Origin of the sequence: Cohnella mopanensis, from assembly GCF_022352055.1 — a bacterium.
Lineage (GTDB): Bacteria > Bacillota > Bacilli > Paenibacillales > Paenibacillaceae > Cohnella > Cohnella mopanensis.
The window spans coordinates 115344-173014 of the sequence record NZ_JAKRWM010000004.1 but is presented as its reverse complement, the minus strand read 5'-3'; the positions used below and the strand labels follow the sequence as shown (position 1 = coordinate 173014).

Here is a 57671-nt window from a genome sequence, read left to right as displayed (position 1 = left end):
GATAATATTAAGGTATAGATAAGATGCAATAACTCTGTTCAGATAATAAAAATTTCGACAGTGCCCTTATCATAACATAGCGCTTCTTTGCGTGCAATCTATTTATATCCGAGAACCCGGCAAGCTTACCGGGTTCTTTTTTTATTCCGCTTATCAGATCGAGAACCGCAAAAAGAGGTAAATCGCATCCGCGGATGACGATTTACCTCTTGTCTAACAAAACTCATTCAATATTTTCGAAATGAGATCGGCTGTTTCTCAAACCACTCCTCGCGAATCATCCGATGGCAGCTTTGGAATACGCTCTCGATCGCTTGCGTTGAGAACGCCAGTATTCTCAGGGTAAACCCCGGAATCATAAGCATGGATAACCCAAGTCTGACTTGGCTTTGTCCTACATCCAAGCTTTCATGCAGCTTATCGAGGAATTCCGGGGTCGCCTGCTGCCCAATGACAATCATCGAGCCATAATGAGTGTATCCCTCCAATAAACCGATCCCCTGTATATTCTGCGCTCCAGGGCAGAGACGAATATGATCGAATACGACGAGATGGTCGTCCAAGTAAATCTCGGTTCTGAGCTTGAGGGTGTCGTAACGGAAAACCGAACCGTCTGGAGCCCATCCCGGCGTTATCAAGTCCGTATAGATCAAGGTTGCTCCCGACTCCATACGGATGACTGTCGATTGTTCATAGTGAGCATCTTGATAGGCAATCGTATTATCGGGCAAATACTCCAGAACGCTTCCTCTTGCCAAGTAAATATCTATTTCTTGAATGACCGGCTTCCCTCGGGATCGGAATATCTTGTTGGAGGATAGGGTCGTAAGAAGAAGTTCCGCCTGTTCGGATAGACGGATTTCCGCTTTGTAACGATCGCCTCCCGCGTATCCTCCGCCAAGAGAAACCATATACAAACAAGGTTGTCCGCTACTATCGAGGTAAATAGGCGGATTCACTTTCCATGCCCCTTGCGAATAAATTTCCGACGCGATCGATTTCTCCCGATGCTTGCGGGCTTCAATCCGCAGAAAGCCTGTTAATTCCGCCACTAGTCTAACCCGCCCAGCAAGACGCTCTTATTGATCCACTCTATGACTTTCGGCAGTCCGACGTCTTCCTTTAAGTTGGTGAAAATATAAGGTTTGTTGCCGCGAAACGTTATCGTATCGGCCTCCATCACTTCTAAGCTGGCTCCGACATAAGGCGCCAAGTCGATCTTGTTGATGATGAACAGATCGGACTTAATCATGCCTTGACCGCCTTTGCGCGGAATCTTCTCCCCTTGGGCCACGTCAATGATATAGATGGAGAAGTCGACAAGCTCCGGGCTGAAGGTTGCCGCCAAATTATCGCCGCCGCTTTCCACGAATATTAATTGCACGTCCGGATGTCTTTGCTTTAGCTCTTCAATGGCCGCAAAATTCATCGATGCGTCTTCTCGGATCGCCGTATGAGGGCACCCGCCTGTTTCTACCCCGATGATTCGGTTCGTTGGCAGCACGCCATTCTTCATTAAGAACTGGGCATCTTCTTTGGTATAAATATCGTTCGTGATGACTGCCATGCTAATCTCATCGTGCAGCTTACGCGTGAGCTTTTCTACAAGCAACGTTTTGCCCGCGCCTACCGGGCCGCCTACCCCGATCCGAATCGGTTCCATGACACCCATGACAGTCTCCTCTCTTAATTACACTTAATTACCCGTTAGATTAGGACATAAAAAGACGGTAACCCAGCCTTTCATGTCTCATTTGAGAGAGTTCCAGCCCCGGTGACGTGATGCCTAAGTCTTCGGGGTCCAATCCATTGATCTGCTCGACGGCATGAATCAGAGGAGCCTGCAGCTCTTGAAAGAGCCGTTGGCCTTCCGTCTGGCCAAGAGGAATGGCCCGTACGCCGTTCTGAATCAAGCTCGCTACCGAAGCATATAAGTAAGAAATAATCGCTACCGATTTGGGAATCTTCAAATGATGGGTGATCCATGCAAATACGATCGACGAGTGCCCCCAGCATTCCTTATCTCGGATTCGTTCGCGATAGAGTGCGAGCGTCGGGGAAGAATACAGCTCGGTGCCCAGATAGAGCATTCTCTCCGCCATCCGCTTGTTCCCTTCCCGCGTCTCGGCGGCTTGATTCTGCACGCAGATCTTGCGATCCAGTGCCCATATCGTTTCCAGCTTTCCCTCTTCGAGAGCTTCATAGGTCAACCGACAGGCAAGTCCATCCGTATAAACGAGCTGTTCCTGCAAGTAAACCTGCAGCCATTCGCTAAACGTTTGCTTGCTCATCACTTTGTCGTCCTGGATGTACGTTTCGAGACCGAAGGAATGACTGAATGCACCGGTTGGGAAGTTAGAATCGCACAATTGCAGCAGGGACAGTAAAGAGAGGCTAGTGTCTGTGTTCAACATGACGAAAAGCTTTCTTTACGGCCATCTTCTCGCGGGAATACGGAATGCCCTCATTCTGCAACAGTTCTTCGACCAAATAGTCATACTGCAGAAGCATTTGATCCCTTTCGAATTGAGCCGGAAGATGCCGGTTTCCCAGCTTGTGGGCTATTTCTCCCATCTCCTGAATGGTGCGCGGATGAATGACAAGCAGCTCGTCCGGTATGACGTGGATCACAATCAACGAATGGTCATCCATATAGAGAACGTCCCCATGGACGAGCTCCTTCGACTGACCTAACGAAATGCCTAACTCATTGCCGTGATCCGTCACAACCCGTTGAATTCGTTTAACCAAATCATCGCTTTGCAGAAATACCCTTTCCATATGGCGTCTATTTCTTTCTTCCGCATTCAAACTCTCGATATGGGAGACCACTTGATTGATTATCACAAGGCTTCACCTCAAAATAGGAAATAGCGTTGGGCCATCGGTACGACATCGACAGGCTCGCTAGTGATTAATTGTCCATCTACCTTAACTTCAAACGTTTGCGGATCAACCTCGATCTTCGGTGTTTCTCCATTCAGCTTTAGATCCTTCTTGGTCAGGTTGCGAACTCCGTAGACCGGAAGCACCTGTTTCCGCAGCCCCAGCTTTTCCTTAATCCCTGCCTCATAGGCAGCCTTGGATACGAACGTGATCGAACTGCTCTGCAGCGCTTTGCCTAAAGCAGCGTACATCGGGCGGTATAAAATCGGCTGCGGGGTGGGGATTGCGGCATTGGCATCCCCCATCACGCTGTTAACGACAAAGCCGCTCTTCATGATCATTTCCGGTTTGACTCCAAAAAAAGCCGGATGCCACAAAACCAAATCGGCTACTTTCCCGACTTCAATGGAACCGACGTAAGAAGAAATGCCATGCGCAATCGCCGGGTTGATCGTATATTTGGCTACAAACCGTTTCACTCGGTTGTTATCGCCAACCCCTTCGTCCCCGGCCATTTTCCCTCTCTGCTTCTTCATGCTGTCCGCCGTTTGCCAAGTACGGCAAATGACTTCGCCAATGCGGCCCATAGCCTGGGAGTCGGAACTCATAATGCTTAGCACGCCTAAGTCTTGCAAGACATCTTCCGCCGCTATCGTTTCCTTCCGAATTCGCGAATCGGCGAATGCCACATCCTCCGGAACCTTCGGGCTAAGATGGTGGCAGACCATGAGCATATCCAAATGTTCCTCTACGGTATTAGCGGTGTAGGGCTTTGTCGGATTCGTAGACGCAGGGAGAATATTGGGCAAGGCTGCCATCGTGAGCATATCGGGCGCATGCCCCCCTCCTGCGCCTTCCGTATGAAACGTATGAATGACCCTGCCGGCAATCGCTTTTATCGTGTCTTCGACAAATCCGAACTCATTAAGCGAATCGGCATGGATGGCCACTTGAACATCATATTGGTCCGCAATGCGCAAGGAATGGTCGATGACGGAAGCCGTTGCTCCCCAATCTTCATGGATTTTGAATCCGACGGCACCGGCCAGAACCTGCTCGACCAACGCCTCTTCCGAGGAGGTGCTTCCTTTCCCGAGTAGACCGATATTCATCGGTATCCCCTCCATCGCCTCAAGCATGCGATGGATATTCCACTCTCCGGGAGTGCACGTCGTCGCTTTCGATCCCTCCGCAGGCCCGGTGCCTCCCCCTATCAGCGTAGTAACGCCCGAAGATAAGGCGGTTTCCGCCTGAAGAGGATTAATAAAGTGAACATGCGTATCTATGGCGCCGGCAGTCAGAATCAGTCCCTCGCCGGCAATCGCTTCCGTCGTCGCACCGATAATCATATCGACGCCATCCATGATGTACGGGTTCCCGCTCTTGCCGATACCCGCGATTTTACCGTCTCGGATTCCGATATCCGCTTTATATATACCGGTATAATCAAGAATAATGGCATTGGTTATGACAACATCCATCACTCCATCCGCACGCGTCGCGGACGGTTGCTGTCCCATTCCGTCACGGATCGATTTTCCGCCGCCGAATTTACATTCATCCCCGTACCGCGCGTAATCTTTTTCTATCTCTATGAATAGGTCTGTATCTGCTAATCGGATCGCATCTCCTGTAGTGGGTCCAAACAGATCTGCATATTCTTTTCTAGTTAATCGCAGACTCATGCGATACCTCCTAATGATCTAGATAGCCTTCTACTTTATTGTTTAGTCCATAAACGCGACGTTCCCCTGCCAATGCGACAAGATTTACTTTCTTGGCATCCCCCGGCTCGAAACGGACAGCCGAACCGGCCGGAATATCCAGACGCATGCCGTAAGCCTGATCCCGAATAAATTGCAAGGCGGCATTGACCTCATAGAAATGAAAATGGGAACCGACTTGAACGGGTCTGTCCCCTAGATTCACGACTTCTAATTCGTGCGTCTTTCTACCCTCGTTGCATAGGATGTCGCCCTCTCGCAATACGTACTCGCCTGGCAGCATAAGCAACATCCCTTTCATTTCGTGTTTGTGGTGTTATTTAATCGGAAAATGGACGGTAACTAGTTTCGTTCCATCCGGAAAAGTAGCTTCTACCTGTATATCGTGAATCATTTCCGGAACTCCATCCATCGTATCGGCCGCGGTTAAAATCTTTGTTCCGTCTCTCATTAATTGGGCGACGGTACTCCCCGCGCGCGCGCCTTCCATGATTTCATATGTAATCAACGCTACCGCTTCCGGATAGTTCAATTTCAGGCCTTTTTCCTTCCTCCGCCTAGCAACGTCAGCCGCGACGACGATCATCAGCTTTTCTTGTTCGCGCTGCGTGAGTTTCAACGGACTTCCCCTCCTTCAAACCGATCCTACCCCAATCGTCCCCATTAATTGGAAGTGTTATACGGCATTACCTCATTTCACTGTCTAATGGCGTATACTCTTCCATTAGGGTATGAACCCTTTGTTCCATCTGCTCGATATGATGGTCTTCCGGTTTCGGTTGGAACCAATGAATTTCTCCGCCATCGTAGTGACCGGTATAATCAATACCGTCCTTATGCGCCGTAAAATGCCAATGGCTGTTAACCGTTTCATCAAGCGAGGGTCTCACTTCAAATTTCTCGAACAAGGGAATCGCCTCCATTTACTTTCTAAAGCTTAGGCAATACTTTTCTCAAGCTGAGGAATAGCCAGGTTACAATAACAAACGGCATCGTAAGCGCCGGAAGTCCATAAGGGATCATTACATCCGTAATGCTTGCCATAAGGGGCACCGTTAGAATTGCGGCGACGATTCCTGCCGGAATGGAGTTGTGCCTCCGATCCTTAAAAACTACGGTTACGGCCATGATGGCGAGGACCGCATTGTATCCATACAACCCCGAGTTAAACGATGGAGATCCCGCCCCCAATCCATAAGCCGTTAAGCTAGATAGGACTGTCCCTACTACGGCATACAGTCCCATTCGCCAGCTCGCCCAAAAAATTCCGATCAAAATCAGAAAGGAGGAATAAATATTTTCCAAGAAATAGATTTGGCCGACTCCCTCAATCAATTCCGTCGCTTCGAAATGCCCCTCCGCTTGCAACTTCCAATGAGAAAGATCCTGGGGAACAAGATTTGGGCTTAATTGAATGGACGCCAATCCGAAAGAGGCAAGCAGAACCGACCAAGTCAGCAAAATATACGGAAACGTCAGAATCGGGACTTCCATAGCCTTCAGCAAATGCATCAATGCCGCCGTAAAGAGAACGGTAACGGCAGCTCCGGCTAGAGCGATCCCCCACCGCTTCTCACCGCTCAGAAACAAGGATAAAGCCAGACCCGTTAAAACCGAATTGTATCCGAATAAACCTTGATTGATAACCGCCTTCTCAGCCCCGCTAACGAGAGCGATCCCGGTTCCAATTCCAGATGAAGCCAATGCGACAAGCCCTAACGGGACGGATGCGATCATGATGGCGAAGAGAACGATCAGTCCCGTAACCGTATTCTCAATCAATAACACCTGTGAAATTCCTTTTAGAGATGCTGATATAAAAGCCGCCGAGGGGCTCTTTCTCCAAATCCGAAACGCGCTGTCTTGAATGAAGAACCCCTCCCTTACCGAGTTGTCGCGCCTTCCGGTTCCTTAGAACGTATTTTTTAACAACCCATACATTATTATTCAGACTGACTTGCTGGTTGGAGTCCCTGGCATGATAGGGAAGGCACATGGCCTCCGGTTCAACCAATTCGTAATACCGCACACGATTTTGATAGAATCACTCCTTCATTCGGAAGGCTTGCCTGCCTTATGATCAAAGTGCAACACCTTAAAATCGCTGAAAAAAAGGAGGAATGCCTTATTTAGTGCAATCGCTTACATTTGTATAAAAAACAGAAATACCCAGAAAGGGATGGATGAGAAACCGAAGCTAACCTGTATGCACTTAAGATGACTTTCATTTTGAGAGGAGAATGAAATTTATGAGAAGGCAAGGACGAATAGTAGCCTGGGTCTGTATCCTAACCCTTATGGTAGGAACATTCCTAACAACCGTTGCCGCGCCTAACCCTGTCCAAGCGGCCGGAGGTCCGAATCTAGCCGCGGGCAAATCCGTGACCGAGTCCGGACACGCCGACGTTTATGTCGCGTCCAACCTCACGGACGGCAATTCAGCCACGTATTGGGAGAGCACCAACAATGCCTTCCCGCAATGGGCCCAGGTCGACCTCGGCAGCGCGGCTACAATCGATCAAGTCGTACTGAAGCTGCCGTCAGGATGGGAGAGCCGGACGCAGACTCTGTCCATTCAAGGAAGCACGAACGGAACGAGCTTCTCAGATCTCAAAGCATCGGCTAGCTATACGTTTAATCCGAACGCCGCGAATACGGTGACGATCAACTTCGCCGCAACCAGCGCGCGCTACGTGCGGATCCTTGTCACTGCGAACACCGGCTGGCCGGCCGCGCAAATCTCCGAACTGGAGATCTACGGCACTTCCTCGGTTGGACCCTTGGCCATTCCGGGCAAAATCGAAGCGGAAAGCTACAGCGCGATGAACGGAATCCAAACCGAGACGACGTCGGATAGCGGCGGCGGGCTTAACGTGGGATGGATCCATGTCGGAGACTGGATGGATTACAATGTGAACGTACAGACCGCCGGCACGTACACCGTAGAATACCGGGTAGCCAGCAATGGCTCCACGGGCCAGCTCCAGCTTCAATCCGGCACCACGACGCTGGCCACCACGACGGTGCCCAACACCGGCGGCTGGCAAAATTGGCAAACCGTCACCGCGAGCGTAACGCTTGCCGCGGGACAACAGACGCTTCGAGTATTTGCCAGCGGATACGACTTCAATATCAACTGGATGAATTTCGTGCCGGGCAGCGCCCTAGACAACCAGCCTCCAACGGCCCCGGCCAATCTGGCTTTCACGCAGCCGACTTCGGGCACGATTAACCTGACTTGGAGCGCCTCGACGGATAACGTCGGCGTCACCGGGTATAGCGTTTACGCCAACAGCCAGCTTCGCGGCAGCGTGAACGGATCAACGCTCACTTATACGGATACTCAACCCGCGAGCGCAACGGTTACCTACTACGTCATCGCCAAGGACGCTGCCGGCAACTCATCTCCGCCGAGCAATTCAGTAACAAGGAACGGTTCGGGCGGCGGCAACGATACGAACTTGGCCATCGGCAAACCGATCACGGCATCTTCTTCCACCTTCACCTTCGTAGCGGCGAACGCCAACGATAACGATACGAACACCTATTGGGAAGGTAACGGCCATCCAAGCACGCTCACCGTAGATCTTGGAGCCAATGCCAACGTCACTTCGGTCGTGGTTAAGCTGAGCCCGTCCAGCGCATGGGCAACGCGTACGCAGACGATCCAAGTGCTTGGACACGACCAGAATTCCACCACCTTCGCGAACCTAGTCTCCGCAGCCTCGTATACGTTCAACCCGGCTTCGCAGAATACCGTGACAATTCCCATCGGAGCGACGGCGAGCAGCGTACAACTCCGGTTCACCGCCAACTCCGGAGCACCGGGCGGGCAAGTCGCGGAGTTCCAGATCTTCGGCACTCCGGCGCCTAATCCGGACTTAACGATCACCGGCCTAACCTGGTCGCCTACTTCTCCGGTGGAGACCAATGCCATTACGCTTAGCGCAACCGTGAAGAATGCCGGTTCGATCGCTTCTCCGGCTACGAGCGTGAATTTCTATCTCGGCAACGCTCTTGCCGGGACGGCTTCCGTCGGCGCTCTCGCAGCAGGTGCCTCGACGACCGTCTCCGCGAATGTCGGACCGAAGGATGCCGGCTCTTATACCGTCACCGGCAAGGTCGACGAGAGCAATACCGTCATCGAGACCGACAAATCGAACAACAACCTCACCTCGTCTTCGCCGCTTGTCGTCGGTCAAGTCCAAAGCTCCGACTTGATCGGAACCGTTTCATGGACGCCGGGCAATCCGAGCGCCGGCAATACCGTGACCTTCACCGCAAACCTCAAGAACCAAGGAAATATCGCTTCCGCTGGCGGTACCCACGCAATCACCGCAGTACTGAAGAACGCGGCGGGCGCCACCGTTCAAACCTTTAACGGGTCATACAACGGGACATTGGCTGCGGGGGCATCGGCCAATGTAACCTTAGGCACATGGACGGCGGTTAATGGCAGCTATACGGTAACGACAACGGTCGCGGTGGATGCGAACGAAGTCGCCATCAAACAAGCGAACAACATAAGCACGTCCAGCTTGTATTCCGGCCGCGGCGCCAACATGCCGTTTACGATCCTGGAAGCCGAGTCTTCCTCCAACAGCACCAACGGTACGAAGCTCGCTCCGAACTTTACGCCGGGCGACTTCGCGGGCGAAGCTTCAGGGCGTTCGGCCGTATATCTGGACGCGACCGGCAAATACGTGGAATTTACGCTGACCTCGCCGGCCAACGCTTTCGTTCTCCGCAATGCCGTTGCCGAGAACACCACCGGAACGATTAGCATTTACGCGGATGGCGTGGACAAAGGCAACTTTACCGTCACATCCAAGTTCTCATACGTCTATGCGACTCCGACCACTCTTGGACAGCTTGGCTATGATAACACCGGTTCCAAAGCTTATTGGCTCTACGAAGATTCGCAGCTCATGCTCGACCAGGTGTATCCGGCCGGAACCAAGATCAAGATTCAGAAAGACGCGGGAGACGTCCCTTGGATCTACGTGGATATGATCGAGACGGAGAATGTCGCTCCGCCCGCTTCGAATCCGGATCCGAGCAAATACATTCAAGTGTCGAGCACCAAGTCGATCGAGCAAGCGTTGACCGAATTCAGGCAAGACCCGTCCAAGAAGGGAATTTTCATTCCGGCTGGCGAATGGACCATTACGTCCAAAATCTTCTTGTACGGCCGGGCCACGGAGATCATCGGCGCAGGCCCATGGCATACCAAGCTGACGGCTCCGCAGAACCAAACGAATACCGATGTCGGATTTAATATCGGCTCCGCGGCTAACGGCTCGACCATCAAGAACTTGTCTGCGTGGGGCAACTATATTTACAGACAAGACGGTCCCGGCAAGTTCATCGACGGAAACGGCATGCAGAACGTCACCATCGAGAACATCTGGGCCGAGCACTTTATCTGCCTGTACTGGGGAGTGAACTCATCTTACAATACCTTTAAGAACAACCGGATCAAGAACTTATTCGCGGACGGCATCAACATGACCAATGGTTCGTCCTACAACATCATCGACAACAACTATGCCCGCGGAACCGGCGACGATTCATTCGCCTTGTTCAGCGCCATCGATGCCGGCGGCTCCTACAACGTGGGCAACAAGTACACCAACCTCACCGCCACCAACGTTAGACGCGCGGCCGCTTTCGCCGTCTATGGGGGCCAAGACAATCTGTTCCAAAACCTGTACGGCGCCGATACGTTGACTTACCCGGGCGTGACCGTCAGCAGTTTAAGCTTCGGGTACAACACGCTTGGATTCGGCACTCTGGATACCGTTATTGACGGAGTTACGCTGGACCGCACGGGCGGAGATTTCTGGACCAGCGTCGGAGCCGACGACAAGATCAACGGTTACCAGAACTTCGGGGCCATCTGGTTCTTCGGCGGCGACAGAAACTTCAAGAACATCCTGGTGAAGAATATCGATATCAATAACCCGGTCTATTTCGGATTGATGTTCCAGTCCAAATCCCCTGAGAACCTTCCGATGCAGAACGTTCGCTTGGAGAACATCACGATCAACAATCCGTCCCGCTATGGCATTAAACTTGTCGCCAAAGCGGAAGACGGGCAAGGACCGGTTATCGGCGCGGCGAGTTTCACCAATGTCAAAGTGAACAACCCCGGTGTCACAGCCATTTACGGCGAGAACAAATCCCCGAGCTTTAACGTCATCAGAGTGTCGGGCAACAACTGGTAAGCTGATTTAATTTAATCCGAAGCCCCTGCCACCGAACCGGTGGTAGGGGCTTTTGCATCCATTCTAAAATCTGTTTAACCATTCCATGATTGTATCTACTGATTCCTTATATCTCTGACCTACGAGCAAGCCTGTGTGTGTCATGTTCCATAGCTCTTTATATTCAGCACGGAGGTGCTCCGCTGTCACTTTACCCCGACGGTCGTCATCATCCGAGTTTACTGCTTTGATAACCAAACACGGGCAAGTAATCGAGCGGCTTTCTATGGATATCCCTTTTGCTTCGATCGAAAAAACAAATGCGCTAAATGCCTTCGATGACTCCATTGTCAAATACTTGACTTGAAATGCAATGTCATCTGCCGTTTCATCCAGGCTTGAAAGCTCTTCACGGACTGGGGCAGGCATGATGATACCAGGTGTCGTCTGGTCTAACTGTTCGTAGGGTACTTCTTCAAAAACTTCTCTGCTGATGACCGAATCGATCAGTACCAACCCGGCGATCTCGACGGTTTCAGCCAGCTTCTGGCTCAAGATCCCTCCCATGCTAAATCCGATAACAATGGGCTGAACGCCGCACTCGGCGATAACCTCTTCTATATCCTCCAAATAATCTTCGAAAGTGATCTTAGTCATATCCATGAGCCTACTTTTGTAATGGCTTCTCATGTTCATGACATAACATTTCCATCCTTCTCCGATAAAGTGTGGAATGTATTTGCTCCACATCCAACTTCCCGTGAAAGCTCCGTGTACAAAAAGCAAAGGAGGTCTATCGTTAGACCCTTTCGGTAGGTTCTCTCCTTCGAATATCTCTAGGAACAAATCGTTTTCCCCAATGTATTTCTCCGTATGATCGGGCAATTCTTTCGTAAAATCTCTCACGTTATCCTCTCCTTATCATATAGTTTGACATCAAACTATATAGCAAAAAAAATTAAAAGTTGCCATAAACCTTCTTTAAAATCTTAAGCAGCTCTGCTGTTTCTTTATCAGAGACGTTTAGGTAAAACGTGTCCAACATTTCTTTAGATATGGATTCAAAGATCGGTTCCAGTTCAGATCCCTTAGGGGTTAAGGCAACATAAACAACCCTCGTGTCCTCGCTGTCTCTTTCCTTAGTCACATATCCAAGCCGAACCAGCTTGTCGACAAGTGCCGTGACCGTAGATTTATCCTTATTAATCTTGTTAGAAATGTCCGCCATAGCGAGCTTGGGCTTCTTAAATAGCGCATAGATGATATCGCCGTGCGAAGTCCCGATACCGTCTATCCCCTGCTTCACCATCTCCGCAATGATGAACCTATTAACCTTTTCTCTGATTTTGGAGATTAATGAAATGATGTCTCTAGTTTCCATACCCATATTATGGTTTGACGTCAAACAAATGTCAAGCTGACTTAGGTGAGAGCTCTAGTCAGATCTATATCATTTCGTTCTCCCATATTGTTTGGCAAAAGAAATAATCCGTCGATATAATCCCTTATCCTTTAAGTGCTTCAGCGGATAAATTTGGGGCCTCGTGTTCACTTCCAGAATCCACGGCTTTCCTTCGGAGTCCAGCGCGATGTCCAAACCAAGTTCCCTGAATCCCTTCATATGTCGATCAAAGCAATGCCCCGCGGAGACGCCCATCCGCTTCAGCTTCGCTTCCATACGTTGAATGGAGGCTGCATGATATCCTGCAGCTGACAAGGTTGAACGAAAGAAGTCAATTTTCCCTCCTTGATTATAGTTCGTAGCGACTTTTCCCGGCCGCCCTATTTTCGTAAATACAGCCGTGCTTACCCAGTCGCCAGCATTCGTTTTTTGAACCATAACGCGAATATCGAAGGGACGCCCGCTTGTCTTGGCTAATGCGATTCCCTTCTGCAACAAGTACGGCCTACGAGCGGAATACCGCTTCAAACTATTGAACAATTCATCTTTCGTAGAGTATACGGCTTTGCTGGAATTGGATTGCGTTTGATACCCTCGTGCCCGTTTTTTTATCCGTATAATGTTGGCCCCGCCGGAACCGTTCGTAGGCTTAAAATAGACGACGGAATGCGAGGTTAACATCGTAGTTAAATTGTGTTTATTGAACATCATGGTTTGAGGGATATGTCTTTGAAAATCTTGCCGCTTTAACAACCATTTGGTTTTTGTCCATTTACTGCCGATTGTACTGCTTCTATATTTCGTCAAAGTCTTCACATCTCCCATCTTGGCTAAGAACCGACTTGAGTGGCTTAATATATATATTATGCAGCGACAAAAATCCGAAAGACGGCTCTCAACATAAATCAGCACCTGCTTATAAATCCCGCATTAAATAAGCCATCCTCTGTGGGATGGCCTTTAGTCGTAAACCAATTTAATATATGAGACTATTTCCTTCATCGAAGTCAAGCATGAGATTCATATTTTGTATAGCAGCGCCTGATGCCCCTTTACCTAAATTATCGTATCTTGAAATAATATTTATCTTGTCTTTTTGTCCAAAAACAAATATTTCTAGCCGGTTCGTATTGTTACACTCAGATATCATAAAGTGTCCTTCATCGAGGTAAGCTTCCGAATCATACGGCATCACATGCACGAATCGCTCCGTTTCAAAATACGCCGATAATGCTTCATGTACATCTTTGGCGGAAGAGTTTCTCGGCATAAGCCTACTCATTAAAGGAATCGACATGGCTATTCCTTGTGCGTAATTAGCTTTAATAGGCGTAAATAACGGCTCATATAAAAGCCCTGAATACAGCAGCATCTCCGGGATGTGCTTATGATTGAGTTGCAACGAATAATGTCTTGGAACATTGAGTTTTTTTGCGGCGCTTGCCGTTGGATTCTCATATTCCTCGATCCCGCTTCTTCCAGCTCCCGAATACCCTGTCACCGAATAACACGTAACGGGATAATCCGGTTGAAGAAGGCCGGCTTCAATCAACGGCCTAAGGGTAAGAATAAAACCGGTAGCATGACAGCCGGGAACGGAAACTCTTGAAGCGGTTCTTATTAAATCTCTTTGTTTTTTTATCTCGGGCAAACCGAAAACCCAACTTTTATCCGTTCTAAAGACTGTGCTTGTATTAATGATTTTGGTTGTTTCATTATTCACAAGCGCAATGGACTCTTGTGCAGCCGAATCGGGAAGACAAAGGAAAACGATATCTGCTCCGTTAAGGAATTTGCTTCGTTCTTTGGGATCTTTTCTTTTGTCGGTATCAATCCTGAGTACCTCTATGTCCGATAGCTTCGATAAATACTCAAAGATCTTCAAACCGGTCGTACCTTCTTGGCCGTCAACAAATACTTTATAGTGCATAATCATCCTCCTTAGCGAATAAATATTCCTTTTGGTGATTAATTATACATATTTTTCTCGATTTGACCATAGGAATAAAATATTCCTCATGTGGAAGCCTAAGGTTTGAATGACTTTGATAATATGGAGGGAGGTTCCCACATGGCCAACAATGATAATCAGCCAACAAAAGCGGAAGTGCAGACGACTCCTTTAAACAAATTGCCTATCCCAGGCGAGAACGACACGGAATTTTCCGCCGAGGAAGCGGCACAAGTATTTGAACAAAACCCATCCTCGAATCGCGCTTCTGAAAACCAGCAATAAGATTGGCATTCTATCGCAAATACCACTCCATCTATGGAGTGGTATTTGCGACGTTTAAAGTTTATTTTTGAGCATCAAGAATAAACATCGATGCATCTTGTCCCATGAATATTTTATTTCCAGTATAAAAGGTTTTGGATTGAATATTCCTGTACCCTATTTTAGTCATCATGTCGGTTAGCTCATCTCGATTAAATCCGTTATGAACGATATCCGAAACTACTTTTTCATTTTTATTAAAATCTACGATAAGCAAATGTCCTCCTTCATTGAGAACATCAAATAATCTGGATAAAACGAATTCAACATCAGGAATATGGAGGAGAACCTGAGCCATAAAAATATAGTCAGCATGTAAATCCGATAGACCTTCCTGTTCAAAATCAAAGCATAATGTATCTGCATTCTGAATATTAAAATCAGAAATTTTTTGCTTTATTTGATTAATCATGTTTTGGGAAGTATCCAGAAAAAGCATAGAATTAAAATCGTTTAACAAGTCCATTCCGACAAGACCCGTTCCACACCCAAAATCTATAGCATTCTTACTTTTAGCGTCAACCAAATATTCACGAATGGCATCTGATGATACCTTTGCAATTTGAATTCTCTCCGGAGTGTCATACCTATTAGCTATCATTTCAAACTTATCCGTATTTCCCATTATTATCTCTCCTTTCTGCCTTAAAATAATCCTGATTACTACAATATAGAATAATATTCTATCGAAGCGTTAGCATTAAGTCCAACGGCTCGGAGTCAGAGCGTTAGAATTCCTCGCATCTTTCCGTGCAAGTAAAAGGCCCTCCGGGTTCGGAAGGCCTCAACTTCAAGCTATTGCTTACTCACCGGTTCCCACTGGGCGCCGGTTATGGGTTCCTCGAACATTTGCCGTCCTTCGTAGACATATCCGCGAACATAAGATTGGTACTCCTCATTGTCGTCCGGAACGTCCGCGTTGAAGGAAAAGAAGGTTAAACCGCCCTCTTCCCAGCCATAGCGAAGTTGCAAAAACCGCCATTGAAATTGCGAGATGGCAAATCCATCGTCAAGTTGCTGGAAATTGCTTAAATTAATCCCTTCTGCGGTAGAGAAGGAGGAGGATGTGAATTCGATCTGCCTGACGACATTGTTGTCCAATTCCAACGTAATCGAGTTCTTCGCCGACTTGTACGTCATCTGACTCTCATCCGCTTCCGACGGCTTCCCTAGAAGCTTCGTCACTTCCTTCTTGGACATTCCAAGCGAGATTTTGCCTACCGAACGCCCCGGTACGATGAGATAATCGTTCGTTTTGCGGACATAGGAGCCATCCACGGTAACGAATGCGCCAAAATCGCCTTCGCCCTTGGTCGACACCTCAAGATGGCCATCGACGAGCGCCATTCGTAATTCGAAATGATTGTCATCGTCTCTAAATACGGCCTCATCACCGGATAAGAAGGCAATACCTTTATCAATCTCGCCATGATGGCCATCCATCGTCTTAGCGTTGGTCACGTGGAAGGCATTAAGCGAAAAGGTTAGTTGCTTGTCCTTCTGGCTATGAATCGTAATCGTTGAAACATCGTATTTGGTCGCTTGCTGCCATTTCCATTCCCCGACCCAAGCGGATTTATCGACCACCGGCTTATCCGCAGGAGCCGCTTTCGGCATTACGCTTTCCTCCGGGGCTTTCATCGGAGATGGGACATCCCGAGGTTCGTTAATCGGAGATGCCGTTGCCGGCGTCTCCGTCTGCATCGAAGGGGATTGAACCTGGGGTTGCGCATTCGTACAAGCCGTCATAACCGAGCACGAGAAGGCTAGCATAAGGATTTTCATTTTCCATTTCATATCATCAGCACCTGATCCTAATTAATAAACCTATAGTATCATAAGGCTGACAAAGTATTCCATGAATTTGTTTCCCGAGCCATAGTCCAGCAATATCTCGCTCGTTGTAAAATCTTATTTCTTAATCATATGGAAAACTTGCTCCACATCTTTGTCACCGCGGCCGGACAGATTGACGATGATGATCTGCTCTTTGCTCATCGTCGGAGCGAGCTTCTTCGCGTAAGCGACGGCGTGCGCGCTCTCCAGCGCGGGGATAATGCCTTCCGTCCGAGACAGCTCCTGAAAGGCTGCTAGTACTTCCTCATTGGAGATCGTCACGTATTCCGCCCGTCCGGTCGTTTTCAGGTTGCTGTGCTCCGGCCCGATGCCCGGGTAATCAAGACCCGCCGCGATTGAGTAGGTCTTCTGCGGATTGCCTTCTTCGTCCAGCAGCACCAAACACTTAAACCCGTGGATGATTCCCGGAACGCCTTGGGTCAATGTAGGCGCTTGGTCCGGCTCGACGCCGATTAGGCGGACCGATGGCTCGTCCAAATAATGAGCGAACGCGCCGATCGCATTGCTTCCCCCTCCGACGCAGGCGATGACAGCGTCCGGCAAGCGGCCTTCCTTCTCTAGAATTTGACGCTTCGATTCCTCGCTGACGATAGATTGAAAGTGTTTAACCATGGATGGAAACGGATGCGGACCGACTGCGGAACCGAGCAGGTAGAACGTGTTCTTATAATTCAGTACGAGATCGTTTAACGCTTCGTCCACGGCATCCTTCAGGCGGCCTTGCCCTTTATGAACCGGAACGACGGTCGCACCGAGCAGCTCCATCCGGAAAACATTCAGCGCTTGCCGGCGCGTATCTTCCTCCCCCATGTAGATGATGCATTCCATATCGAACATGGCGCAGGCTGTCGCCGTCGCGACGCCGTGCTGCCCGGCGCCCGTCTCGGCGATAATCCGCTTGGCGCCCATCCGCTTGGCCAGCAGAATCTGACCGATGACGTTGTTTATTTTGTGCGCGCCCGTGTGGTTGAGATCCTCGCGCTTCAGATAGATTTTCGCGCCTCCCCAAGATTCGGACAGCCGCTCCACGTAAGTCAGCGGATTCTCCCGCCCGACGTATTCCCGCAAATAATAACGGTATTCCTCGTTGAATTCCGGATCGTCTTTGTACATGTGGAATTGTTCGCTCAAGTAATCCAGCACTTCCTGTAATTCCGGCGGCACGAAGCTGCCTCCGAACTCCCCGAAATACCCTTCTTGCAAAAGTTCCCGACTCATCCTTCAACGACCTCCAATAGAAAATAGAAGTTTTATTCTGTTTCATCGTATCATAAATACTGGATTACTTTTATCAAAATGTTCTGACCCTATCGGCGAATATTTGACATCAAAATCGCAATAATATATCTTGGTTGTAGAGTATCTTGATCGCCAAGATTAAAAAAGTTAAAGGAGGACTATTGTTGTCAAGTAATCGACCAGAACAGCCTACGGAGCAGCAAGAAAACCTTACGATGAGTATGCGCGGATTGGGAACCAGAACGGTACTCTACCAGCAAAGTGTAGCTGCTTCCTTAGGGCTTTATAATAATGACTTTTTATCCGTCGACATCCTGCATGAAAAAGGTCCTGTCACCGCCGGCGAGTTGTCGAAACTAACCGGGCTTACGACGGGCAGCGTTACCGCGTTAATCGACCGACTAGAAAGAAACGGGTTTGTTCGCAGGCAACATGACCCCCTTGACCGTCGTAAAGTGATCATCGTCCCGCTTTACGAGAATAAGGAAGATGTCAGCAATACGTACCTTCTGCTTCACACGGCGATGGTCAAGCTGGCTTCATCCTATACGGATGAAGAACTAGAGCTTATTACAAACTTTTTAGGCAAAGCAAGCAGCGTTCTCGAGGAACAGATTCATCATCTTAATTCAAAATAACGCCAAATGATAAGGATGAGCCAAATGGCAGTACTAGTCATCTATGCAACGAAAACAGGAGCAACAGAGCAATGCATAAAAGTATTAGCGGAAGAGATTTCGAATTGTACGATCTGTAACATCCAAATGGAGAAGCCCTCTATCGAGGATTTTGATCGCATTATATTGGGTGCTGGAGTTCGAGACGGGAAAATTTACAAAACCATTCGCGACTTTATCAAAAAAAATCATAATGAATTACTGAAAAAAAGAATTGGGTACTTTATTTGCAATGAGAAGCCAAAGGAGACAGAAGAAATAATAGAACGGAATATTCCCGCCGATCTTAAAGAAGCTGCTATTTGCATTGATTCGTTTGGCGGTTATAAGGCTTATGCTGCACCGAAAGAAGGCTCCGATCAACTGAAAGGAATTTTCGTGGATAAAATAAAAGCTTTTTCCCAAAAATTTATGAGCTGATCTCATTTACTTCTATTGCCTTCTTACTAAACCGATACGCAACAGTAACATTTTCTATGATCTCAGTATTCTGGTAGGCAAGGGAACCCTCAAACTCTAAAGTATCATTGTCTTTCCACGCTATGTTATTGGCATAGCTGTAATTCTCATGATCCGTGCGAATCCAGGTATCTAATTGTTTCTGCGCACCGTATTTGACTCTTGCCGATTCTACTAACTCCGGACTGAACATTCCCTCTTCAACATTAATAATTTGAACGAATTCGCTTTTATTAGAGCAGGTTACTATCGCAACCAACTTCTGATTTGGTGAAGGAATTATTTCCGTAATATACATAGAGGGTGTAGAAAAGCTTAAATACTGTTCAAGCACATTGTCTTTTATCCTCCAAAGGACATTCTGACTTCCATAATCCGAATAATTGTTAAACAACGTAAAGATCATACTTCCGTCCGCTAACTTATGAATATAAGGGCTCAGATAACTTTGTGACAGAATATCTATGGCGAAAGCAGCCGCATCGGCGATTTTTTGATTATCGTTTGCCAATAATGGCTGAAGTTCTTTCAACGCTTTTTCTCTCTGCTTTGGATCATTAAAGCATTCTACGAGCCTATTAATAGCAATATATACATATTCATTGTTATCGCTTTTTAAAGCTTGCAGAAACTTTTCCGCATCATATTGAGTAACAGGCGCTAACTCCATGTCCTCAGCTGTTAAATAACGTATATATGGCTCTGTATTTTGATTTTTATAATAACCTCTTGCTAATAAAACCGTGGAGGTTGAACTATAAAGGATAAGGCACGCAACCAAAATAACCCACTTTTTGGAAATCCTTTTTTTCTTTTTCTCTATTCCGCTATGACCGGCCGCTTCAATTAAGTTTTCATCAATGGCTCCGAACTCCCGATATAACTCTTCCTTTTTCATAAGGTAACCCCCTCTTTGCCAAGATGAACTTTAAGTTTATTTCTTGTCCGGAATAAGATGGACTTCACTTTACTGCTGCTCATATTAAATCTCATAGAAAGATCCTCTATCGAATCGGAGTACCAGTACCTCCTAATAAATAGATTTCTGGCATGCTCATCTAGGGCATATAAAAATTGATTAATTAAGTTTGCTATCTCACCTGCTTCATACTCTGTTTCTACAGTGCCAGGGGTAGCTAAACATTCTTCTAATTCCGTTAGAATGACTTCAAACTCGCGATTACGCTTTTTCGCCGTATTATAGCCATGTTTATCAAGCGCGATATTACGCGTGATCCTCCCTAGAAATACGGAGAACTTCCTAGGCATATTAGGCGGTATTGCATTCCACGCAGCCAAGTACGTATCGTTCTCGCACTCTTCAATATCCGAACTATCGGAAAGTATGTTTCTTGCAATCACTCTGCAGTATGCCCCATATTTATTCTTAGTCTCCAAAATGGCTTGCTGCGAACGCTGTAAGTATAGGTGGACTATTCCTTGATCTTCCATCCGTTAATCTCCTTTTGCAAATCTTCTTATCCCTTGATCATTAAACTCCTTTCTATGCTCCTATCTATATAGTAGAAAGTCCGCGGAATCGGTTGCGCTTGTACTAAAAATCGCCGTCCGATTCCCGACAGGGATCGTGAACGGCGACCATTTTAGAGTCATCACATAAGTGGCAGTTCTTCCGGAAAAGGCCGATATACCTTTGCAAAGCTAGTAGACCAATTCCGCCAACACATTGCCAAGTCGGTCAAGCTGCTGTTCATTAGCTTCTGTGCAGATCGGCCTAGCTTGTTCAAACTCCTCTTTATTCTTGAAAAGTTGACGGAAAGTGACCTTGGTGCGGCCTTCGAAGCTCTCGAAGGTTCCCGTTACCCGAAATTCGTGGCCGGATAGATGATCAATCACGATCCTCTCTGGCGGCACGATCTCAACAAAAACGTTATGGTTAGGATAATCCACGCCATCCGATCCGTGCATGGTGAACCGCCACGTGCCTCCCTGCCTCATATCGCATTCGTGAAACGTATTCGTAAAGCCTTTCGGCCCCCACCATCGGGCTAACAAATCAGGGGTTGTCCAAGCCCGAAATACGAGCTCCCGCGGGACATCGTACTCGCGTGTCGCCATAAGTTCATATTCACCTATAGTCTTGTTCATTCATCCCCTACTAATACCTTGCCCAGTGCATCCAACATGACGTTTGTACCGTGTTCCCGCACTTCCGGCGTATCGTGCCCGTCGAAGAACGCACCTTGCTCCGTGAAAATCAGCTTCGTGCCGCCCTCCACCTTAATAAGCTCGATCGTTGTGATCGAGATGGAGATGCGTATATCGCCCGAATCCAGAGTGTACGTATAGACAATGCGCTGCTCGGGAACAAGCTCTTGGTAGATGGCGTCGAAGGTAAAGATCGGCCCTTCCGGCGGCCCTCCGCTGCTGTACTCTCGCCCTCCAACCTGGAAATCGAAGATTTCCGGCTTCGAAAACCACTTGGCTTTTGCAATCGGGTCTGCCCATGCGTGATAGACTCTCTCCGGCGCAGCGGAATACGTCCGCTCGACGACGAAGGTTCCATGCTTGACGAATCGTTCGTTCATTGATTTTCCTCCTTATGTTTCGGAATTCCGCTATCCTCGGCAAGAAAGTTTCCCAACAGGTCCAAATGTCGCTCCCAACTCGTTTGCCGTTCAATGACCGGTTTCTCATAATCCTTCTTCATCGCTTGCAGAAGGCTCGTGAAATCTTCAACCGTTAATTCCGTCTTGCCCTGCATAAGCTTGGATACGTGTCTGAGCTGTTCCAATAGTTTCTGCTGCAGTTTGATCTGATCTTTGAGTTGATTGATCTGCAGGTTGACGATCTCAAGCGGACTGATCTGCCCGCCAATTAAGGCCGACTTAATCTCCTCGAGAGATAACCCTAGCTCTTTAAGCGATAAGATCTGGTGCAATCGCGACAAGTCCAAGTCGTTGTACAGCCTGTGACCGGATTCCGTTTGTCCCGACGGAGAGAACAACCCGATTTGATCATAGAACCGCAAGGTTCGTACAGTAAGCCCCGTCAGCTTAGCGAGATCCCCGACCTTCCAATGTTTCTTCATGAACCATCTCCACTCTCTGGTGCTAGCTATGTACCGGTAGCTCCATTGTAAAACATTACGTTACGTAAGGTGCAAGTGAAATTGTGTTTTACGTCAATGCAAGGTTAGTTCGGGCAACAATTTCATCAATAAAGCATTGTAGCGTGTGCGTTAAATACGAATCTTTACGCCGTATAAATATAGTCGTGATCTCACGATAAGGTTCAGGTATGCTATGGCAAAACACGGTACCGTTGGCGACCAAATCGGTAATGGATGATTCCGGTATAATCGTGATTCCAACTCCGGCGGCCACACTGCCCATGATCGTTCCGAACGTTCCAAACTCCATAATCTGTTTGGGGATAATGCCTTCCACCTTCATCCAGCTTTCCAATCTCCCGCGATAACCGCAACCTTTGTTGTATAGCAATAGCGGCTTTGTTGTGATGTCCTCCACGGAAAAGGAATCACCTTTGGTAACGAGGACTAGCTTTTCCTGAATAACCTCAACCTGCTCGATTAATGGATGTCTGATGGGGCCAGTAACAAACGCTCCATCTAGCTTCATATCAATAACCTCATGCAGCAAAAGATCGGTAACTCCGGCTTTTAATGATATTTCAACGTTTGGATACTTACTATAATAGGAGGATAAAATATCCGGAAGAGCAACTACGGTTTCCACGATACCAATGTTTAGAACACCGGAAGGATTCGAATTGTCTTGAAATGTGCGCTTTATTTCCTCGATTCTCGATAGAATGTCCCTTGAATATTCCAGCAATCGCTTTCCTTCCGTGTTTAAGATCATCCCGCGCTTGTGCCGATAAAATAATGGCGTCCGCAGCTCTTTCTCCAGTAGCTTAATTCTTGCTGTCACATTCGATTGAACGTAATTTAACTCCAGTGCCGCCTTGCTGACACTTCCATGTGCTGCAACGGTCTGGAAAATTTTTAAATCATTAAATTCCAATACGGCCGCTCCTTTTCACTGCTCTTCATTCCAATACGAATATCTCATCTCGTTGCTATCATTATAAATGATGATAATTATTATTTACAATCATTTTACTAAAGCCTTTCAACCCCCTATGATGAATGAGTTGCATACATTGAAGTCGGCTGATTCATGCTAGGGAGAGACAATTCATGTTAAAAAAACAAATCGTCATCGGGTCCATGCTATGCCTCATCGCAAGTATGTCTTGGGGAGCTATGTTTCCCGTTGCACATCTTGCATTACAGCAAATTGATCCATTCTATTTTTCATTTATCCGTTACTTAGCAGTCGGGATCATCCTCAGCGTGTTGCTTTGGATGAAAGAGGGGAGAAGCTCGTTTCGCTTGGAGGGAAGAGGCAAAGCCTTGTTGTTCTATGGTACGGCGGCATTCACGGTCTATAACATGTGCGTCTTCCTAGGACAGCATCTCATGGGGGAATCAGGTACGGTCGCTGCCTCGATTATGGAAGTCCTCATGCCGATGATATCCATCATGGTCTTATGGTTCACAACTAAAAAAGCCCCAAATAAATACATGCTCACGAGTGTGGCTATCGCGCTTGCCGGTGCTTTACTTGTTATCACCAACGGGAACTTGTCCTTCTTCATGATGGCTGGGCAACATCTATTTCCACTGTTACTTATATTCGCGGGAGTGGTAGGATGGGTCATTTATTCAATGGGGGGAAGTCGATTTGGGAATTGGTCGATACTACGCTATTCTACTTTAACTTGCTTAATAGGAAGCGCAGTATCTTTTGTCATCGTTACTCTTGCCTCCGTATTTGGTTTACTTCCCGTTCCCACCTGGGACACGATCCTATCTATTAAGTATGAAATGTCCTTTATGATCTTATTGCCAGGGCTAGTAGCCTTGCTAAGCTGGAATTTAGGAATCAAGTTGTTATCCCCGCTCAACGGAATATTATTTATCAATTTTGTGCCCATTACCACATTCGTTATTATGGCTTTTCAAGGCTACCAAATTAGCATTTTCGAATTTTTCGGCACGCTACTCATTATCTTTGCACTATTACGAAACAATGCGTACCAGAGAAAATCCAAATCCATTCTTCAAAATGAACCCAGTACTACTGCTCCTGCACTTAATCTTAAAAGCGAAATCATTAAGGCTGCCCCATAAATGTGGGACAGCCCCAGGTCGTCGTATAATTCGGAACACGGTCAGTTAAGCTATCCATCTCCCCACTCCTCTTGCAAACATACACCTTTAAAAAATTTTTCTTGCTCAACAATCCCTATCCTGCTAATATGAAGTAGCATGAATTTTGGAAAGCTAATATTTGAATTATCTAGGATCTTTCCAAGCAGATAATCTTTGACCACTTCCATTAAGAAGTTAAGGCCATACGGACAGCCGGGTCAAATGCCGATTGGCAACTTTCGTTGCTTTATTGATTGAGTTAAAAGCTCAAATTTTATAAGTTGGTTACTTTACAACCAGTGCATTTGCACACAACTTGTGAAACGGTCAATAAGAGTGGTAAAAGTAATTATTTGCTATATAGACTCTGATCCTAACATGATATTTTTGAATATTAAGGGCTTTTCCAAGAAACTATGCGTTTTTGGGCTGAATGACAAGCACTCAAGAAGTTTGTCCAGTCATGTTTATTGGAACCGTCTAATTATTTAATTATATCAAAGCAAGTGTGATGCGCATGATGCGTGTTTCGCTTGCTTTTTTTGTTGCCGTTTTTACATTTATTAGAAATTTACTCAAGATAGGAGATCGAACAATGGGAAAAGCACTTGTCATTGGCGCCGGTGGCGTAGCATCAGTAGCAATTCATAAATGCGTTCAAAACAGCGAGGTTTTCCAAGAAATCTGCATCGCCAGCCGTACGAAATCCAAATGCGATGAGCTGAAAGCAAAATTGGAAGGCGGCAAAACCAAAATTACGACCGCACAGGTCGACGCAGACAACGTAGATGAGCTGATCGCTCTGATTAATGAAGTCAAACCAGATATCGTTATGAACCTGGCTCTGCCTTACCAGGATTTAACGATCATGGATGCTTGCCTGGCCACCAAAACGCACTATATGGATACGGCAAACTATGAGCCGGAAGATACGGCTAAATTCGAATACAAATGGCAATGGGATTACCGCGAACGCTTTGAGAAAGCCGGGATCACAGCTCTTCTGGGCAGCGGATTCGACCCAGGCGTAACCGGTGTATTTTCCGCTTATGCGCTGAAACACTATTTTGACGAAATCGAATACATCGACATTCTGGATTGCAACGGCGGGGATCACGGCTATCCTTTCGCAACTAACTTCAACCCGGAGATCAACATCCGTGAAGTGTCCGCTAACGGACGCTACTGGGAAAACGGGGAATGGATCGAAACGAAGCCAATGGAAATCAAACGCGGTTATAACTTCGCTGAAGTCGGCGAAAAGGACATGTATTTGCTTTACCATGAAGAGCTCGAATCCCTTGTGCAGAACATGCCTGGATTGAAACGTATCCGTTTCTTCATGACTTTCGGCCCGAGCTATCTCATGCACTTAAAGGCGCTTGAAAACGTAGGCATGACTTCCATCGAACCGATCGAATTCGAAGGAAAACAAATCATCCCGCTTCAATTCCTGAAGGCCGTTCTCCCGGACCCGGCTTCCCTGGGACCGCGTACGGTGGGCAAGACGAACATCGGCTGCATTTTCAAAGGAAAAAAAGACGGCCAAGACAAGACTTACTATGTCTACAATGTTTGCGACCACCAAGAGTGCTATAAGGAAGTGGGCTCCCAGGCCATCTCCTATACAACCGGCGTTCCTGCCATGATCGGCGCTGCGATGGTTATGACCGGAAAATGGAATAAACCGGGCGTATTCAATATCGAAGAGTTCGATCCGGATCCTTTCATGGAAGAGCTGAACAAATGGGGACTCCCATGGGTAGAAGACTTTAATCCGGTGCTTGTTGACGCGTTGCCTGAGGAAGCTAAAAAACCGGAGCTCGTACGCTAATATGAGGTTCGAGGAGTTACCGACGCCCTGTTTCGTAGTTGATGAAGCGCTTATTGAAAAGAACCTGAAAATCCTGAACGGCATTATGCAGCGTACGGGAGCCAAAATCGTGCTGGCGCAAAAAGCTTTTTCCATGACGGCTATGTATCCCCTCATTGGAAAATACTTAAGCGGCACGACTGCGAGCGGTTTATTCGAAGCGCGGCTGGGTCATGAGGAAATGGGCAAAGAAAATCACGTCTTTGCCCCTGCCTATCGTGAAGATGAAATCGACGAAATCATATCCATTTGCGATCATATTATCTTCAATTCCTTCTCTCAGTTGGAAAAGTATAAAACGAAAGCTCTTGTGGCAGGCAGAAAAGTAGGCCTTCGCATCAATCCGGAATGCTCGACCCAAGAGGGACATGAAATTTATGATCCTTGTTCGCCGGGATCAAGATTCGGCGTAAAACGGGAGGAATTCCGTCAGGAGCTACTTGAAGGCGTCTCGGGATTGCACTTCCATACCCTTTGCCAGCAGAACTCGGACGATTTAGAGACTACGCTGAATGCGGTCGAGGAAAAGTTCGGGCCATGGCTGCCGCAAATGGAATGGATCAATTTCGGTGGCGGTCACCATATCACAAGAGACGACTATGATGTCCCGAGACTCGAAGCTTGCATTCAGCGAATGCAGGATAAGTACGGCTTAGAAGTCTACCTTGAACCTGGAGAAGCCATCGCGCTCAATGCGGGCTATATGGTCACCTCAGTACTGGATATCCATAGGAACGGCATGGAGATTGCTATCGTGGACACATCGGCTACATGTCATATGCCGGATGTTCTGGAAATGCCGTATCGTCCGCCGCTTTTCGGTTCTGGCGAAGCCGGCGAGAAGCCATACACCTATCGGCTTGGCGGTCCGACCTGCCTTACGGGCGATGTAATCGGAGACTATTCCTTCGATCAGCCCTTAAAGAACGGCGACAGATTAGTGTTTGGAGATATGGCGATCTACTCCATGGTCAAAACCAACACCTTCAACGGCATGCCGCTGCCGGCCATCGCCGTGCAGGGGGAAGACGGCAATTGCCGCATCGTTCGCGAGTTCGGCTATCAAGATTTTAAGATGAGACTAGCTTAATGAATAACCAAAGCCTTAACCCTGCTTCACAAGAAGGGTTAAGGCTTTTTGGACTTAACGGTTATAAAATGGTTATTCCTTGTGCATTTCCACGCCGTTTAAAACAAGTCTATGCGTGATAACGGCATTCAAGGAGTCAGATACCGAACAATATTTCTCGGTTCCCATTTGGATTGCTTTCCAAATACGGTAATCCGGAATATCTCCGTCCACCTTGAAAGTAAGTTCAATGGTAGCAAAACCTTTAGGAGGTTCTTCTTTACGAACTCCATCGGTTATAATCTCAATTTCCCTGATCGAAGGCAGGAATTGTGCCAAAATCATAGTCACATCAATTCCAATGCAGCCAGCCAAACTCGCCAATAGCACCTCTACAGGCGAAGCACCGTTACCCTCTCCACCCCATGCGGGCGTTGCGTCCATGTTGATTGTGTAACCGGAAGGTCCTGTAGCTTGAAAAAACTTATTACCTCGCCATACAGTCGATACTTGCATAATTAATACCTACTTTCTTCACATTATTTGTTGTATAAATGACAGGCGGTATAACGATTCTCGGAAACTTGGAGCCATTCCGGCTGAATGCTGCCGCATTGTGGCATTGCTTTAGGACAACGAGTATGGAATACGCATCCTAATGGCGGATTGCGTGGGCTCGGAACTTCTCCAGAAAGTACAATTCTCTCGCTTCTTTTTTCCGGATCCGGCTGGGGAATGGCAGAGATAAGCGCCTCTGTATAGGGATGAAGCGGATCGGAGAACAGTGATTCCGAAGGCCCGGTCTCCATCATCTTCCCTAAGTACATGACCCCGACATGATTGCTAATATAACGAACGACCGACAAATCATGCGAAATAAACAGATACGTGAGCGATAGCCGACTTTGCAAATCCTGCAGCAGCGTCAGCACCTGCGCTTGAATCGATACATCCAGCGCCGATACCGGTTCATCGAACACGACGAATTGGGGCTCGAGAATAAGTGCCCGAGCAATACCGACTCGTTGACGCTGTCCCCCCGACAATTCATAAGGGTATCGAAGGGCATGCTGTGGCGTCAGACCAACAACTTCTAATATTTCATCTACTTTTTTCGTAATCGTCTCGACTGGATATCGATAATGGGTGCGGAGCGGCTCCTCCAACGTGCGACGGACTGTCCACTTGGGGTCCAGAGAACCGAACGGATCTTGAAAAACAATCTGCATATCCGTCCTAAGCTGCCTCATGGATTCAGCGTCTAGCCCCGTAACCTCTTTTCCATTAAAAATGATACTCCCGGACGTGGGCTCTATTAACCGCAACACGGTTTTTCCTAGCGTTGTTTTTCCGGAACCGGATTCCCCTACGATCGCGAACGTTTCACCCTTCTCGATTGTGAGGGATATCCCATCCAAGGCTTTAGCCCTGTTGCTCAAACGGCCGAACAAACCCGTCTTCACGGGATAATGTTTTTTCAAATCCTTAATCTCAAGAATGGGTAACATTCGTATCCTCCCTATAGAGATGGCACTTGCATCTATGACCGTTATTAAAGTCATAAAGCGCGGGCTCGGTATTCTCGCACACGTCCATTCTAGAAGGACACCGTGAGGCAAAGCGGCATCCGGTAGCATATTCCGATGGATGGGGAACTTGTCCGGATATCGCTTGCAGACGCTTCATCTCTCCTGAGAATCGGGGCATAGAATTCAATAGACCGACTGTATAAGGATGCTTAGGCTCCTTAAACAGCGATTTGGCGTCCCCTTGCTCAACGATTTGTCCTGCATACATCACGCATACCCGATCGCAAATTTCGGCCACTACCCCAAGGTCGTGGGTAATGAGAATGATTGCGGTTCCCCGTTCTTTCTGGAGCTTCCTCATTAGATCAAGAATTTGGGCCTGAATCGTAACGTCTAATGCGGTTGTCGGTTCATCTGCGATTAGGATCTCCGGGTTGGAAGCCATGGCCATCGCTATCATCACCCGCTGGCGCATGCCGCCAGATAGTTGGTGCGGATAGACTTCCATGATCTGCTCCGGTGCGGATATACCGACTTCGCTTAGCAAAATAATCGATTCCTTATGAGCCTCTTTCTTACTTTTCTTTGAATGCTGACGTATCGATTCCCGAATTTGGCGACCAATCTTAAATACGGGATTCAAGGCCGTCATCGGTTCCTGAAAGATCGTAGCAATCTGATTGCCGCGAACTCTTTGCATCTGGGATTCAGACATATCTAACAGACTCTGCCCGTGCAGACGTATATCCCCTTCCGCAACCCGAGCCAGACCGCGAGGCAGTAATCCCATGACGGATAAGGAAGTTACACTCTTCCCGCTGCCCGATTCCCCGACAATTCCAAGCGTTTGTCCTGGTTCAAGCTCCAAACTAATGCCACTTACCACCTGAATTGGACCCGAAGCATTGGCGAATTCTATAGACAATTGATCTATTTCCATAAGCTTCGTCATACCCAAGCCTCCCCTAAGCATGTAAAAGTAGGCAAGACCCCCTTTATGGCTCGGGGGTCTTAACCTTATTTGTACAGTGAACTGAAACGAGCAATCTCGTCTGAGTAGAAAATATAGCCCTTTACATCCTTGCTTATTCCGACAATTAAATTGCTCTCATAGAGGTACGCCCACGGAGAATCAGCCGTAACCTGTTTTTGGACTTGTTTGTAGAGCTCGCTACGCTTCGCATCATCCGGTTCTACATTAGCCTTTTCTAATAACTCATCGACGGTATTGCTCGAGTAGCCCGTGTAGTTAGAAGCGCCATTACTTTCCAATAAAAATCCATAGTGGTAGGAAGGGTCATTGACTAATGAAGTATATTTGCCTAGATACGCTGCCGCTGCTTTATTGTTAATTAGCTCGCGGTATTGCGCAGGTGCCACCTTATTAATATTTAATGTCACGCCGATTTTCTCAAGCTCCGATTTGAGCAGAACCGCGATGTCCTCGTAATCTTGCGTGGAGGAGTTAACGGTAAGATCAAAGGTAAAGCCATTCTCGTAACCAGCTTCTTTAATTAGCGCCTTTGCTTTCTCCAAATCGTAGTTGTACTCATAGCCTTCGGAAGAATAATCCGGCGATTTACTCGAAATCGAGCTTTTCAGCGGCGCCGCTTGACCGTACGCAACATCTTGGATGAGCTTATTTTGATCGATTACAAAATTAATAGCTTGTCGTACTTTTAACTGATCGAACGGCTTAAATTTGGCGTTCATTCCAAGGTATACAATTCGGTTTGAGGACTCCGAGTTAATGGTCACTTTATCATTCTTTAACAGACTTTTTACGTCCTTGGCCGGAATATCGAAAGCGACATCGACTTCTCCTTTTTCGAGAAATAATTCTCGATTAGAAGCTTCCGCCACAAATTTAATAATGACCTTTTCGACCTTCGGAGCACCTTTCCAGTAATCTTTGTTAGCTACGAATACCGCTTCTGTCGCCGGATCCCATTTCTCTAGCTTATATGCGCCGGAGCCTGCGGAATGCTGGGTCAAATAATCGTCAGGGTTGCTCTTGGCAGCGGATGGATCAACGATAGAGAACGAAAAGGTGGCTAAGTATTTCAGGAACAGGTGATTAGGAGCACCAAGCTTAAATTCCACGGTCTTATCATCAATTTTGGTAACCGATTTAATGTTTGCAAGCTTATAAGAGCTACCGCCTTCACTCTTAGTCTGTACCCGCTCAAACGAATACACGACTGCATCGGCATTCACAGGGTTGCCACTTTGGAATTTCACTCCGTCGCGCAGGGTGAATGTGTATGTGGTTAGATCATCAGAAATCTTCCAAGACTCAGCTAGAGAAGGAACGATTTGATCGGTACGCCCCATCGTTTTTCCGTCTACTTCTTCCGTTCCGCTCGTAACCAGTTGATCATATAAGGCGAATGCGTAAGAAGCTGAAGTCAAATCGCCTGCATCATGCGGATCCATCGTTTGTCCCGCACCCTGCGAATAAGCGAGCGTAATTGTTTTCCCTGCCGCAGATTCAGTAGATGCTGTTGAGTTCTGTCCCTCAGTGCTTGCGGCTTCTTTGGGATTTGAGCTTTTGGCGCAACCTGATAGAAGCATTACAACGATTAATGTTGAAATAAGGATATAAAGTTTTTTCTGTTTCATAACTTCCACTCCCAATATTAACTTATTTATTTATTTGGATCTTGGAGGACCGACCATGCGGATCAAGAGCATCGCGCAATCCGTCTCCGAGTAAAATAAAACCGAATACCGTTGTAGCAATCGCGATGCCGGGAAATAACGTCATCCACCATTCGCCCGACATAATATAATCGCGTCCGTATGAGATCATCGCTCCCCATTCAGCGGTAGGAGGTCTTACTCCTAGACCGAGAAAGCTAAGGCTTGAAGTTATTAATACGGCAGAACCAAGCCCAAGCGTGATTTGGACAATTAATGGCGCAAGCGCATTGGGTAAGATGTGTTGGAAAATAATTGATGCATGCCGAACACCTAGTGCTCTGCTGGCTTCAATAAACTCCTTTTCCTTTATCACTATCGTTTGCCCATACATCAATCTTGCGAATTCCGGAATAGCGACAATGCCGACCGCAAGCAACGCGCCGAGAAGCCCTGGACCAATGGATGCCGCAAGTGCCATAGCCAGAATTAAGGATGGAAAAGCCAATAATGTATCCATCACACGCATGATGATGTTCCCGACTTTTCCTCCGAAGTAGCCAGCAATAGCTCCAAGCGGAATCCCAACGACACAAGCGATGCCTACCGATAAGACCCCCGTCCACATGGTAACTCGAGCTCCATAGAGAATTCGGCTGAGGATATCTCTGCCAAAATTATCGGTGCCGAACCAATGCGCCATATTCGGCGACTGCAGTTTATCTTCCGTTCGTATTCCGTTCGGACCGTATGGCGCAATCCAAGGGGCAAGCAAAGCTAGTACAACCCATAACAGGATGAATACTAATCCAACTAACAATAGTCGCCTTTGACTCAATGTTTTCCATAGTGATCTATTCATATCTCACCCGAGGATCTAGTACCCCATATAGCAGTTCTACGATTAGATTTAAGAGTCCGTATAATATCGCACTAATAAGCGTCATCGCTTGAATAGGTGCATAGTCTGCGGAAAGAATGGATTCTGTTACGTAATTCCCTACTCCGGGCCATACAAAGATCGTCTCAATAATGACAGCCCCGCCGAGCAGTGCGCCAAATTGAAGGCCTATTACTGTTAGAGTAGGTATTAAGGAATTAATAAGACCGTGCTTATAAATAACAGCCCGCCCCGATAATCCTTTTGCCTTAGCCGTTCTCATAAAATCCTGTCGGATAACCTCAAGCATGCTCGCTCGAATCATTTTCGTCACGATTGCCATCGTACCCATACTCAGGCAGATTGCGGGCAGTAACAGATGATGCAGAGAACTTTTAAATGCAACCATATCCCAGCTCAGTAAGCTATCCGCTACATATAAGCCTGTGATATGTGTTGGCGGATTAACATTACCGCTAATACGCCCTATAGGAGCAGGCAGCCAGCCAAGCTTTGAATAAAACAGCGTAATGAGCAGCAGACCAAGCCAGAAGATCGGAACCGATGAACCAATAATGGAGAGAACGCGGGAAATATGATCAACAATAGAGTTTTGCTTAGAAGCCGCGACAATCCCAAGCGGCACTGCTACGACCAATGCTATAGCCATGCTTGCTAACGTAAGCTCTAATGTGGCAGGAAAACGCGAGACAAAATCTGAAGCAACAGAGTGCCCCGTGTGCCAGGCAAATCCTAAATCTCCCTTAAATAATTGTTTAATATAGTCCCACAGCTGAATGAACAACGGTTCATTGAAACCGTACTCCTCGCGAACCTTATCTACGAACTCCGGAAGAGCTTGTTCTCCCGTAATCATCAAGGCGGGATCTCCCGGCAAAACCCTTGTCAAGATGAACGTGATAATGATAATTCCGGCAACGCTAGGAATCATCATTGCTATACGTTTTAACACGTATCGCATCACTCACATCATCCTCCTTATACTTACGGTTGTCTGTCGTCATACTCCTAACAATCCAAAAAATTCAAAATGAACGGTCTCTGCGGCCAGTTCTTCCACCGTTCGCTCTGCCAATTTGGAATTGGGAAGAACAGGACCAAACAACCACCTTGCTACGGTTCCCTCGATTAGACTCATCAGCAATGCCGCACGCATTTGAAAATCCAAAGATGCGGGTAGCATACCTAGTTCCACCGCACGCTCGATATTGCGTTTGAACGCTTCCTCCATCTCGATGCGCGTTTCCCGGAACGCATTACGAATCGCTTCTTCTTCTCCATTACCTGTAAGCAGCAATTCCATAAAGTAACGATTTTCCTGAGCAAACCTAAAAATATCGGTCAATAGACGCTGTGAGCCCTGAACCATTTCTTGAACAGTACCTTCCCCACTGCGATAGCCTTTTCTTATGACTTCAAGCAACTGTTGCCTTCCTGATTGAATAATTTCAAGCGCAATAACTTCCTTGCTCTTGAAATACCAGTAGAACGTTCCTTGCGCCACTCCAGCTTCATTAACGATGTCAGAAATTTTGGTGTTCTGGTACCCATACTTGGCAAATCTCTCAACCGCAATCTCCATTAATTGAAGTTTTCTCGTATCCCTTAGTGTAGGCTGGTTATTGTTCAAAATGAAAATAATCCCCTTCCAGATTGACTGGTCAGTCAATTATTTTAATATCATATAGGTTTAGTCGGGTATTGTCAAGGAACAGTTCATACAAAAAAACTACAAATCAATCCTCTGACGTGACTAACGGTACATTACGGCAAGTTTACAGCATTAAAAGGCGCATCTCGTCTTCTCTTCCTCATTTTTCCTTTCCGTAAATTTACTCATAAGGTAACATATATATTCAGAAGGCTACTTTGGGAGGATACATAAGTTGACAACATTTCGTGGAAACATTTTCATTACCCTGTTAATCATCTGTGCTCTTTTACCGTTCTGCGCATTTGCCAGCGCCGCCAACGGGACAACACCGGAAAAAAGCAACTATTACTTCGTCTACAATAGCTCTAAGGTCGACTCCAAGGACCTCGCGGCTATCAAGCAATACGTCGCTAAGTTCAAGAACACCAATAACGTTTTATTCGATGCAAAAAATGACAAGGAAGCCGCCAAGCTCTACGATGCCCTGAAAGCCGACCAGAAAAAGCGCGGCGGCAAAGTCGCCGGTGTCCAAATCTTCGGCCTGGCTAGCGACGTCCCTTCATTTACCTATACACACAAAATGAAACCTTCGGCGGGCAATTTCGAATGGAACGGCGTCGAGGAGGACAAGACCCAGAAGTTCGTATCCGACTTCCTCTACTCCACCTTCAAGAATGACAGCAAGTACCTGAAGGACGTCTCCGTCTACGGTATCGTGCAGAAGAATCTTCCGATCAGCGTTATCCCGGAGTGGCCCGTCTCTCGTTTGCCGCTGACGAAAGGTGAAATTGCCAAGTACATCGGCAACTACGATGCCTACCGCAAGCAGATCGAAGGGAAATCCGTTCCGACCGTCGCCCTTTCGGCCCCCTACCAGATCCAAGACGGGAACGCACAGGACGATATCGCCCTTTTCATGAAGCGCCTGAAGGAAGAAAAGGAATTCGGTCTCTTCAAAAATACCGACCAGCGTTTCTACTATAAGGATCTCGCCGCGAATCTATCCAAAGAGAACAAGGCCGGAGTAATGGACCTTGTGGTAGGTAGCCAGGGTGACAACGAAGGGGCGACGCAGAAAAAAGCATATTTCTTTGACCGCAAGGGTGTCGCCGGACGGAACACGAACTACTATACGGCCTTCTTCTGGGGCTTCACCGCCGCCAAAGGCCTGAACGCGAACAGCATCGTCCACGACGGCCTGGCTAAGGGCAAAATGATCAATCCCATCGCTCACACCGTTCCGACGTACGACAGGGGGGTTATGAATTACCTGTGGCTTCCGATACCCACGCCGGAGGGTGAGACGGGAGACGACTGGCACGACTACGTCGCAGTAAACAAGGAGCTTTTGAAGCAGGATAATCCGTTCTTCTTCGTCTACAAGTACTACGAGGCGATCGACAGCGGGAAAACCCGCCTGCAGAGCTTCTTCGAAGCGAATGCCGCCTACGCAACTCTGACCGTAGCCAACAAGAACACTCCACGGTTCTTATTCGGGTTTGAACAAACGTATTCCGCGTTCGGCTTTGAAAACCTGTTCTCGCTGCACTACCTCGGCTTGGCCGACTACTGATCCGATATAGTCATGAATGGTGTCATATGACAAATTGTAATGTAATGAATTCCTCTGTCCGGAAATGCCGAATTAGTCGAGAATGGAGATTGTTATGATGGTAAATAGTCATTTGGAAAGAAACCTTATTCAAAGAGTCTGCGTAGGGGATATGCTCACAAGAACCACCCAACGTTTTCCCAATAAAATTGCTTTAGTTGATAGGGATGTCGTATTAACGTATGAGGAATTTAATGGAAGAGTAAATCAAGTCGCTCGCACCCTTCTTCAAAGGGGTTACCAAAAGGGCGATGTTGTAGCAACCCTGTGTGAAAATACGAATGAATTCGTCATCACTTATTTTGCATGTGCGAAGTCCGGTTTAGTCGTCATGCCTCTGAATATAAAGCTGGAGTTAGACAACCTTGTTTATCAGTTAAACCAATCTGAAACCAAAGTTCTTGTTTTCACGCAAAGCTCGAAGGATAAGGTGGAGATCTTAATCGATGAAATTCCTTCCTTACAAGATCTCTTCATGACAGAAGTCGATGAAGAGTTTATGTTAGGTGGAAAGAACATTTTCCCTTTCTCGCAACTGGAGTCCGGGGATGCTTCAGAAATTGAAGTTATGATTGAAGATCGAGACACATTGCAATTAATGTATACTTCTGGAACCACTTCAAAACCGAAGGGAGTAGAGACAAGCCACCTTGCCATTTATTTTTCTACTATGAGCACAGCTTTGCAATATAAGTTGGATCATAATGATTCCTCCATTGTTATGTTGCCCTTATTCCATGTAGGGGGATTAACCTGTATCCTTCTGCCGAACATTTTGGTAGGCGGGACGAATGTGTTGATAAGACAATATAATGCATCGAAGATATTGAATGCTATGGAACAATACAGGACGACTTGGACGATGCTTTCTGCCCCGATGTGGCTTGAAATTTCTGACCAACCCGGTCTTTCGGCAAGAGATTTTTCTTCCATGAGACTATGTGTATGCGCTATTGCGACTTTACCGCCTGCAAGACATCAACAGGTTAAAAGTATATTTAATAATGCTACTATTATACTGATATCAGGGCAAACGGAGTTTACGCCACCGAATACAGCACAGCGACCCGAACATGCGATTTCAAAAAGCACTGCATGGGGGGAGCCTGTTGTAGCCCAAACCGCTAAAGCAATGGATGACGATGGCAATATATTGCCTCCTGGAGAACTTGGAGAATTAGTATACCGTGGTCCTCAATCAATGACATGTTACTTCAAAGATCCTGAGGCAACTGAGAGCGCATTTAAATATGGATGGTTCCATTCTGGCGATAGTGGTTTTATTGATGAAGAAAATGTGGTTTGGTTTGTTGATCGCAAGAAAGACATAATTAAAACCGGAGGCGAAAATGTAGCTTCGGTTGAAGTCGAATTAGTTGTTAGAAGCCATGCGAAGGTAGCAGAATGTGCTGCTGTTGGTTTACCTCATGAACGTTGGAGCGAAGCCGTGACTGTATTCGCAAAAATAAAAGAAGGAGAATCCGTTCCGGAAAATGAGTTGATTGATTTTTGCAAAGAACGATTAGCCGGTTTTAAAGTGCCTAAAAAAGTTGTCTTTATAAATGAATTCCCCATGACGGCGAGTGGAAAGATTCAAAAGCATGAATTGAGGAATATATATAAAGATCTCTATAATATAAAAGAAGTAAATATATAAGTTGAACTTATGATACGGTTCACCATGCTAGCTGTAACGGCAAGTTTCAGGGCCATCCTTTGCGGGATGGTCCTTTCTTTGAACCTTGGCGGTAAAGTCACTTCCACTCATCTGCCAAACAAATAATCGATCGCTGCCGCCTGCTTCGGCTCATAAATATGGACGAATCACCTCTTTTGCTGATCACTAATTTGACTTAGAGTTACTGTAGAAGATTGAAAAAGGTATGTGATTCCAATGTCGATCAAAAGAGACAAATGGTTGCAATATCGCATCCTTCGCAAGGGGGCTTCTCTTGCCGCACGGTTGCCGGAAACTCGGTTGCTTAAGCGGAACGTTTTATCGAAGATGCTGCTTCAATATCACAGCGTCGTACTGAAACCGCGCGACGGGCGTTACGGAAGGGATATCGTTTTCATCAAACGGAACGGCGCGAACGCCTATCGTATTCATAACGAAAAGAATGCAGTCACGATGAGAAACACCGATAAGGTACTCCAATGGCTCCATAAAAATAACAGGGGTCGCGGATATATTGTCCAAAACCGTCTACAGCTTGCTCAAATTCGACGCAAGCCGTTCGACATTCGGATCATGGCTCAGCGGAGAAAGGGCTCTTCATCCGCATGGAACGCGACAGGCTCGTACGCGAAAGTGGCGGCGCGAGGATATCTCGTCACGAATGTGACTAGCCGCGTCATTCCCGTGCTTGAGGCGTTGAAATTAGCCCGAATCGGAGATCGGAGCTTGCTTGTCAAAGCGGAACGGATCGCACTATTGGCTGCCAAGCGACTGGGAGAGCGTTACCCCAAGCTTAGACAAGTCGGGTTCGATATCGGCATCGACAGGAAACGTCGGATTTGGATCATCGAAGGCAATTATCAACCCGACTTGCGCCCTTTCCGGCTCCTGAAAGATTCCTCGATGTATCGCAGAATATTATGGTACAAGAAACTTTAAAGCGAAAAAAAGACGACTACCCTTGTATCTTGGCTGTCGTCTTTTTCTGTTTGTTACCTCATCATGATCATGCCCGCTTTAGAATTCACTTGCGTCTCTTGGCACTTACAACACGCGTCACTTGAAACTGATTTACCCCTACCTGTATAATGGCGAACTTGCTGAAAGAAGTGCCGGAAGACGTATAAGGGACCGCTTCAATATTTCCACTTGGCGTTTTGACGGTTGCGGTGATTCGAGTCACCAAACAGACTCCACGGCTAGAAGCTATCCAAGTCTCGTCACGCTGAACCGAATAATTGTCGTCACTGCAAAAGATCGATGCATACTCAACTTTTCCAGACGCATTAAAGGATGTAGAATTAAAAATCTGAACGGGGTCGTAACCTTTAGGACTCCTATTTCCCATACCCAAAACCACCTTTCATATTGGCATAGTTCAGTAAATGCCGTCGAATCGTTTTGGTAAGGTATAAATGTGGACAAGATAAAAAAAGTACGTTCATCCAGTGGTCGCGAGGATTCAGCAGCTTTTGATGCTGTACCTCAAACGAAAGAACCACCCTCGTATTTAAACAGGTGGTTCGAGAACAATAGCCCAGCTTCCAAACGATCAATTCCTGAAACTCAGCCCTCTTTCTCTACAAAATGCCGCCCCACGGAGTAATATTCATCCTTATTCACGGCATCGTCCAGCCACTTCATCAGCTTCACCCCGTCCTGTTCGGCTTTGTAGAAATGATTTAATGGGGAGAGTGTATGTGGTGTCCTGCCCGTCTTCCCGTTAAGACCGTAATCTGTGATGTAATAATAGTAGCCTGGCAACACTTCAGTTAGCTCTCCGGCAGATTGCAGCATGCGGGCCGACCAGCGATGCACATATTCGCCATCATCCGAATCGTCACCATTCAGATCCTTTTCAAAGTCGAATAGCAGTTCATCATAAAGCGTATTGGACTGCAAAAGTACCGCGTTGTCCGGGAGCAGCTTGCGGTTCGCCGCGAATACGGACGATATCAAATCGCCGTGGGCTTCATAACCAAAGGTTTCTGCAAAGTTGACCTTCCATTCGTTATCGATAATATCCGGCCAGCGGTCGGCATTTAAGTAGGAGCCGTCCGAATATTGATAAATGCGGGCATCCGGGTAGCGTTTCGCAATCTCAGGCGCCCAGAAAGCAGCTCCGAATCCTCCGGCGCTTTCTCCCGCAATGAGGATCTTCTCCGGCGTAGCGAAATGGTTTGCAATCCATTCCAGTGCTGCGTGCGTATTGGCTTGGCCGTTGTAACGCATTGTAAACGGCTTGCCTTTAGCGTCCGTATATTCCTTGGATGCATTCCCGATATGCAGATCACCAGTAGAATAAGGGATATATACAACATTCCAATCCTTGAACGGATTGTCCGGGTTATTATTTTTCAACAGGCCGCCAAGCGTACTTACTTTAAAGAATGGAATGTTCGGAAAGTAATATTTGATCTCACCGTTCTTCATTACATTACTCAGACTGATCGGCTGTCCGGCAGTCACCGCATCCCAGGCCACACCGCCCCCTGAAAAATAAATGATCAATTTATCTTCAGCAGCTCCACCCTTATTGGCAAGTAAATAGTATTCTGAACCGTCGGCCGAAATGGCTTTTGCATCCTGGTCAAACTTGATTTTATTCCAGACATAGCGCTCCGCAGCAGCCCATTGATCCGGTTCAGGTTCAGCAGGCTTTTCAAGCATGAAGAAATAAACATAACCCGCCACAACACCCAAAGTAAGTACAATTCCGCCTATCGCAGTCAGAAGAATCTTGTTGATTTTTTTCACTATTTTCTTTTGTGCCACACAAAGACCGTCCTTCCGACCCTAAAATAGCCCACAAGTTTTTCAAATAAAAACAGACGGTATTCACTACCGTCTATAACGCACTGACCTCGGTCATCTCAATACTACTTAAGCAATGTAAGAATTTCTTTTACAAAATTATCAACAAATGATCGTTCAGGACGAGATTTCATGATCACAGTAAGTCCTATTAACGATACGACTAGTGTCTGTGCTAAACCCTTCGCGTTAATACCTGTATCAAGCTCACCTGAGCGCAAACCTCGATCAATCGTTTCTTGGAATATTACTGAGAGATACATCTGATGTTCTCTTGTTAGGATTTCAAATTTCTCATCATGAGGAGCAAGTTCCACCAGCGAATTGATGCAAAAACACCCCCAGTTCGGACTTTTTCCATATTCTCTCGCCACCATATTTTCAAAAAAGGCACGGAATGCCTCTTTAACGGAAGAATTGTTTTGAAGATTGGCGCGAATATAGGCGGCATGGGAACTCGTATATTTTCGCAACGCAGCTTCGAATAATCCTTTTTTGTCTCCAAAGGTGGAGTATATGCTTGGACGCTGAATACCCATTCTTGATGTCAAGTCGCTTAAAGAGGTAGCTTCAAACCCTTTTTCCCAAAATAGTTGCATAGCTGCATCCAATGCCTTTTCCTCATCAAATTCGCGTGGTCGAGCCATAGCAACCCCCTCTTTCCATATCGATCGGTATATTATAATTGTATGTTGTGAAGATTGCCTTGTCAATTAGATTGAGCTTTTCAGCTCTTTTCAGTCTGCCCTTTACAGCTATTTCTTGACAGTCATCTTTTTCGAGAGTTATATTTATCAGGCAATATTTGATACCAATCGGTATTTAATTTAAGGAGGCGTTATCTTTGGGGAACTTTGTAAAAGAACCGAAAGTCATTCCTGTGGATTATACAGGCAACCACGCTGAACCAGTTCAAGAGGCGCTTATAGCATCAGAATCAGTGCCCGCATCTTTAATGACTCGCAATGTTGCACTCCTATTTGCAATCGCCTGCGGACTGGCAGTCGCTAACATATATTACGCGCAACCCTTGCTGGACGCTATTTCAAACGAGTTCGGTATTACTCATTCATCCGTCGGCATCGTCATTACAATCACTCAAGTCTGTTACGCACTGGGACTGCTATTGCTTGTGCCCCTCGGTGATTTATTAAATCGACGTTGGCTGATCGCTGGACAGATGCTAGTATCCGTCTTGGCTCTGTTTGCGGTTGGTACCGCTCCCACCAGCATGGTGTTATTCATAGGCATAGCCTCGGTTGGATTACTTGCCGTAGTGACACAGACGCTCGTTGCGTTCGCGGCAACTTTGGCTGCCCCAGCCGAACGCGGGCGTACCGTGGGTGTTGTGACAAGTGGAATCGTAATTGGTATTCTACTGGCGCGAACTTTCGCTGGCATATTAATGGATTTAGCCGGTTGGCGTTCTGTCTACCTTGTCTCTGCGGTAATAACGCTAATCGTGGCATGTGTATTGTTTAGGATACTGCCGCATTATGAGCACAAAAGAGAATCATTATCCTACTTACAGCTACTTCGTTCGCTGCTCACGCTGTTCGCACAAGAACGAATCTTGCGAATCCGTGCTACACTATGCCTGATGATTTTCACCGCTTTCAGTATATTATGGACTCCTCTAGTGCTGCCTCTCAGTGCTCCGCCGCTTTCTCTTTCACATACTGCGATTGGAGCGTTTGGTCTCGCTGGAGTTGCTGGGGCGTTAGCCGCGGCGCGAGCAGGTCGTCTTGCCGATCGAGGTTTAGGGCAAAGGACCACAGGCGTGGCATTGATTCTGTTGCTTATATCATGGTTGCCAATAAGTTATACTCAACATTCGCTTCTCGCCTTAATCGTCGGTATTGTCCTTCTTGACCTGGCAGTACAAGCCGTACATGTCACCAATCAGAGCATGATCCTTACTTTGCGCCCTGAGGCACGCAGTAGGCTTACTGCTGGTTATATGATTTTCTACTCCATTGGCAGCGCCACCGGGTCAATCGTATCTACCAGTATCTATGCTTACTCAGGCTGGAATGGAGTGTGCTTGTTGGGTGCAATTGTCAGTGCTTTGGCTCTTCTATTCTGGGCATTGACCCTTCGCCTTAAATGATTAAATTCGGGCGTTTGCAATTGATTGAAATTAGCGCCGTCGCACACGCGGACTAACTCGGCTACCGTGGTCGGCGCAACAGGGGCGGTGGGGGCTACATCTTCTACATTTTCTGCTGCCAAGTATTTAGCTCTTTTGAAAGCCCTCTATCTCAAGAGGAAAACAACCCCAAAATAGAACCATGATAATCCGAAAAATCAATATGTCCCCCTAAAAAATACCCAATTGAAATAAAAATCGCACACCAGCACAGAGCTCCCAAGCCCGAGTAGAGTATATATTTCCGTGGGTTCATGCCACTCATCCCTGCCAGGTAACAAGTCAGATGGCGGAGCCCTGGAATATAGTAGCCGATGCATATTGCCCAGGGGCCGTAACGCTCGAACCAGCTCTCTGTTTTCTCTATCCTTTTGGGCGTGAGCCTGACCCATTTTCCATACTTCCACAGCAACGGCTTGCCGAACTTCCGCCCAAGGGCGTAACTGCACAGCATGCCACTCATAGCCCCGAGGACGCTTATCACAAGGGATACCGGGAAGTAAAGCAGTCCAATTGAAGAAAGATAGCCAACAATCATCATGAGAATCTCATCAGGCACAGGCAAACCAATAATGCCAAGTGTAAGGCATAGGAAGATGGCAATATAACCGTATTGGATAACGATATCTTGTATGAAAGCGATGATGTCCACACTCCAGTTCTAATGGTTTTGGGCAATCGCCCTTTCACGTATATTAATTCCTCCCTTGTCAATAAACCTAGTACCGAATTGTCACATGACGCTTTCAAAATGGCTCGATGTCATGGATGACGAAATGCAACTTGTTGGTGTGACAACTCCTTTGCCATACTGGGCTCAGCCGATTGTTAAGCGGCAAATCTAATGGTCAAGGAGACATCATTTATGAAGAAATGGACTCGCTCGAAACTCGCAGTTCTGCTATTAACTGTCGCGCTATTAACTGCTACGGCCATTACCGCCGTTACCGCTTATATGCGACCAGGGAACGCACCTAATACTCCGCAGGCTTCCGCGCCAGTTGCATCTGAGGAGGTCAGCCCGGAGGGGCCGCGGGATGCCAAGGAACTGGAGGCCTTTGCAGATGGCATTTTTGCGGACGCGATGAAGAAGTATAATACGGTTGGTTCTAATTTTGCGGTCGTATCGAATGGGAAAGTGCTGCTAAGCAAAGGTTACGGTTATGCCGACAGGGAAAATAAAACTCCGGTAGACAGCAGCACCGTATTCCAGATTGGTTCTGTGACGAAGCAGTTCACGGCATTGGCAGCTATGCAGCTGGTCGATAAGGGAAAGATTGATTTGCATCACGATATCCAGGAATACCTGGGAGGGATGAAGGTACCGAATAAAACAGGGAAAAAACTGACGATGTACGATCTGCTTACGTATACCAGCGGCTTTGACAAACCGGATATCCTCTCGGGATCGGAACCGGAATATGTGAATCAATTCTTCCCGATGAAGGAGTCTCTGGAAGCGAATATGCCGACTGTTGTCAGGACTCCGGGGGAAGCGTACACCTACGATAATTTTGGGTTCACACTGGCGGGGTACGCAGTAGGGGAAGTATCAGGCATGTCATTCGCCCAATATATGGAGGAAAATATTTTCAAGCCGTTAGGCATGAACTCGACGAATGTGCGGTTTACCCCCGAATTGCTCAGCAGAATGGCTGCCCATTATGGGCCAAAAGGCGAGCTGATCCCCCTGGAGGGATTCAAACCAACCGATCGACCAAGCGGCGGCATGGTATCAAACGCAGATGACATGGTGAAGTACCTTATGATGCATCTGAACAAAGGAACGTATGAAGGCAAAGAAATCTTAAGTCCCACGGGCATCGAGCATATGCACACCTACCAGGTGTTCCCTGACAAAGAATTCCCTGTCACAACCATCGGATTCGAAGGCTACTTCAAAGAGAAGATGAATGGTCATCATGTGGTTATCAAAGGGGGAAATGTGACCGGTCATTCATCCTTGATTGTTATTCTGCCGGAGGAAAATACAGCGTTCTACATGTCCTACAATAACGACTCCATGATGAGTCTCGACGTGTATGAGGCATTTATGAATCATTATTATCCGAGAAAAGAAGAGGCTCCACAGACATCCTACTCGCCAATCAATGAGCAGCAGGCTAAGGACTACGCGGGATTGTACCAAAACACGCGTCTTGGATCCATAAGGACTCAGGTTTCCTATTCAGACGGAAAATTGGTTATGGAGACAGGAGATCTGGGCAAGAGTACGCTGAAAATGATCCACCCTTTACTCTTTGAGGATGAATCCGGCAATAAAGTGGCCTTTCAAAAAAATGGGGCAGGCCAAATCACCTATTTCTATTACATGCAGCTTCCGCACTATGTGGGTTATGCACAAAAAGTAGATATGAATGCGCCATTCACTGATGTACCTGCGGACAGCAAGTATTCGTCTTATATTCATAATCTTCATGCTTTGAAGGTCATGGACGGAAAGACAACCACCCTCTTCGATCCGGATGGAACGATAACTCAGGGTGAGTTCTCGGAGTTGCTGCTGCGCGCCCATGGCTGGGATACCATGCCTTATACGGTTGAACCAAACAAGAAGCAGATGATGTCCGGATTGCCTGATTATCAGCCTGATTCTCCTGTCACCAGACAGATGGCGGCAGTTATGATCCAAAACCTGAGACAAGCTGAGCCTGGAGCCAAGGTTACATTGCGTGGCGAAACGGATGCCTGGGCAGTCGAAGCCATCACAACCCTTGTATCCCAAGGCATCATGGACCCGGATACCAAGATCAATTCGGACGGCTCCATCAACTTCCGTTCCAAGCAGTTGCTGAAGCGGCAGGAAGCGAGTGCCTTATTGGATCTGGCATTTGATTACTACACATTGCCAATTCTGAAAAAGTAAAAATCGGCCTTTAAAAATCTAAATGGCGGGTGTTCGATCATACGAAGTAGAATCACTCCGTAAGTCGGCATCCGCCACCATAATAAATAACTTGGGGGTTATTCCAGAAGCCCAGCCTCCCTGGCTTTTTCCACCGCTTCCTCCCGGTTGCGGACCCCCAGCTTCAAATAAGCCGATGACGCATAGTTTCGAACCGTACCATCGGATAAATACAATTTGGAAGCAATGCTTTTATATCGCAGTCCTTTGGACACGAACTGTAAAATTTCAAGCTCCCGCGGCGTTAACTCATAGGCCGATGACTCTTTGATTGGCGAAGGATCATCCCCGCTATCGTCCGCTTCCAGTTGGGCAAACAATTTGTGCGACATGCCCTGATCGATCAGCGTGCCCCCGCGGTAGACGGTGCGTATCGTTTCGGCCAGCTCTAACGGCTGCATGGACTTCAACAAGTATCCGTCCACCCCGCTTCGCATCGCTTCCAGAGCCTGTCTGGTATCCTCGAACGTGGTGAGAATCAGAATGCGGATGTGGGGCCACGTTTCTTTTATCGTACGGGATGCGGAGATTCCATCCACATTCGGCATTTCCAAATCCATAAGCACCAGTTGCGGCTGAACCTGCCTGCACAGCTCGATCGCTTGCTCGCCATCCTCTGCCGTCCCGACAACCTGCAAATCCTGTTGCTCCTCCAGCAGAGCCCGCAGGCTTTCACGGATAAAGGGCTGGTCATCGACGACCAACAGGCGAATAACTTCATCCTTAAGCTCCGTTTGTCTGGGCAGCGTACAGGTAACGAGAGTGCCTTCTCCCGGCTCCGTATAGACGGCCACATGGCCTTGCAAATTCATCGCCCGCTCCTTCATGGCGCTCAAGCCGAAGCCCTCCCTCCCATGCTCCATCCCGCGGCCGTTATCTTGAATTTCCAGTCTCGTCTGCTGGGGCTCGAATTGCACGGAAACCTTAATCTCTGTCGAGTGTCCATGACGCACGGCATTCGTCAACGACTCTTGCAGGCAGCGATAGAGTGCTGTCTTCGCTTGCTTCATTACAGGGTATTCCTCCCCGTAGGCATGGAAACGAACCGTCACCTTGGCATGCTCCTGAAACTCCTCCGCCAGCTTCCTCAAAGACTGAAGCAGCGGGAGCACCTCATGCGGCGATTCGATTTGATGCACGTAACCTCTGACCTGCTCCATGTTTTGGCGGGTCAAGTTCAATAGGGAATCGAGCCTTTCTGTTCCTGTATCCGTTGCCAGCTCAGGACGCAACGTTTCCAATCCCATAATGAGCGAAGTGTAGGCATGACCGACGGTATCATGAAGCTCTTTGGACAGCCGGTTCCGCTCTTCGGCAAGCGTGATGCGCTCGATTTGGGACAGGTACTGCTCCAGCACGGCATTTTGGTCGCTGATAATTTCGCCTTGACGATGATTAAGCACGAGTAAATGGAAGGAGAATCCGAAGACATACGCCAACCCGATGTGAACGGCCATGACCCAGTATTCACTCTGCTCTGCAAGCAGCTTGATTATGGCGGGCAGGAGCAATATGGATACAGGCCCTGACCAGAGATAGGCCCTTTGCGCGCTGTGGGCAGCAATTAAAAAGGCATACAGCAGGAATGAGAAGTAGGCTTGCGGAAAAAATGAAGCCAGATACAAGCACAACCCGCCCGAGATCACGATTTCGGTAAGCAGGTAGTATTTATAATTGAGCTGCAAGCAAAGCCATGGAACGGAAAAAGCAATCAGCTGCCACAGCATAAGGACCACAATCGGCAGCGTGAAATGTTCTTGCAGCTCTATGGTCGTAAACACAAGAGAAATGCTGCATACCAGGCGAATTATGAACATGAGCCAGTCGTACCAGAACCATTGCTTGACCATATCGAACAAAACCATCAACCCCTAAAAACCTTCAGTATGACATTACGTAACTAGTATTGAGTAAACGGCTATAGAGTAAACTATACCATCCGACAACTACGAGGCGATGCCGGGCATGGCGTCTACCGGTTCACATGCTTGATCATCAGACGCGTGTAGCCGCCTATCAAACGCGCCAAGCGGCCCGCAAGCCTGTAGCTCACCATCATCAATAAGACCCCTGTGGCCGACACCATCACGGCTTTGGCAACCGTATCTACTGACGCCCCCATAAAGGAAAGGTTGATAAACGGATAGAGGAACGGGACCGCAATCAATACAAGCGGCGCCGCGTAGAGCAAGGTCACACCGATCAGACTTAAAATCCCTACCGGAAATTTCAACAACAGCCAGCCAATTGCGATCCAGTTGCGTAGGTTCATCAGCTCCTTTTTCGCTTGAACCCAGTTGGACACATCGGAGTTGACGGATTTAACGCACGGCTCGGTGGTAATGTCCGTATAGATCTTGGTCTGTACTCGTTCAAATTGCAGGAAGGCGGTCGTCGTCCGCAAAACCTGAGTCAGGAGAGGAACCCCCGCGACGGTAAACGAAAGGCTCAAGCCCAATGTAAGAGCGACCAGATAAAAGCTGAAGTAAAACAATCCGGTGACGAAAGTAAGCAGCAGGAAATAGCCGTTTTGAACAAAGCTGACGACGGTTCTGGCCATCAAAGAGCCCACATCCTTTCCAAGTAGTAGATGTATTCTACGGATCTTGATGTCAAATCCGCCAGTGTCATAATGTCATGTGACACAAAATGAACGGAGCTACCGCCAACATACTCTCCTCTTTGCTTATAACTCACAGCAAGAGCTATCAAGAAATCAATGCAGTAAAAAGACACTGAGATTCTATTCATCAGTGTCTTTTTTGTTGATACTTATCCACCAACATCATCAGAGGGTTGTCATTTAAAGCAACTTAATCAGCTCTTCTAGCTCATCAACCAATCCTTTTGCAAGTTCAAAATCAGTATTCTTTAAAGCCAATTCTATTTTCATTTCAACTGATTTTTTACTTTGTTCCGCTTCTAAATAGTCTTTATCAAAATGACTAGCATAAATCATCTGTCTAAACTTTCGGATACTCATTTTTCTAATTGTCTTATCGTCAATGATTAATACATAGTCCATACCATTTACAACAGAATAGAAATCATGAGATATCATGAGAATCGCACCTTTATAGTCTTCAATGGCTTTTTCCAGCGCGATTTGTGTATAGGTGTCTAAATGACTTGTCGGTTCATCAAGAAGCAATACGTTTGCTTTACTGGCAGAAACTTTAGCCAACTGAAGAATATTTCTTTCTCCACCAGATAGAGAAGCTATCTTTTGATTAAGGATTTCTCCTTCAAAGCCATAGTTTGCAATATACGATTTGATCTCATCATAAGTGTTAAACCCAGCCTCAATGAATTCTTCAAGAATTGTATTAGAATCCTTTAGCATTTCATCTTGAAGCTGAGATAAATAAGCCACTTTAGCATCCGCATTTATTTCAATTGAATCATGATTATTGTTAAAGATTTCTCGAAGTAAAGTCGTTTTTCCGGTACCGTTTGGACCGATAATAGCCACTTTATCCGTAGATTTTATCTCAAAGTTAACATTGTCTAAAAGCAACTCATCAAAGGCAAGACTATAATTACTGACATGTATAACAGTGGTATCTTCAATTTCATTATCTATACCGAAATTGATAGTCGGCTGCTTAATATCAACAAATGGCGCTTTAATTCTACGTGCTTCCAATCTTTCTTGAAAACTAACTCTCGCTTTTAACGCTCTACCTCTAGAGGCTTCTGCATTATAAGTTGCAATAGCTCTTAGATTATTGATGATTTTCTCGTTTCTCTCCATTTCTTCTTCCTCAGCGACTGCGAGTTCTTGTAACTCAATTTTTGTCTGTAGTAATGAGAAGTTATACTCCATATATCGCCCATCAAACTCTTGGATCTCCGTGTTTTCAAGGTGAATAATTTTGTTGAAACAATGATTCAATAGATATCGGTTGTGCGTAACAACGAGCAGCATTCCTTTGTGAGTATTAATAAGATTTCTAAGCGCATTTAGGTTTTCAAAGTCTAAAAATACATCGGGTTCGTCCATAATCATTAAGTCTGGGCTATTAAGCATTTCCTTCATCACTTGAATGAGTTTGAATTCCCCACCACTCAGGTCGGATACTCTAAGATCTTTTAGCTTCATAAGGTTTGCTAGATTGAGTTTCTTATTAATGTTGCTTTCAAAATCATCCCCACCGATTAAATCAAATGCGTCTAAAGCTAATTGATACTTTTCGAGTAACGGCTCAATATCCGATGATGTTTCCATTTCAGTACAAATAGATTGTATTTCATTTTGTATCTTAATAAATTTTTCTCCGATATATTCAAAAACGGTTGTTTCTTTCGTTCTGTCTAGTGGAGAGAACTGACTTACATACCCAATTGTGCAATCGGGGTCCATCTCTAATTTGCCATCGAAAAGATATCTCTCTGGGTCCATCAGTATATCTATTAATGTACTTTTCCCACTGCCACTTGTTCCTATAAAAGCGCAATGTTGATCATCTTCTAACGTAAATGAAATGTTTGTATATAGTTCTTTTTGCGGAAATGAGAAGGATAAGTTTTCAACTTTTATCATAGTGTTACCTTTCTTATAACTAAATTGGTGACTATTGTTGGATTTATGAAGAGCATAGATTATAAGTTTACCGTCGTTAGAGTAACACTGTTTACACCCAACTTCAATCGGATTTGTATCCCATCCCTTGGGGGGTCAAAGTTCCTTGATCAAATAATGATAAGGCGAGAATACCTCCTGACGAATAGCCTAACTGTTCCACTTCACTTCATTCCATGCCAGCTTCAAAGACTGGCCGAAGATGTCGTTAAACCGTTCCATCGCTAGTACCGTGTCGACGAACCGCCCCGCTGAAGTCCTCGCTCCATATCCTGGAAACACTATTCGCCCTACTTATGGTACGGTTCTCCGCGCTGTCTATAACGGCAAGTTTGTTGATTTACTTAGCTTCTACCTTCGAAGCAATTGTATCTTCATTAACTTCATACCAATTCACATTTTCTTTTTGCTTTTGTGCTTCACTAAAGTTATCAAATTCTGCGTCTGTAGAAGGTACATTATTGATTTGATAACCACCATCATCATGAAAACTCAGGAATGTATATTTATTGATCAACCCAAAAAACTGTATTTTGGCATATCCATCTCCATCGCCACCAGAATAACTATATGAACCATCTTTTTTAATCTCGTATATCCCTTGAGCCCCATAAAGATATCCATATACAGTGCCATCCTCATAATGCAACACTACACCGTTTTCGCTTCCGCCATCATAGAATCTTTCCACTACTACCTCAGGTTCACTGTCACCATCCATGTCTACTACTGTAAAATGAAGTTTAGGTTGATTTTCGTCACTAGTGTTAAATAAGCCATCAATCAAATAGTCTTCTTTGTTAACATTGTTGCTATCATTTATGCTAAAAAATTTGGCTTCATTTCTTAATACCGCTCTGTATGCATCTAAGGCAGAACTCTTATCATGGTCATGACTATAATACCTATGTATTAGTTCAAGTGTTCTATTCTTTGTAGCGAAAAACGACCAATAATTGTATTTAACAGCGTTATCAACATCATCTTTCGATTTTGGTTTGTAATCATGAACAAGTTTATCTCTTTCTTTTATCCATAAGCGTTCTTCGTTTATTAATTTTTCAATGTCGTCCGCTGATAGCTTTTTAATTAAAAGAGAATATATTTTATTCAATTCTTTATCCCAAGCTTTTAGAGAATTGCTTGTTATATCAACCATATCTGCGCTGTGATCCATGTAATATGATTCTGATTTCGAGTCATTTTCTTCTAAATATTTTAGTCCCTTAATATATTCCTTGTAAGGAGTAGGAGAGTCATTATCAAAAATGTATAGATTGTCCTTATTTTCCTTAGTTGGTTCATCAGTTAATTTAGGCAATTCTTTAGTTTGAGTTTGATTTGTAGGTGATATTGATTCATTTTCGTTATTGCTAGCGTTATTAATATTTGTTTCTTTAGGTTCAGAATTACACCCTGAAAACATCATAGAAAATACAATTAATAGTAAAAGTAATACAATGTTCTTTTTCATCTTTTCTCCTCTGTTATATGATTAACAACCATAAGGTGGACAACATTTATAATTTTACCACATTTTTTAACATGCCTAATTCAAAACTTGCCCTTATTTGTGATACGGTTCAGCGTATCATCTATAGGGCGAATTATAATATGGTTGTAAAAACTTTTCTGGCGCCTTATTGTAACTTTAAGGCTAATCACCTGTATTGACATATTGCAGGACTTAAAACTGACTGCATAAGCCGAAAAATCAACTCACACGACAGGTCTGTCTCAATCAGATTTTGTTGAGTCAATTCGCAAGAGTCAAGTTAAAAAGAAAGACCATCCAAGTGGATGGTCTTTTATCAGAATATTAGTGGCTTTTGGGGTTTATTGGTTTATTTGGCCGCCATCTACCGTGTAAATGGATTGGGACACATAAGAGGCGTCGTCGGACAGCAGGAAAAGTGCTACATTGGCTACTTCTTCCGCTTCGCCGTATCTTCCCAAAGGCACTGCAGCACCAAATGCTTTTCTTGCTCCTTCGGCATCCTCGGGAACTGTATTTTTTTCAATATTACGCATCATTTTGGTATTAATTACACCAGGAGCCACAGCGTTCACACGAACGCCGAACGGAGCCGCCTCTAATGCAACCACCTTCGTCATTCCGATGACTGCATGTTTCGAGCTGTTATAGCCTACAAATCCGGGAGAACCGATTAGCCCTGCCCCCGAGGCAGTATTCACGATACTTCCGAATCCTTGCTTCTTCATAACGGGTACCACATATTTTAGACCTAGAAACGCGCCTTTGACATTCACATTAAACACGAGCTCGAACGTTTCCGTAGGATAATCCTCTACATTTGCGGTCGTACCTTCGACTCCTGCATTGTTGAAGAAACCGTCGATTTTGCCAAACTTTTCAAGGGTTGCATCGACGTAGGCCCTAACCTCTTCCTCCTTGGCAACATTGGCTTGAAGAGCGACAGCACTTGAATCATCAAGGCTAAGCTCAGCGATAACCTGTTGTACTGCGTTCAAGTTCAAATCCACCAAGGCAAGTTTTGCTCCTTGCTCTGCAAGTTTTTTGGCTGTTGCTTTCCCGATCCCGCCTGCTGCCCCGGTAATAACAATGACTTTGCCTTCAAATTTTCTCATGAGTATTCCCTCCCGTAAGTGTAAAGTGTATCTTGTCTCGATGCCATAGACTCTATTATTGAGCTGTATAGCCGCCATCTACAATCAGACAGTTGCCCGTCATGAAAGAGGAATCATCGCTAGCCATGAACAGTACCCCTTTTGCCATTTCTTCCGCTTTGCCGAGGCGCTTCATCGGAGTGAGCGCAGATAAAGCCTGCTTGCTCTCTTCCGGAATAATCGGAGTATCAATGAACCCTGGACACAATGCATTAACGCGGATATTGTGTTCTGCATATTCAAGTCCGAGAGAACGCGTTAAGTTTACCACGCCGCCTTTAGCTGCGTTGTAGGCTGCCGAACCAGGCGAACCCACCCATCCGTACATGGATGCCGTATTAACGATCGCGCCTCCGCCGGTTTTCAACATCTCACGGATCGCTTCTCTTGCTACTAAGAATACGCCATCCAAGTCAACGTTTACCGTGTTGCGCCACTCGGCGTATTCCAAATCATGCGTTGGATGAACGCGCCCGATCCCTGCATTGTTGAATACGACGTCCACTTTGCCGAAAGCTTCTACCGTTTGTTTGAAAATATTTGCTACTTCTTCTTCGCTCGTAATGTTTGCTTTGATGAATAGCGCTTCCGCATTCTGCGCCTTTAGTTCGTTCTCGAACGCCTTACCTTTTTCTTCATTCAAATCAACAAGAACCACTTTTGCTCCTTCTGAAACAAATAAACGCGCTGTTGCTGCACCGATTCCCGATGCTCCACCAGTAATCACGGCTACTTTGTTTTGCAGTTTGCCCATCGTTGATTCCTCCAGTACAATCTTTTAATAGCGCTCATCACCACGTATCACGTGAATAATTGTGCTATTTTGTTCACAACTTAATTGTACTCTTCTCCTCACAGTTAACCAATCATCAAGAAAAACTGAAATGTCGATATAGTAGACACACAGCGTAAAACTGTCTTTTTTGAGAAGGAGACTTTTCATGAATAACGAACAAATGGTGACATCTCAGCGTCGAAGCAGAACCCAAGAACATTTGAAAACTGCCCTTATTAAGCTCATCAAAGAAAAGGGTTACCATTCTATTTCTGTAAAAGACATTGTAGATGATGCAGTTTATAATCGCAGCACCTTTTATGTCCATTACCAAGATAAAGTTGAACTAGCTGAACAACTACTCACTTCCATGCTTCATGGATTGGAAGATGCCGTAGGCAAACCCTACGTTCCCGGACAAAAAGTATATACGACAAAACTAAACGTCCCGTCGTTCAATATCGTTACCTACATTTATGAACACAAGGATTTTTTCGAGCTTATCCAATACGATGATACTTTACCAAGGCTGCATACGGCTTTCCCGCAAACCATTCTTAAAATCTACAAGGAGCAATTTGTTTTCGAAACGATCAATAACATCCCCGTCAACATGGATTACTTTAAGCTTTATACCGCCTACGGCTTCTACGGGCTTATTCTGAATTGGATCAAAAACGATTTCAGGGAACCTCAAGAAGAGTTTATCCAAGAAGTAATTGATTTAACAAAAACACATATTTACTCGGTAAAGTATGTAGGGAATTAGCGTGGCCCGGTTTCGAGAGATTATCAAAAGACAAGGCTGCTGGAGCCAGAGACGGACAGATGAAAAGAGATAAATAGATTAAGTAACTACTTTGTTCTGCTACGGCCTGCTCCGGTCTCGGCACGCCGTCTGCCAATAGGTTCGCTGACGGATCGACGAGCTGACGGCGAATCTCATAGTGGATCATCAAGCTGAGAATGCACGCACGCTCGGTGGGTAAACACCGGAATCTCGTCGTACAAATCGAGCGATATTGTAAAAACCCCTTCAGGACAATTGCCCTGAAGGGGTTCATCGTGCAATCCTCTAAGCGACTCCACTTAGAATTTCGCCCTACTTGTGATACGGTTCTCCTTAACAGGTCTATCGGCGAAAAAAATGGCGGCCCTATGGTCGCCAAGCGTTATTATTAAATTTTGCTTGCTGCAAGGTAATTCTTTGTCTCGATGGCTTGATTGCTTCAATATTCTCCTTTAATCACGAAGAACGAACCTCGGATGGTCCCAGCCAGTTTGGACTTCTGTCTTGCAAATTTGAACTTCTTCTCTTCCAGCTCCTTAGGTACTTCCATTCCCTCAGATAGCTTAAACCCTACGGCCCGTTTCTTGGGATCGTCCACCGTATACAGGACGTTGACCGCTAGACCGTCCTCGTAAAAGACGAAGGCCCATTTGATATTTTCTACTTGAAAACGCGATGTTTCCAGCGGTTGGGCCGCAAACTCAATACCACGTTCTTCTTTCAAAACTCGTTTCACATAATCAAGCGTCTCCTGGCTTTCGCCGGCTGGTACGATCGTAAATTCGTGCTTGTATTTGTTCATGAAGTACCGGGCTTCATTCGCACGCAAACCAGCTAGTGCTTCTGCTACCGGCGAAGATTCCAGGCCTACCGTAGATACATTTTTAAAATCAACTATAGTGGACATTTCCTCATTCCTCCTGCTGATTTCGTTTACTTCTCCACAACTGGAATCCACATTTCCCCATATACGAGGCTATCTCGCTGCCCCATCTCAACCGTTGCATTGGGCCCGCCAACATAGGCGTAATTATCGGCTACTGGCAAGACTTGACCAAAGGCAATGCCAGTAAGCATGCTACTCAACTCATCAGCCGAATTCCCCTCGCCTTTAACAACGAGGTATTGTCCCTTAGGAAATTGGATCACTCTGTGTTCTTCCGGTACCGATGCATCTGTCATCACGCCAGCATAATACATCATCTTGTGATTTACCGCTTCGTTTACGGCAAAAATATAATCGTTCGCAGCAATCGCCTTTAACGCATCAAGCCTTCCATCCTGCTCCACTGACCGCCAAAAGCTTTCCTTCTCCTTATTCATGCCGGCATAATCCGTGTAATCGCTCTTCAGCTCCGTTCCAATACCCAGAACGATAAAGCTGTCTTTTTCCTCAAAGTTATACGTTGCCATGATTCCAGCTCCTTTTTTGAATGAATCCATCCATTGATTTGTTTATTCACTTAATAGGTTTATCATAAGCCTCAATCATGTCAAAATATGATACTGTTTAGAGTTCAGCCAATTGTGCTCTCCAACAGCTCACTACCTAAATATTAGTGTCTTTGGTAGAGAAAGTCTATCGGATTCAGGAATGGGCTGGCGTTGATTTCACTTCCATTAGAGTCTGCGGCTTTTCGGGCGCAGCGCCCAGGAGGCGATGCCAAGCGCAGCATAGAAAAGTGGAAGAATAACATGGAATCCACCATCCCCATAATCATGAGCGAACACATGAGATAGGGCCGCACCTGTCATTAGAAAAAAGATACCGCTATAAGCCCATTCCTTAAGCCGAGGGAAACCTGGTATTACGATCGTAATGACTCCAAGCAATTTCCAAGTCCCGAGAATGTTCGTGATATATAAAGGGAATCCAATATCGGTCACTAAATCGACATTGCCGCCATATCGCATCAATTGCCCGATCCCGCTTAATGCAATAGAGAATGCGAGAATAATGGTGACGATCCAATAAGCTGCCGTCCTTCCGATAGGACGGGATTCAACCTTCGCAATCTTTTCATTACCGGTAATAGTACTCATTCCAATTCCTCCTTTGATCTCTTTTATTTCCGCACAACTGGAATCCACATTTCCCCATAAACAAGGCCGTCTCGCTGCCCCATCTCAACCGTCGCATTGGGTCCACCGACATAGGCGAAACTATCGGCTTCTGGCAATACTTGACCAAAGGCAATGCCGGTAAGCATACTGCTCAACTCATCAGCCGTCTTCCCTTCGCCTTTAATGACGAGGTATTGTCCCTTAGGGAATTGGACCACGCTGTGTTCTTCCGGTACCGATGCTTCTGTCATGACGCCGGCATAATACTTCCTTTTACCGTTTACCAATTCGTTTACAGCAAAGATGTAGTCGTTCCCAGCGATAGCCTTTAAGACGTCAAGCCTTCCATCCTGCTCTACTGCCCGCCAGAAGGTTTCCTTTTCCTTGTTCATGCCGGCATAGTCCGTGTACGCGCTCTTCAGTTCCATTCCAACACCTACAACGATAAAACTGTCTTTCTCCTCAAGGGTATATGCTGCCATCATCCCAGCTCCTTTTTTCATTTGATTAAATCATTTGTTTTTTTACTTGATGGGTTTATAATAACGATAAATCATGTCAAAATATGATACTGTTTAGAGGGCCCGATGAAAAAAGTAGAACGGATTAACATCATCATGCGGTACATCAACAACCGCGCCCATTTTACCATTTCGGAAATCATGCATGAGTTTAACATCTCCCGTTCGACAGCGATTCGAGACATCAGGGAAATTGAATCGATGGGAATGCCTCTGGTCGCCGAAGTCGGGAGGGACGGGGGCTACTTTGTGATGAACAACTCCGTCCTGCCCACGATCCGCTTTACCGATAATGAGATTAAAGCTCTTTTTATCGCCTTCATGGCCACACGCAATCTGCAACTCCCTTACCTCAAGAGCCGCCACTCTTTAGCAGAAAAATTGCTCGGCCTCATCTCTCAAAACCAGCAAGATGATCTTGTTCTGTTAAATCAAATCTTACTCTTCGAAGGTACCAATCCCCACAATCCTGACCTGCTTGATCTATCGGATCTGCCCCATCCGATGTTAGAACAACTCATCCAGATCCTTCTTGAAGACTGTTACTTAGTGGTTTCCGTCGAAGAAGGAAGAGAAATAAAGTCTTATCCCATCTATCTCATGCGCCTATATCGTGAAAAAAGCTCTTGGCAAATCGAAGGCTTCAGCCTAGAGGAGGGAAAGAGGCGGATTATTCCAGTCGACAATCTCACCGATGTTAAACCATCCTCCGAGAAAAAAAGAATAAGTAAGAAGAAGATTGTAGAACAACTAAGCAAGCAGGAAGAAGCCATCAACCTAGTCCTCGAACTTGGTCCCAAGGCGATTGCCCAGTTCAAAAAGTACCATCCTTTAAAAATCACAATTTCATACACGAATCCTTATCAAACTACGGCTATTTTAAAGACGTTCATCAATGTTCATCATCCGGATGAATTAACCGAAATAACAAATTGGCTGCTTTTCTTAGGTGGAGATATCAAAGTCAGGGAAATACCGAAGGAAGTTGTAGAAGGATTGCAGGAGAGGGTGGATGTGTTGGGGAACAAGTAATTGACCATAACTACCGCCTGTAAAGTCCATTGAGATAAAGCGATCGTGATCTCGATTTATTATGAACGAATATCGTCGAAATTACAGATCGCAAGAACTTCAAAACAATTTTGCAATTACTTGTGGTACAGTTTCAACGCACCATAAGTAGGGCGAAAATTAAAAGACATACAAAAAAGCACTCCTACATCCCCGAGAGTGCCTTTTGTATGATTTATTCCCTTCTTAGCCGCTTGCCGTGGCGATCAACCGCGCCAGATGGCGGGTCGATCGGTATAGCGCGGCTTCGGCATTCTCCATGCATTCGGCCAGCGTCGCCGGGCCTTCGGCAATGGAGAAGCAACCTGCGAAATACGGCGCAAGCCGCTCGCTGTCCGGTCCAAGACTGCCGGACAGCAGAATGGCTTTCGCCCCCGATTCGCGGGCCAGCTGGGCGATGTGGAGCGGAAGCTTGCCGTACAACGTTTGCCCATCGCTCCGCCCCTCGC

59 protein-coding genes (1 of these 59 only partly in view) are annotated in these 57671 nt (G+C 46.3%); 14 read left to right on the top strand and 45 right to left on the bottom strand.

Going from position 1 to position 57671, the window contains the following annotated elements; genetic code table 11:
- Positions 1–227: 227 nt before the first annotated feature.
- From L3D05_RS08185 to L3D05_RS08145, 9 genes are all read right to left on the bottom strand, one after another.
- On the bottom strand, positions 228–1052 hold the full coding sequence (locus L3D05_RS08185; RefSeq protein ID WP_239615538.1) for an urease accessory protein UreD: 825 nt from the start codon (positions 1050–1052) through the stop codon (positions 228–230).
- Positions 1052–1663, bottom strand: a complete 612-nt coding sequence (gene ureG / locus L3D05_RS08180; protein ID WP_239615942.1) for an urease accessory protein UreG — start codon at positions 1661–1663, stop codon at positions 1052–1054. The genes L3D05_RS08185 and ureG overlap by 1 nt, the downstream gene beginning before the upstream one ends.
- A 49-nt stretch (positions 1664–1712) precedes the next feature.
- A complete protein-coding gene (locus L3D05_RS08175) occupies positions 1713–2414 on the bottom strand; it encodes an urease accessory protein UreF (protein WP_239615537.1) in 702 nt (233 codons plus the stop codon).
- On the bottom strand, positions 2395–2847 hold the full coding sequence (gene ureE, locus L3D05_RS08170; RefSeq protein ID WP_239615536.1) for an urease accessory protein UreE: 453 nt from the start codon (positions 2845–2847) through the stop codon (positions 2395–2397). The genes L3D05_RS08175 and ureE overlap by 20 nt, the downstream gene beginning before the upstream one ends.
- Before the next feature lie 11 nt (positions 2848–2858).
- A complete protein-coding gene (ureC, locus tag L3D05_RS08165; protein ID WP_239615535.1) occupies positions 2859–4571 on the bottom strand; it encodes an urease subunit alpha in 1713 nt (570 codons plus the stop codon).
- Positions 4572–4581: 10 nt separating this feature from the next.
- Positions 4582–4893: an urease subunit beta gene (locus L3D05_RS08160; RefSeq protein WP_239615534.1), complete on the bottom strand. Its 312-nt coding sequence runs from the start codon at positions 4891–4893 to the stop codon at positions 4582–4584.
- Positions 4894–4926: 33 nt separating this feature from the next.
- Entirely contained in the window at positions 4927–5229 is a 303-nt protein-coding gene (locus L3D05_RS08155; protein ID WP_239615533.1) for an urease subunit gamma, read from the bottom strand.
- Positions 5230–5296: 67 nt separating this feature from the next.
- Positions 5297–5518 (bottom strand): DUF5342 family protein, encoded by a 222-nt coding sequence (locus L3D05_RS08150; protein ID WP_239615532.1) that lies wholly within the window; start codon positions 5516–5518, stop codon positions 5297–5299.
- A 22-nt stretch (positions 5519–5540) separates the two neighbouring features.
- Entirely contained in the window at positions 5541–6458 is a 918-nt protein-coding gene (locus L3D05_RS08145) for an urea transporter (RefSeq protein ID WP_439647936.1), read from the bottom strand.
- 401 nt (positions 6459–6859) lie between these two features.
- On the opposite strand from L3D05_RS08145, the gene L3D05_RS08140 reads away from it, so the two are divergent.
- Positions 6860–10837: a discoidin domain-containing protein gene (locus L3D05_RS08140; protein WP_239615530.1), complete on the top strand. Its 3978-nt coding sequence runs from the start codon at positions 6860–6862 to the stop codon at positions 10835–10837.
- 63 nt (positions 10838–10900) lie between these two features.
- Here L3D05_RS08140 and L3D05_RS08135 read toward each other — a convergent pair whose 3' ends face one another.
- From L3D05_RS08135 to argC, 4 genes are all read right to left on the bottom strand, one after another.
- On the bottom strand, positions 10901–11722 hold the full coding sequence (locus L3D05_RS08135; RefSeq protein ID WP_239615529.1) for an alpha/beta fold hydrolase: 822 nt from the start codon (positions 11720–11722) through the stop codon (positions 10901–10903).
- A 52-nt stretch (positions 11723–11774) separates the two neighbouring features.
- Positions 11775–12203 carry a MarR family winged helix-turn-helix transcriptional regulator gene (locus L3D05_RS08130; RefSeq protein ID WP_239615527.1) on the bottom strand — a complete coding sequence of 143 codons (429 nt, stop codon included), beginning with the start codon at positions 12201–12203 and terminating at the stop codon, positions 11775–11777.
- 63 nt (positions 12204–12266) lie between these two features.
- A complete protein-coding gene (locus L3D05_RS08125) occupies positions 12267–13025 on the bottom strand; it encodes a YheC/YheD family protein (protein WP_239615525.1) in 759 nt (252 codons plus the stop codon).
- A 169-nt stretch (positions 13026–13194) separates the two neighbouring features.
- Positions 13195–14148, bottom strand: coding sequence for an N-acetyl-gamma-glutamyl-phosphate reductase (argC, locus tag L3D05_RS08120; RefSeq protein WP_239615524.1), 954 nt, complete (start codon positions 14146–14148; stop codon positions 13195–13197).
- Between the two features lie 141 nt (positions 14149–14289).
- Here argC and L3D05_RS08115 point away from each other — a divergent pair, with 141 nt between their 5' ends.
- The gene (locus L3D05_RS08115; RefSeq protein WP_239615522.1) at positions 14290–14454 is read left to right on the top strand and encodes a hypothetical protein; all 165 of its coding nucleotides are present in this window, start codon (positions 14290–14292) and stop codon (positions 14452–14454) included.
- A 61-nt stretch (positions 14455–14515) separates the two neighbouring features.
- Here the strand turns inward: L3D05_RS08115 and L3D05_RS08110 are convergent, their stop codons facing one another.
- The 3 genes from L3D05_RS08110 to trpB form a co-directional block, all read right to left on the bottom strand.
- On the bottom strand, positions 14516–15118 hold the full coding sequence (locus tag L3D05_RS08110; protein WP_239615521.1) for a class I SAM-dependent methyltransferase: 603 nt from the start codon (positions 15116–15118) through the stop codon (positions 14516–14518).
- 170 nt (positions 15119–15288) lie between these two features.
- Positions 15289–16290 (bottom strand): hypothetical protein, encoded by a 1002-nt coding sequence (locus tag L3D05_RS08105; protein ID WP_239615519.1) that lies wholly within the window; start codon positions 16288–16290, stop codon positions 15289–15291.
- Positions 16291–16404: 114 nt separating this feature from the next.
- On the bottom strand, positions 16405–17568 hold the full coding sequence (gene trpB / locus L3D05_RS08100) for a tryptophan synthase subunit beta (protein ID WP_239615518.1): 1164 nt from the start codon (positions 17566–17568) through the stop codon (positions 16405–16407).
- Between the two features lie 236 nt (positions 17569–17804).
- On the opposite strand from trpB, the gene L3D05_RS08095 reads away from it, so the two are divergent.
- Both L3D05_RS08095 and L3D05_RS08090 read left to right on the top strand, forming a co-directional pair.
- Positions 17805–18227: a MarR family transcriptional regulator gene (locus L3D05_RS08095; RefSeq protein ID WP_239615941.1), complete on the top strand. Its 423-nt coding sequence runs from the start codon at positions 17805–17807 to the stop codon at positions 18225–18227.
- Between the two features lie 24 nt (positions 18228–18251).
- On the top strand, positions 18252–18686 hold the full coding sequence (locus tag L3D05_RS08090) for a flavodoxin domain-containing protein (RefSeq protein ID WP_239615516.1): 435 nt from the start codon (positions 18252–18254) through the stop codon (positions 18684–18686).
- Here the strand turns inward: L3D05_RS08090 and L3D05_RS08085 are convergent.
- The 6 genes from L3D05_RS08085 to L3D05_RS08060 form a co-directional block, all read right to left on the bottom strand.
- On the bottom strand, positions 18676–19623 hold the full coding sequence (locus L3D05_RS08085) for a hypothetical protein (RefSeq protein ID WP_239615515.1): 948 nt from the start codon (positions 19621–19623) through the stop codon (positions 18676–18678). The two genes, L3D05_RS08090 and L3D05_RS08085, sit on opposite strands and share 11 nt — an antisense overlap.
- Positions 19620–20177: an RNA polymerase sigma factor gene (locus L3D05_RS08080; protein WP_239615514.1), complete on the bottom strand. Its 558-nt coding sequence runs from the start codon at positions 20175–20177 to the stop codon at positions 19620–19622. Before L3D05_RS08080 ends, L3D05_RS08085 begins: the two co-directional genes overlap by 4 nt.
- A 210-nt stretch (positions 20178–20387) precedes the next feature.
- The gene (locus L3D05_RS08075; protein WP_239615512.1) at positions 20388–20834 is read right to left on the bottom strand and encodes an SRPBCC family protein; all 447 of its coding nucleotides are present in this window, start codon (positions 20832–20834) and stop codon (positions 20388–20390) included.
- The gene (locus L3D05_RS08070) at positions 20831–21274 is read right to left on the bottom strand and encodes an SRPBCC family protein (protein ID WP_239615511.1); all 444 of its coding nucleotides are present in this window, start codon (positions 21272–21274) and stop codon (positions 20831–20833) included. Before L3D05_RS08070 ends, L3D05_RS08075 begins: the two co-directional genes overlap by 4 nt.
- The gene (locus L3D05_RS08065) at positions 21271–21777 is read right to left on the bottom strand and encodes a MerR family transcriptional regulator (protein WP_239615510.1); all 507 of its coding nucleotides are present in this window, start codon (positions 21775–21777) and stop codon (positions 21271–21273) included. Before L3D05_RS08065 ends, L3D05_RS08070 begins: the two co-directional genes overlap by 4 nt.
- Positions 21778–21865: 88 nt before the next feature.
- Positions 21866–22732: a LysR family transcriptional regulator gene (locus L3D05_RS08060; RefSeq protein WP_239615509.1), complete on the bottom strand. Its 867-nt coding sequence runs from the start codon at positions 22730–22732 to the stop codon at positions 21866–21868.
- Positions 22733–22908: 176 nt separating this feature from the next.
- Here L3D05_RS08060 and L3D05_RS08055 point away from each other — a divergent pair, with 176 nt between their 5' ends.
- The 3 genes from L3D05_RS08055 to nspC all read left to right on the top strand — a co-directional run bounded on the left by L3D05_RS08055 (position 22909) and on the right by nspC (position 26888).
- Positions 22909–23904, top strand: a complete 996-nt coding sequence (locus L3D05_RS08055; RefSeq protein ID WP_239615508.1) for a DMT family transporter — start codon at positions 22909–22911, stop codon at positions 23902–23904.
- A gap of 616 nt (positions 23905–24520) precedes the next feature.
- Positions 24521–25759: a saccharopine dehydrogenase family protein gene (locus tag L3D05_RS08050; RefSeq protein ID WP_239615507.1), complete on the top strand. Its 1239-nt coding sequence runs from the start codon at positions 24521–24523 to the stop codon at positions 25757–25759.
- Between the two features lies 1 nt (position 25760).
- Complete coding sequence (nspC, locus tag L3D05_RS08045) at positions 25761–26888, top strand: carboxynorspermidine decarboxylase (RefSeq protein WP_239615505.1); 1128 nt, start codon at positions 25761–25763, stop codon at positions 26886–26888.
- A gap of 72 nt (positions 26889–26960) precedes the next feature.
- Here nspC and L3D05_RS08040 read toward each other — a convergent pair whose 3' ends face one another.
- The 7 genes from L3D05_RS08040 to L3D05_RS08010 form a co-directional block, all read right to left on the bottom strand.
- A complete protein-coding gene (locus L3D05_RS08040) occupies positions 26961–27383 on the bottom strand; it encodes an OsmC family protein (RefSeq protein WP_239615504.1) in 423 nt (140 codons plus the stop codon).
- Between the two features lie 23 nt (positions 27384–27406).
- Complete coding sequence (locus tag L3D05_RS08035) at positions 27407–28375, bottom strand: ABC transporter ATP-binding protein (protein WP_239615503.1); 969 nt, start codon at positions 28373–28375, stop codon at positions 27407–27409.
- A complete protein-coding gene (locus tag L3D05_RS08030) occupies positions 28359–29348 on the bottom strand; it encodes an ABC transporter ATP-binding protein (RefSeq protein ID WP_239615502.1) in 990 nt (329 codons plus the stop codon). Before L3D05_RS08030 ends, L3D05_RS08035 begins: the two co-directional genes overlap by 17 nt.
- A 65-nt stretch (positions 29349–29413) precedes the next feature.
- Positions 29414–31018: an ABC transporter substrate-binding protein gene (locus tag L3D05_RS08025; RefSeq protein WP_239615501.1), complete on the bottom strand. Its 1605-nt coding sequence runs from the start codon at positions 31016–31018 to the stop codon at positions 29414–29416.
- Positions 31019–31040: 22 nt separating this feature from the next.
- Positions 31041–31898, bottom strand: a complete 858-nt coding sequence (locus L3D05_RS08020) for an ABC transporter permease (protein ID WP_255807412.1) — start codon at positions 31896–31898, stop codon at positions 31041–31043.
- Positions 31891–32898 (bottom strand): ABC transporter permease, encoded by a 1008-nt coding sequence (locus L3D05_RS08015; protein WP_255807442.1) that lies wholly within the window; start codon positions 32896–32898, stop codon positions 31891–31893. The genes L3D05_RS08020 and L3D05_RS08015 overlap by 8 nt, the downstream gene beginning before the upstream one ends.
- Positions 32899–32937: 39 nt before the next feature.
- A complete protein-coding gene (locus L3D05_RS08010) occupies positions 32938–33567 on the bottom strand; it encodes a TetR/AcrR family transcriptional regulator (protein WP_369417959.1) in 630 nt (209 codons plus the stop codon).
- A gap of 256 nt (positions 33568–33823) precedes the next feature.
- On the opposite strand from L3D05_RS08010, the gene L3D05_RS08005 reads away from it, so the two are divergent.
- The 3 genes from L3D05_RS08005 to L3D05_RS07995 all read left to right on the top strand — a co-directional run bounded on the left by L3D05_RS08005 (position 33824) and on the right by L3D05_RS07995 (position 37820).
- The gene (locus tag L3D05_RS08005; protein WP_239615498.1) at positions 33824–35164 is read left to right on the top strand and encodes a hypothetical protein; all 1341 of its coding nucleotides are present in this window, start codon (positions 33824–33826) and stop codon (positions 35162–35164) included.
- A 94-nt stretch (positions 35165–35258) separates the two neighbouring features.
- On the top strand, positions 35259–36860 hold the full coding sequence (locus L3D05_RS08000; RefSeq protein ID WP_239615497.1) for a class I adenylate-forming enzyme family protein: 1602 nt from the start codon (positions 35259–35261) through the stop codon (positions 36858–36860).
- A 237-nt stretch (positions 36861–37097) separates the two neighbouring features.
- Positions 37098–37820: a YheC/YheD family protein gene (locus tag L3D05_RS07995; RefSeq protein WP_239615496.1), complete on the top strand. Its 723-nt coding sequence runs from the start codon at positions 37098–37100 to the stop codon at positions 37818–37820.
- Positions 37821–37905: 85 nt separating this feature from the next.
- On the opposite strand, the gene L3D05_RS07990 is transcribed toward L3D05_RS07995, so the two are convergent.
- The 3 genes from L3D05_RS07990 to L3D05_RS07980 form a co-directional block, all read right to left on the bottom strand.
- Entirely contained in the window at positions 37906–38064 is a 159-nt protein-coding gene (locus L3D05_RS07990) for a hypothetical protein (protein WP_239615495.1), read from the bottom strand.
- A 383-nt stretch (positions 38065–38447) separates the two neighbouring features.
- The gene (locus tag L3D05_RS07985) at positions 38448–39656 is read right to left on the bottom strand and encodes a pectin acetylesterase-family hydrolase (protein ID WP_239615494.1); all 1209 of its coding nucleotides are present in this window, start codon (positions 39654–39656) and stop codon (positions 38448–38450) included.
- Between the two features lie 104 nt (positions 39657–39760).
- Positions 39761–40342 (bottom strand): TetR/AcrR family transcriptional regulator, encoded by a 582-nt coding sequence (locus L3D05_RS07980; protein ID WP_239615493.1) that lies wholly within the window; start codon positions 40340–40342, stop codon positions 39761–39763.
- Between the two features lie 308 nt (positions 40343–40650).
- Here L3D05_RS07980 and L3D05_RS07975 point away from each other — a divergent pair, with 308 nt between their 5' ends.
- On the top strand, positions 40651–41805 hold the full coding sequence (locus tag L3D05_RS07975; protein WP_239615939.1) for an MFS transporter: 1155 nt from the start codon (positions 40651–40653) through the stop codon (positions 41803–41805).
- A gap of 151 nt (positions 41806–41956) precedes the next feature.
- Here the strand turns inward: L3D05_RS07975 and L3D05_RS07970 are convergent, their stop codons facing one another.
- On the bottom strand, positions 41957–42487 hold the full coding sequence (locus L3D05_RS07970; RefSeq protein ID WP_239615938.1) for a DedA family protein: 531 nt from the start codon (positions 42485–42487) through the stop codon (positions 41957–41959).
- 222 nt (positions 42488–42709) lie between these two features.
- Here L3D05_RS07970 and L3D05_RS07965 point away from each other — a divergent pair, with 222 nt between their 5' ends.
- Positions 42710–44731: a serine hydrolase domain-containing protein gene (locus L3D05_RS07965; RefSeq protein WP_239615492.1), complete on the top strand. Its 2022-nt coding sequence runs from the start codon at positions 42710–42712 to the stop codon at positions 44729–44731.
- A gap of 98 nt (positions 44732–44829) precedes the next feature.
- On the opposite strand, the gene L3D05_RS07960 is transcribed toward L3D05_RS07965, so the two are convergent.
- The 7 genes from L3D05_RS07960 to L3D05_RS07935 all read right to left on the bottom strand — a co-directional run bounded on the left by L3D05_RS07960 (position 44830) and on the right by L3D05_RS07935 (position 52755).
- Complete coding sequence (locus L3D05_RS07960; RefSeq protein WP_239615937.1) at positions 44830–46620, bottom strand: helix-turn-helix transcriptional regulator; 1791 nt, start codon at positions 46618–46620, stop codon at positions 44830–44832.
- 122 nt (positions 46621–46742) lie between these two features.
- Entirely contained in the window at positions 46743–47330 is a 588-nt protein-coding gene (locus L3D05_RS07955; RefSeq protein WP_239615491.1) for a sensor domain-containing protein, read from the bottom strand.
- A gap of 243 nt (positions 47331–47573) precedes the next feature.
- A complete protein-coding gene (locus tag L3D05_RS07950) occupies positions 47574–49313 on the bottom strand; it encodes an ABC-F family ATP-binding cassette domain-containing protein (RefSeq protein WP_239615490.1) in 1740 nt (579 codons plus the stop codon).
- Positions 49314–49502: 189 nt separating this feature from the next.
- Complete coding sequence (locus tag L3D05_RS26435) at positions 49503–49634, bottom strand: hypothetical protein (protein WP_255807411.1); 132 nt, start codon at positions 49632–49634, stop codon at positions 49503–49505.
- A gap of 58 nt (positions 49635–49692) precedes the next feature.
- Positions 49693–50826: a lysozyme inhibitor LprI family protein gene (locus tag L3D05_RS07945; RefSeq protein ID WP_239615489.1), complete on the bottom strand. Its 1134-nt coding sequence runs from the start codon at positions 50824–50826 to the stop codon at positions 49693–49695.
- Positions 50827–51188: 362 nt separating this feature from the next.
- A complete protein-coding gene (locus L3D05_RS07940; protein WP_239615488.1) occupies positions 51189–51962 on the bottom strand; it encodes an SDR family NAD(P)-dependent oxidoreductase in 774 nt (257 codons plus the stop codon).
- A 55-nt stretch (positions 51963–52017) separates the two neighbouring features.
- Positions 52018–52755 (bottom strand): SDR family NAD(P)-dependent oxidoreductase, encoded by a 738-nt coding sequence (locus L3D05_RS07935; RefSeq protein ID WP_239615487.1) that lies wholly within the window; start codon positions 52753–52755, stop codon positions 52018–52020.
- Positions 52756–52942: 187 nt separating this feature from the next.
- Here L3D05_RS07935 and L3D05_RS07930 point away from each other — a divergent pair, with 187 nt between their 5' ends.
- A complete protein-coding gene (locus tag L3D05_RS07930) occupies positions 52943–53545 on the top strand; it encodes a TetR/AcrR family transcriptional regulator (protein WP_239615486.1) in 603 nt (200 codons plus the stop codon).
- Positions 53546–54005: 460 nt separating this feature from the next.
- On the opposite strand, the gene L3D05_RS07925 is transcribed toward L3D05_RS07930, so the two are convergent.
- From L3D05_RS07925 to L3D05_RS07910, 4 genes are all read right to left on the bottom strand, one after another.
- Positions 54006–54473, bottom strand: a complete 468-nt coding sequence (locus L3D05_RS07925; protein WP_239615485.1) for a DUF8821 family protein — start codon at positions 54471–54473, stop codon at positions 54006–54008.
- A 26-nt stretch (positions 54474–54499) separates the two neighbouring features.
- Complete coding sequence (locus L3D05_RS07920) at positions 54500–54979, bottom strand: GyrI-like domain-containing protein (RefSeq protein WP_239615484.1); 480 nt, start codon at positions 54977–54979, stop codon at positions 54500–54502.
- 207 nt (positions 54980–55186) lie between these two features.
- Positions 55187–55609: a DoxX family protein gene (locus L3D05_RS07915; RefSeq protein ID WP_239615483.1), complete on the bottom strand. Its 423-nt coding sequence runs from the start codon at positions 55607–55609 to the stop codon at positions 55187–55189.
- A 23-nt stretch (positions 55610–55632) separates the two neighbouring features.
- Positions 55633–56112 (bottom strand): GyrI-like domain-containing protein, encoded by a 480-nt coding sequence (locus tag L3D05_RS07910; protein WP_239615482.1) that lies wholly within the window; start codon positions 56110–56112, stop codon positions 55633–55635.
- A 105-nt stretch (positions 56113–56217) separates the two neighbouring features.
- On the opposite strand from L3D05_RS07910, the gene L3D05_RS07905 reads away from it, so the two are divergent.
- Positions 56218–57183, top strand: coding sequence for a helix-turn-helix transcriptional regulator (locus L3D05_RS07905; protein ID WP_239615481.1), 966 nt, complete (start codon positions 56218–56220; stop codon positions 57181–57183).
- Positions 57184–57408: 225 nt separating this feature from the next.
- Here L3D05_RS07905 and L3D05_RS07900 read toward each other — a convergent pair whose 3' ends face one another.
- Positions 57409–57671 carry the end of a glycerate kinase family protein gene (locus L3D05_RS07900; RefSeq protein ID WP_239615480.1) on the bottom strand. 859 nt of this gene lie beyond the right edge of the window, so only the last 263 of its 1122 coding nucleotides appear in the window; the start codon falls outside the window, past its right edge; its stop codon occupies positions 57409–57411.

Bases quoted from the DNA above. Each gene is read 5' to 3' on its own strand.
- L3D05_RS08000 (WP_239615497.1), top strand. From the start codon at position 35,259: ATGATGGTAAATAGTCATTTGGAAAGAAACCTTATTCAAAGAGTCTGC.
- L3D05_RS08050 (WP_239615507.1), top strand. From the start codon at position 24,521: ATGGGAAAAGCACTTGTCATTGGCGCCGGTGGCGTAGCATCAGTAGCA.
- ureC (WP_239615535.1), bottom strand. From the start codon at position 4,571: ATGAGTCTGCGATTAACTAGAAAAGAATATGCAGATCTGTTTGGACCC.
- L3D05_RS07975 (WP_239615939.1), top strand. From the start codon at position 40,651: ATGACTCGCAATGTTGCACTCCTATTTGCAATCGCCTGCGGACTGGCA.
- L3D05_RS08115 (WP_239615522.1), top strand. From the start codon at position 14,290: ATGGCCAACAATGATAATCAGCCAACAAAAGCGGAAGTGCAGACGACT.
- ureG (WP_239615942.1), bottom strand. From the start codon at position 1,663: ATGGAACCGATTCGGATCGGGGTAGGCGGCCCGGTAGGCGCGGGCAAA.
- L3D05_RS08095 (WP_239615941.1), top strand. From the start codon at position 17,805: ATGAGTATGCGCGGATTGGGAACCAGAACGGTACTCTACCAGCAAAGT.
- nspC (WP_239615505.1), top strand. From the start codon at position 25,761: ATGAGGTTCGAGGAGTTACCGACGCCCTGTTTCGTAGTTGATGAAGCG.
- L3D05_RS08090 (WP_239615516.1), top strand. From the start codon at position 18,252: ATGGCAGTACTAGTCATCTATGCAACGAAAACAGGAGCAACAGAGCAA.
- L3D05_RS08030 (WP_239615502.1), bottom strand. From the start codon at position 29,348: ATGACGAAGCTTATGGAAATAGATCAATTGTCTATAGAATTCGCCAAT.
- L3D05_RS07930 (WP_239615486.1), top strand. From the start codon at position 52,943: ATGAATAACGAACAAATGGTGACATCTCAGCGTCGAAGCAGAACCCAA.
- L3D05_RS08025 (WP_239615501.1), bottom strand. From the start codon at position 31,018: ATGAAACAGAAAAAACTTTATATCCTTATTTCAACATTAATCGTTGTA.
- L3D05_RS08080 (WP_239615514.1), bottom strand. From the start codon at position 20,177: ATGGAAGATCAAGGAATAGTCCACCTATACTTACAGCGTTCGCAGCAA.
- L3D05_RS08065 (WP_239615510.1), bottom strand. From the start codon at position 21,777: ATGAAGAAACATTGGAAGGTCGGGGATCTCGCTAAGCTGACGGGGCTT.
- L3D05_RS08140 (WP_239615530.1), top strand. From the start codon at position 6,860: ATGAGAAGGCAAGGACGAATAGTAGCCTGGGTCTGTATCCTAACCCTT.
- L3D05_RS08035 (WP_239615503.1), bottom strand. From the start codon at position 28,375: ATGTTACCCATTCTTGAGATTAAGGATTTGAAAAAACATTATCCCGTG.
- L3D05_RS07995 (WP_239615496.1), top strand. From the start codon at position 37,098: ATGTCGATCAAAAGAGACAAATGGTTGCAATATCGCATCCTTCGCAAG.
- L3D05_RS08160 (WP_239615534.1), bottom strand. From the start codon at position 4,893: ATGCTGCCAGGCGAGTACGTATTGCGAGAGGGCGACATCCTATGCAAC.
- L3D05_RS08085 (WP_239615515.1), bottom strand. From the start codon at position 19,623: ATGAAAAAGGAAGAGTTATATCGGGAGTTCGGAGCCATTGATGAAAAC.
- L3D05_RS07980 (WP_239615493.1), bottom strand. From the start codon at position 40,342: ATGGCTCGACCACGCGAATTTGATGAGGAAAAGGCATTGGATGCAGCT.
- L3D05_RS07940 (WP_239615488.1), bottom strand. From the start codon at position 51,962: ATGAGAAAATTTGAAGGCAAAGTCATTGTTATTACCGGGGCAGCAGGC.
- L3D05_RS07960 (WP_239615937.1), bottom strand. From the start codon at position 46,620: ATGGTCAAGCAATGGTTCTGGTACGACTGGCTCATGTTCATAATTCGC.
- L3D05_RS08070 (WP_239615511.1), bottom strand. From the start codon at position 21,274: ATGAACGAACGATTCGTCAAGCATGGAACCTTCGTCGTCGAGCGGACG.
- L3D05_RS07950 (WP_239615490.1), bottom strand. From the start codon at position 49,313: ATGATAAAAGTTGAAAACTTATCCTTCTCATTTCCGCAAAAAGAACTA.
- L3D05_RS08020 (WP_255807412.1), bottom strand. From the start codon at position 31,898: ATGAATAGATCACTATGGAAAACATTGAGTCAAAGGCGACTATTGTTA.
- L3D05_RS07920 (WP_239615484.1), bottom strand. From the start codon at position 54,979: ATGGCAACGTATAACTTTGAGGAAAAAGACAGCTTTATCGTTCTGGGT.
- L3D05_RS07905 (WP_239615481.1), top strand. From the start codon at position 56,218: ATGAAAAAAGTAGAACGGATTAACATCATCATGCGGTACATCAACAAC.
- L3D05_RS07965 (WP_239615492.1), top strand. From the start codon at position 42,710: ATGAAGAAATGGACTCGCTCGAAACTCGCAGTTCTGCTATTAACTGTC.
- L3D05_RS08105 (WP_239615519.1), bottom strand. From the start codon at position 16,290: ATGAAATGGAAAATGAAAATCCTTATGCTAGCCTTCTCGTGCTCGGTT.
- L3D05_RS08175 (WP_239615537.1), bottom strand. From the start codon at position 2,414: ATGTTGAACACAGACACTAGCCTCTCTTTACTGTCCCTGCTGCAATTG.
- L3D05_RS08075 (WP_239615512.1), bottom strand. From the start codon at position 20,834: ATGAACAAGACTATAGGTGAATATGAACTTATGGCGACACGCGAGTAC.
- L3D05_RS08110 (WP_239615521.1), bottom strand. From the start codon at position 15,118: ATGGGAAATACGGATAAGTTTGAAATGATAGCTAATAGGTATGACACT.
- L3D05_RS07955 (WP_239615491.1), bottom strand. From the start codon at position 47,330: ATGGCCAGAACCGTCGTCAGCTTTGTTCAAAACGGCTATTTCCTGCTG.
- argC (WP_239615524.1), bottom strand. From the start codon at position 14,148: ATGCACTATAAAGTATTTGTTGACGGCCAAGAAGGTACGACCGGTTTG.
- L3D05_RS08130 (WP_239615527.1), bottom strand. From the start codon at position 12,203: ATGGGTATGGAAACTAGAGACATCATTTCATTAATCTCCAAAATCAGA.
- L3D05_RS07945 (WP_239615489.1), bottom strand. From the start codon at position 50,826: ATGAAAAAGAACATTGTATTACTTTTACTATTAATTGTATTTTCTATG.
- trpB (WP_239615518.1), bottom strand. From the start codon at position 17,568: ATGAGTCGGGAACTTTTGCAAGAAGGGTATTTCGGGGAGTTCGGAGGC.
- L3D05_RS08015 (WP_255807442.1), bottom strand. From the start codon at position 32,898: ATGCGATACGTGTTAAAACGTATAGCAATGATGATTCCTAGCGTTGCC.
- L3D05_RS08040 (WP_239615504.1), bottom strand. From the start codon at position 27,383: ATGCAAGTATCGACTGTATGGCGAGGTAATAAGTTTTTTCAAGCTACA.
- L3D05_RS08055 (WP_239615508.1), top strand. From the start codon at position 22,909: ATGTTAAAAAAACAAATCGTCATCGGGTCCATGCTATGCCTCATCGCA.
- L3D05_RS07935 (WP_239615487.1), bottom strand. From the start codon at position 52,755: ATGGGCAAACTGCAAAACAAAGTAGCCGTGATTACTGGTGGAGCATCG.
- L3D05_RS07925 (WP_239615485.1), bottom strand. From the start codon at position 54,473: ATGTCCACTATAGTTGATTTTAAAAATGTATCTACGGTAGGCCTGGAA.
- L3D05_RS07915 (WP_239615483.1), bottom strand. From the start codon at position 55,609: ATGAGTACTATTACCGGTAATGAAAAGATTGCGAAGGTTGAATCCCGT.
- L3D05_RS07910 (WP_239615482.1), bottom strand. From the start codon at position 56,112: ATGGCAGCATATACCCTTGAGGAGAAAGACAGTTTTATCGTTGTAGGT.